This window comes from Kribbella deserti, assembly GCF_042434725.1.
In the GTDB taxonomy this organism is placed as follows: Bacteria; Actinomycetota; Actinomycetes; order Propionibacteriales; family Kribbellaceae; genus Kribbella; species Kribbella deserti.
In genome coordinates this window covers 1-56258 of record NZ_JBHLTC010000012.1, presented here as the reverse complement: position 1 = coordinate 56258, position 56258 = coordinate 1, and the positions used below count along the sequence as shown (strand labels likewise).

The 56258-nt window shown below is 67.4% G+C and carries 53 protein-coding genes (1 of these 53 running past the window's edge); 24 read left to right on the top strand and 29 right to left on the bottom strand.

From position 1 onward, the window contains the following. A protein-coding gene (locus tag ACFFGN_RS10715) for an ArsR/SmtB family transcription factor (RefSeq protein ID WP_380046012.1) crosses the window boundary here: on the top strand, window positions 1-508 show its 3' portion. It extends 500 nt beyond the left edge of the window; only the last 508 of its 1008 coding nucleotides appear in the window; its start codon lies off the left edge, out of view; the stop codon is at window positions 506-508. Here the strand turns inward: ACFFGN_RS10715 and ACFFGN_RS10710 are convergent. From ACFFGN_RS10710 to ACFFGN_RS10670, 9 genes are all read right to left on the bottom strand, one after another. After that, a complete protein-coding gene (locus ACFFGN_RS10710) occupies window positions 501-2240 on the bottom strand; it encodes a family 43 glycosylhydrolase (RefSeq protein ID WP_380046010.1) in 1740 nt (579 codons plus the stop codon). The genes ACFFGN_RS10715 and ACFFGN_RS10710 overlap by 8 nt on opposite strands. 135 nt (window positions 2241-2375) lie before the next feature. Continuing rightward, on the bottom strand, window positions 2376-3146 hold the full coding sequence (locus ACFFGN_RS10705) for a polysaccharide lyase family 7 protein (protein WP_380046008.1): 771 nt from the start codon (window positions 3144-3146) through the stop codon (window positions 2376-2378). 70 nt (window positions 3147-3216) lie between these two features. Next, a complete protein-coding gene (locus ACFFGN_RS10700) occupies window positions 3217-4170 on the bottom strand; it encodes a D-2-hydroxyacid dehydrogenase (RefSeq protein ID WP_380046006.1) in 954 nt (317 codons plus the stop codon). Beyond that, window positions 4167-5315, bottom strand: coding sequence for an alpha-amylase family protein (locus ACFFGN_RS10695; protein ID WP_380046004.1), 1149 nt, complete (start codon window positions 5313-5315; stop codon window positions 4167-4169). Before ACFFGN_RS10695 ends, ACFFGN_RS10700 begins: the two co-directional genes overlap by 4 nt. Next, window positions 5309-6574: a glucarate dehydratase family protein gene (locus ACFFGN_RS10690; RefSeq protein ID WP_380046002.1), complete on the bottom strand. Its 1266-nt coding sequence runs from the start codon at window positions 6572-6574 to the stop codon at window positions 5309-5311. The genes ACFFGN_RS10695 and ACFFGN_RS10690 overlap by 7 nt, the downstream gene beginning before the upstream one ends. After that, window positions 6571-7470: a 5-dehydro-4-deoxyglucarate dehydratase gene (locus ACFFGN_RS10685; protein WP_380046000.1), complete on the bottom strand. Its 900-nt coding sequence runs from the start codon at window positions 7468-7470 to the stop codon at window positions 6571-6573. Before ACFFGN_RS10685 ends, ACFFGN_RS10690 begins: the two co-directional genes overlap by 4 nt. A gap of 7 nt (window positions 7471-7477) precedes the next feature. Next, window positions 7478-8317, bottom strand: coding sequence for a carbohydrate ABC transporter permease (locus ACFFGN_RS10680; protein WP_380045998.1), 840 nt, complete (start codon window positions 8315-8317; stop codon window positions 7478-7480). Beyond that, window positions 8317-9252 carry a carbohydrate ABC transporter permease gene (locus tag ACFFGN_RS10675; protein WP_380045996.1) on the bottom strand — a complete coding sequence of 312 codons (936 nt, stop codon included), beginning with the start codon at window positions 9250-9252 and terminating at the stop codon, window positions 8317-8319. The genes ACFFGN_RS10680 and ACFFGN_RS10675 overlap by 1 nt, the downstream gene beginning before the upstream one ends. Then, window positions 9252-10724 carry an ABC transporter substrate-binding protein gene (locus ACFFGN_RS10670; RefSeq protein WP_380045994.1) on the bottom strand — a complete coding sequence of 491 codons (1473 nt, stop codon included), beginning with the start codon at window positions 10722-10724 and terminating at the stop codon, window positions 9252-9254. Before ACFFGN_RS10670 ends, ACFFGN_RS10675 begins: the two co-directional genes overlap by 1 nt. Window positions 10725-10908: 184 nt before the next feature. On the opposite strand from ACFFGN_RS10670, the gene ACFFGN_RS10665 reads away from it, so the two are divergent. From ACFFGN_RS10665 to ACFFGN_RS10655, 3 genes are all read left to right on the top strand, one after another. Then, window positions 10909-11952, top strand: coding sequence for a LacI family DNA-binding transcriptional regulator (locus ACFFGN_RS10665; RefSeq protein WP_380045992.1), 1044 nt, complete (start codon window positions 10909-10911; stop codon window positions 11950-11952). A 56-nt stretch (window positions 11953-12008) separates the two neighbouring features. Further along, complete coding sequence (locus ACFFGN_RS10660) at window positions 12009-13037, top strand: ABC transporter substrate-binding protein (protein WP_380045990.1); 1029 nt, start codon at window positions 12009-12011, stop codon at window positions 13035-13037. Between the two features lie 153 nt (window positions 13038-13190). Further along, window positions 13191-14051, top strand: coding sequence for an alpha/beta fold hydrolase (locus ACFFGN_RS10655; RefSeq protein ID WP_380045988.1), 861 nt, complete (start codon window positions 13191-13193; stop codon window positions 14049-14051). A 738-nt stretch (window positions 14052-14789) separates the two neighbouring features. Here the strand turns inward: ACFFGN_RS10655 and ACFFGN_RS10650 are convergent. Together ACFFGN_RS10650 and ACFFGN_RS10645 are read right to left on the bottom strand one after the other, a co-directional pair. Next, the gene (locus ACFFGN_RS10650; RefSeq protein ID WP_380045986.1) at window positions 14790-15914 is read right to left on the bottom strand and encodes an NAD(P)/FAD-dependent oxidoreductase; all 1125 of its coding nucleotides are present in this window, start codon (window positions 15912-15914) and stop codon (window positions 14790-14792) included. Window positions 15915-16048: 134 nt separating this feature from the next. Next, window positions 16049-17590 (bottom strand): aldehyde dehydrogenase family protein, encoded by a 1542-nt coding sequence (locus tag ACFFGN_RS10645; protein ID WP_380045984.1) that lies wholly within the window; start codon window positions 17588-17590, stop codon window positions 16049-16051. A gap of 139 nt (window positions 17591-17729) precedes the next feature. Here ACFFGN_RS10645 and ACFFGN_RS10640 point away from each other — a divergent pair, with 139 nt between their 5' ends. Further along, complete coding sequence (locus ACFFGN_RS10640) at window positions 17730-18227, top strand: DnaJ family domain-containing protein (RefSeq protein ID WP_380045982.1); 498 nt, start codon at window positions 17730-17732, stop codon at window positions 18225-18227. A gap of 18 nt (window positions 18228-18245) precedes the next feature. Here ACFFGN_RS10640 and ACFFGN_RS10635 read toward each other — a convergent pair whose 3' ends face one another. Both ACFFGN_RS10635 and ACFFGN_RS10630 read right to left on the bottom strand, forming a co-directional pair. After that, entirely contained in the window at window positions 18246-20378 is a 2133-nt protein-coding gene (locus tag ACFFGN_RS10635; protein ID WP_380045980.1) for a transketolase C-terminal domain-containing protein, read from the bottom strand. 37 nt (window positions 20379-20415) lie between these two features. Further along, window positions 20416-20889 (bottom strand): MarR family winged helix-turn-helix transcriptional regulator, encoded by a 474-nt coding sequence (locus ACFFGN_RS10630; RefSeq protein ID WP_380045978.1) that lies wholly within the window; start codon window positions 20887-20889, stop codon window positions 20416-20418. 97 nt (window positions 20890-20986) lie between these two features. On the opposite strand from ACFFGN_RS10630, the gene ACFFGN_RS10625 reads away from it, so the two are divergent. Further along, window positions 20987-22387, top strand: coding sequence for an MFS transporter (locus tag ACFFGN_RS10625; protein WP_380045976.1), 1401 nt, complete (start codon window positions 20987-20989; stop codon window positions 22385-22387). Here the strand turns inward: ACFFGN_RS10625 and ACFFGN_RS10620 are convergent. Further along, window positions 22371-22829, bottom strand: coding sequence for a GNAT family N-acetyltransferase (locus tag ACFFGN_RS10620; RefSeq protein WP_380045974.1), 459 nt, complete (start codon window positions 22827-22829; stop codon window positions 22371-22373). The two genes, ACFFGN_RS10625 and ACFFGN_RS10620, sit on opposite strands and share 17 nt — an antisense overlap. A 100-nt stretch (window positions 22830-22929) precedes the next feature. Between ACFFGN_RS10620 and ACFFGN_RS10615 the strand changes: the two genes are divergently transcribed. Both ACFFGN_RS10615 and ACFFGN_RS10610 read left to right on the top strand, forming a co-directional pair. Next, window positions 22930-23304: a VOC family protein gene (locus tag ACFFGN_RS10615; RefSeq protein ID WP_380045972.1), complete on the top strand. Its 375-nt coding sequence runs from the start codon at window positions 22930-22932 to the stop codon at window positions 23302-23304. A 110-nt stretch (window positions 23305-23414) separates the two neighbouring features. Further along, a complete protein-coding gene (locus ACFFGN_RS10610; protein ID WP_380045970.1) occupies window positions 23415-24095 on the top strand; it encodes a hypothetical protein in 681 nt (226 codons plus the stop codon). 32 nt (window positions 24096-24127) lie between these two features. Here the strand turns inward: ACFFGN_RS10610 and ku are convergent, their stop codons facing one another. The 4 genes from ku to ACFFGN_RS10590 form a co-directional block, all read right to left on the bottom strand. Then, window positions 24128-25132, bottom strand: coding sequence for a non-homologous end joining protein Ku (gene ku, locus ACFFGN_RS10605; RefSeq protein ID WP_380045968.1), 1005 nt, complete (start codon window positions 25130-25132; stop codon window positions 24128-24130). A gap of 49 nt (window positions 25133-25181) precedes the next feature. Beyond that, window positions 25182-26120: a hypothetical protein gene (locus ACFFGN_RS10600; RefSeq protein WP_380045966.1), complete on the bottom strand. Its 939-nt coding sequence runs from the start codon at window positions 26118-26120 to the stop codon at window positions 25182-25184. Between the two features lie 190 nt (window positions 26121-26310). Beyond that, entirely contained in the window at window positions 26311-26487 is a 177-nt protein-coding gene (locus tag ACFFGN_RS10595; protein ID WP_380045964.1) for a CsbD family protein, read from the bottom strand. A gap of 63 nt (window positions 26488-26550) precedes the next feature. Further along, window positions 26551-27171 (bottom strand): hypothetical protein, encoded by a 621-nt coding sequence (locus ACFFGN_RS10590; RefSeq protein ID WP_380045962.1) that lies wholly within the window; start codon window positions 27169-27171, stop codon window positions 26551-26553. An 82-nt stretch (window positions 27172-27253) separates the two neighbouring features. On the opposite strand from ACFFGN_RS10590, the gene ACFFGN_RS10585 reads away from it, so the two are divergent. The 3 genes from ACFFGN_RS10585 to ACFFGN_RS10575 are packed head-to-tail and all read left to right on the top strand — an operon-like array spanning window position 27254 to window position 29266. Continuing rightward, window positions 27254-28264, top strand: a complete 1011-nt coding sequence (locus tag ACFFGN_RS10585; RefSeq protein ID WP_380045960.1) for a DNA topoisomerase IB — start codon at window positions 27254-27256, stop codon at window positions 28262-28264. A gap of 54 nt (window positions 28265-28318) precedes the next feature. Then, the gene (locus tag ACFFGN_RS10580) at window positions 28319-28645 is read left to right on the top strand and encodes a plasmid stabilization protein (protein ID WP_380045958.1); all 327 of its coding nucleotides are present in this window, start codon (window positions 28319-28321) and stop codon (window positions 28643-28645) included. After that, the gene (locus ACFFGN_RS10575) at window positions 28646-29266 is read left to right on the top strand and encodes a UdgX family uracil-DNA binding protein (RefSeq protein WP_380045956.1); all 621 of its coding nucleotides are present in this window, start codon (window positions 28646-28648) and stop codon (window positions 29264-29266) included. A gap of 6 nt (window positions 29267-29272) precedes the next feature. On the opposite strand, the gene ACFFGN_RS10570 is transcribed toward ACFFGN_RS10575, so the two are convergent. Continuing rightward, entirely contained in the window at window positions 29273-30235 is a 963-nt protein-coding gene (locus ACFFGN_RS10570) for a TIGR03557 family F420-dependent LLM class oxidoreductase (RefSeq protein ID WP_380045954.1), read from the bottom strand. A gap of 192 nt (window positions 30236-30427) precedes the next feature. Between ACFFGN_RS10570 and ACFFGN_RS10565 the strand changes: the two genes are divergently transcribed. The 3 genes from ACFFGN_RS10565 (at window position 30428) to ACFFGN_RS10555 (ending at window position 32735) form a co-directional block, all read left to right on the top strand. Next, window positions 30428-30571 (top strand): GPGG-motif small membrane protein, encoded by a 144-nt coding sequence (locus ACFFGN_RS10565; protein WP_380045952.1) that lies wholly within the window; start codon window positions 30428-30430, stop codon window positions 30569-30571. A gap of 113 nt (window positions 30572-30684) precedes the next feature. Beyond that, the gene (locus ACFFGN_RS10560) at window positions 30685-31422 is read left to right on the top strand and encodes an NIPSNAP family protein (RefSeq protein WP_380045950.1); all 738 of its coding nucleotides are present in this window, start codon (window positions 30685-30687) and stop codon (window positions 31420-31422) included. A 365-nt stretch (window positions 31423-31787) separates the two neighbouring features. After that, window positions 31788-32735, top strand: coding sequence for a serine protein kinase RIO (locus tag ACFFGN_RS10555; protein WP_380045948.1), 948 nt, complete (start codon window positions 31788-31790; stop codon window positions 32733-32735). A gap of 30 nt (window positions 32736-32765) precedes the next feature. Here ACFFGN_RS10555 and ACFFGN_RS10550 read toward each other — a convergent pair whose 3' ends face one another. Then, a complete protein-coding gene (locus ACFFGN_RS10550) occupies window positions 32766-34418 on the bottom strand; it encodes an FAD-binding dehydrogenase (RefSeq protein WP_380045946.1) in 1653 nt (550 codons plus the stop codon). Window positions 34419-34517: 99 nt separating this feature from the next. Here ACFFGN_RS10550 and ACFFGN_RS10545 point away from each other — a divergent pair, with 99 nt between their 5' ends. Beyond that, window positions 34518-35123 carry a TetR/AcrR family transcriptional regulator gene (locus ACFFGN_RS10545; RefSeq protein WP_380045944.1) on the top strand — a complete coding sequence of 202 codons (606 nt, stop codon included), beginning with the start codon at window positions 34518-34520 and terminating at the stop codon, window positions 35121-35123. A 57-nt stretch (window positions 35124-35180) separates the two neighbouring features. On the opposite strand, the gene ACFFGN_RS10540 is transcribed toward ACFFGN_RS10545, so the two are convergent. Further along, the gene (locus ACFFGN_RS10540) at window positions 35181-35960 is read right to left on the bottom strand and encodes a hypothetical protein (protein WP_380045942.1); all 780 of its coding nucleotides are present in this window, start codon (window positions 35958-35960) and stop codon (window positions 35181-35183) included. Between the two features lie 359 nt (window positions 35961-36319). Between ACFFGN_RS10540 and ACFFGN_RS10535 the strand changes: the two genes are divergently transcribed. Next, on the top strand, window positions 36320-38245 hold the full coding sequence (locus ACFFGN_RS10535; RefSeq protein WP_380045940.1) for a DUF5107 domain-containing protein: 1926 nt from the start codon (window positions 36320-36322) through the stop codon (window positions 38243-38245). Between the two features lie 135 nt (window positions 38246-38380). Continuing rightward, window positions 38381-38740, top strand: coding sequence for a DUF3592 domain-containing protein (locus tag ACFFGN_RS10530; protein WP_380045938.1), 360 nt, complete (start codon window positions 38381-38383; stop codon window positions 38738-38740). An 85-nt stretch (window positions 38741-38825) separates the two neighbouring features. On the opposite strand, the gene ACFFGN_RS10525 is transcribed toward ACFFGN_RS10530, so the two are convergent. Continuing rightward, a complete protein-coding gene (locus ACFFGN_RS10525) occupies window positions 38826-39464 on the bottom strand; it encodes a TetR/AcrR family transcriptional regulator (RefSeq protein WP_380045936.1) in 639 nt (212 codons plus the stop codon). A gap of 275 nt (window positions 39465-39739) precedes the next feature. Here ACFFGN_RS10525 and ACFFGN_RS10520 point away from each other — a divergent pair, with 275 nt between their 5' ends. After that, window positions 39740-40879: a phosphatidylinositol-specific phospholipase C1-like protein gene (locus ACFFGN_RS10520; RefSeq protein ID WP_380045934.1), complete on the top strand. Its 1140-nt coding sequence runs from the start codon at window positions 39740-39742 to the stop codon at window positions 40877-40879. Between the two features lie 13 nt (window positions 40880-40892). After that, a complete protein-coding gene (locus tag ACFFGN_RS10515) occupies window positions 40893-41354 on the top strand; it encodes an OsmC family protein (protein ID WP_380045932.1) in 462 nt (153 codons plus the stop codon). A 191-nt stretch (window positions 41355-41545) separates the two neighbouring features. On the opposite strand, the gene ACFFGN_RS10510 is transcribed toward ACFFGN_RS10515, so the two are convergent. The 3 genes from ACFFGN_RS10510 to ACFFGN_RS10500 all read right to left on the bottom strand — a co-directional run bounded on the left by ACFFGN_RS10510 (window position 41546) and on the right by ACFFGN_RS10500 (window position 44292). Continuing rightward, window positions 41546-41698: a hypothetical protein gene (locus ACFFGN_RS10510; RefSeq protein ID WP_380045930.1), complete on the bottom strand. Its 153-nt coding sequence runs from the start codon at window positions 41696-41698 to the stop codon at window positions 41546-41548. Between the two features lie 57 nt (window positions 41699-41755). Next, a complete protein-coding gene (locus ACFFGN_RS10505) occupies window positions 41756-42910 on the bottom strand; it encodes an FUSC family protein (RefSeq protein WP_380045928.1) in 1155 nt (384 codons plus the stop codon). Between the two features lie 74 nt (window positions 42911-42984). Beyond that, window positions 42985-44292 carry a cytochrome P450 gene (locus tag ACFFGN_RS10500; RefSeq protein WP_380045926.1) on the bottom strand — a complete coding sequence of 436 codons (1308 nt, stop codon included), beginning with the start codon at window positions 44290-44292 and terminating at the stop codon, window positions 42985-42987. Window positions 44293-44361: 69 nt separating this feature from the next. Between ACFFGN_RS10500 and ACFFGN_RS10495 the strand changes: the two genes are divergently transcribed. Together ACFFGN_RS10495 and ACFFGN_RS10490 are read left to right on the top strand one after the other, a co-directional pair. Beyond that, a complete protein-coding gene (locus ACFFGN_RS10495; protein WP_380045924.1) occupies window positions 44362-44796 on the top strand; it encodes a DUF5709 domain-containing protein in 435 nt (144 codons plus the stop codon). Window positions 44797-44992: 196 nt separating this feature from the next. After that, entirely contained in the window at window positions 44993-45844 is an 852-nt protein-coding gene (locus ACFFGN_RS10490; protein WP_380045922.1) for an SGNH/GDSL hydrolase family protein, read from the top strand. A gap of 137 nt (window positions 45845-45981) precedes the next feature. On the opposite strand, the gene ACFFGN_RS10485 is transcribed toward ACFFGN_RS10490, so the two are convergent. Beyond that, entirely contained in the window at window positions 45982-49014 is a 3033-nt protein-coding gene (locus tag ACFFGN_RS10485; protein ID WP_380045920.1) for an alpha-mannosidase, read from the bottom strand. Window positions 49015-49190: 176 nt separating this feature from the next. Here ACFFGN_RS10485 and ACFFGN_RS10480 point away from each other — a divergent pair, with 176 nt between their 5' ends. Continuing rightward, window positions 49191-50153 carry a TAXI family TRAP transporter solute-binding subunit gene (locus ACFFGN_RS10480; RefSeq protein WP_380045918.1) on the top strand — a complete coding sequence of 321 codons (963 nt, stop codon included), beginning with the start codon at window positions 49191-49193 and terminating at the stop codon, window positions 50151-50153. Between the two features lie 52 nt (window positions 50154-50205). Here ACFFGN_RS10480 and ACFFGN_RS10475 read toward each other — a convergent pair whose 3' ends face one another. Next, window positions 50206-51603, bottom strand: coding sequence for a sensor histidine kinase (locus ACFFGN_RS10475; RefSeq protein ID WP_380045915.1), 1398 nt, complete (start codon window positions 51601-51603; stop codon window positions 50206-50208). 17 nt (window positions 51604-51620) lie between these two features. Continuing rightward, window positions 51621-52286 (bottom strand): response regulator transcription factor, encoded by a 666-nt coding sequence (locus tag ACFFGN_RS10470; protein ID WP_380045913.1) that lies wholly within the window; start codon window positions 52284-52286, stop codon window positions 51621-51623. A 123-nt stretch (window positions 52287-52409) separates the two neighbouring features. Here ACFFGN_RS10470 and ACFFGN_RS10465 point away from each other — a divergent pair, with 123 nt between their 5' ends. Both ACFFGN_RS10465 and ACFFGN_RS10460 read left to right on the top strand, forming a co-directional pair. Beyond that, a complete protein-coding gene (locus ACFFGN_RS10465; RefSeq protein WP_380045911.1) occupies window positions 52410-54437 on the top strand; it encodes a TRAP transporter permease in 2028 nt (675 codons plus the stop codon). Beyond that, window positions 54434-55411 carry a TAXI family TRAP transporter solute-binding subunit gene (locus ACFFGN_RS10460; RefSeq protein WP_380045909.1) on the top strand — a complete coding sequence of 326 codons (978 nt, stop codon included), beginning with the start codon at window positions 54434-54436 and terminating at the stop codon, window positions 55409-55411. The genes ACFFGN_RS10465 and ACFFGN_RS10460 overlap by 4 nt, the downstream gene beginning before the upstream one ends. A gap of 137 nt (window positions 55412-55548) precedes the next feature. Here the strand turns inward: ACFFGN_RS10460 and ACFFGN_RS10455 are convergent, their stop codons facing one another. Beyond that, window positions 55549-56163 carry a hypothetical protein gene (locus ACFFGN_RS10455; protein ID WP_380045907.1) on the bottom strand — a complete coding sequence of 205 codons (615 nt, stop codon included), beginning with the start codon at window positions 56161-56163 and terminating at the stop codon, window positions 55549-55551. Window positions 56164-56258: the final 95 nt, after the last annotated feature.

Here is a 56258-nt window from a genome sequence, read left to right as displayed (position 1 = left end):
CGCCTTACCCGGCGGCGTTCTGCCCCTGCTGCGTGAACTAGCCCCCGCGATCAGACTCGACGTACGGCGCCGCCTAGTGTTGCTCGATCGGCCGCACGACCACCGGGTCGAGGTGGCCGAGCGTGGGCCGTTGCGGCTGACCCCGAGCTACTACGCGTGGCCGCACGTGCGGGTGACTTGCGACGAGCCCTGGCCGTTGCGAATGACCTATCCGGTCGTGCCGCCGAATCCCCAGGTACGCGAATCCGTCGAGCTCTCTGCAGGCTTACGGGCGTTAGGCGGCCAGTCCCGTCTCGACATCATTCGCCTGCTAGCCGAAGAACCACGCAGTACGCAGGAGCTGTCTGGCCTACTGGGCCTATCCGGCGCGGCGGTCTCCCGGCACCTCAAGTTGCTACTGGACGCCGGAGTGGTTCAAACCCGCCGCGAGGGCTACTACGTGCTGTACGAAGTAGTAGGCCAGCGCCTGATCGACCTGGCCTACGAACTCCGCCTGTTAGCTAGATGAAGACCGCCCGCGAGGGATCGGTGAAGCCGGTACCAACGATCCGCGAAGCGCCATAGGGCATCGTCGCGAAACCCGCGTCGTTGTGCCACGCCCGCAATTCGCCGTTCGCCTGGATCGCGACGATCTCGTCCCGCCCGTCCTCATCGAAGTCGGCGAACCGAGTCCGCGCCGGATCGGTGAAGCCCTGCGCCACGATTCGCGAGTCGCCGTACGGCGTGGTGGCGAACCCGGCGTCGTTGTGCCACGCCCGGATCTGACCGTCGGCCTGCGTGCTGGCGATCTCGGCGCGGCCGTCGCCGTCCAGGTCCGGGAAGAACGTGCGATCCGCGGTGAACCCGTTCGCGATTACGCGGGAGTCGCCGTACGGCATCGAACTGAAGGCGCCGTCGTTGTGCCAGGCCCGAACCTGCCCGTCGGCCTGGATCAAGATCAGCTCCGCCCGGCCATCGTCGTCGAGATCCGCGAACTGGATCCCTCCCGGTTCGGTGAAGCCCGAGCCGATCACCACCGAGTCGCCGTACGGCATCTCGGCCATACCCGCGTCGTTGTGCCACGCCCGCAGTTCGCCGTTCGCCTGGATCGCGATGATCTCGGACTTGCCGTCATCATCCAGGTCAGCGAATCGCGTTCGGGTGGGATCGGTGAAGCCCTGCGCGATGACGGCCGAGGCGCCGTACGGCATGGTCTCGAAGCCCAGGTAGTTGTGCCAGGCCCGGATCACGCCGTCCGCACTGATCGAGGCCACCTCGGCGCGGCCGTTGCCGTCCATCGAGGCCATCCGGCTGCCACCGATCACCGGTACGCCGTTCACCCAGCTGAGGTCCACGGAGAACACGTGACGGGCCGAACCCGAGTACGCGTGCAGGACGAGCTTGTCGCCGCCGGTAAGGCCATCGGCCGCCGTGACGATGTCAGCACCACCCGGACCACAGACGCCCGAGTTGGCCGTCGTCATCAGTGCTTGCGGGGCTCGGGCCCACGGACCAGTCAACGACCAGGCGGTCGCGTACGACGTGTAGTAGCCGCAGCCGGAGTAGTCGCCACCTGAATAGAAGAGGTAGAACCGGCCATCCCGCTGGACCAGGTCGGGCGCCTCGATCACCTGTCCGGCCGGAGCGCTGATCATCGCGATCCGATCGCCGATCAGGCGCGCGCCGTTGTCGACGGCCTGGCGCACGTACAGCGTGGTCGGCACGTTGATCGCGTTGCCGTCGTTCTTCCAGGTCAAATAGCGAGTGCCGTCGGCGGCGAAGAAGGTGTTCGCGTCGATCGCGCCGCCGTCGGACAGCGGGCAGATGAACGGCCCACTGCCGTACGGAATGAACGGCCCGAGTGGCGAACGAGCGAAGGCCATCCCGATGCACTGCCGGCCGGACGACGCGTGCCAGGCGGTGTACGTGAGGGTGAACGAGCCGTCGGGATTGGCCGTCACGTCCGGTGCCCAGGTCCGCCCGGCCCGGGCCCAGTCCGCGGCGGGACCACCCGGCATCGCGTCACCACGGATCGACCACGGACCGTCGATCGTTGGCGCGCTGGCGACCGGGAGATGGCCGGAGTTGTTGGTGGCGTAGGCGTACCAGGTGCTGCCGACGCGCACGATGTCCGGATCGGGAAAGTCCTGCCCGATCAACGTCTTCGGTACTTCTGGCGCACCACCCGGCGCCGCAACAGCCGCAGTCGGAGTTGTCAGTAGAGCGAATAGGACAGCCAGCACCAGCCCGGCACGCTTCATCGCGTTCCCCTCATCGACGTGCCAGGACCGTAGAGCCGAAGCGCCGTCGCTGACAAGGAACCTTCGACGTCGGTCGAAAGTAGGTGGGATCACCGGCCTGAGCCCGGCGGACCGGAACCGGTGATCCCACCGGGCTCAGCTGTGCGTGACGCTCACGTCGTACACGATCACCTGGCCGAAGTTGCTGCTGTCACATGGCGAAGAGTTCACGCAGTTGGCCTGCGTGTACACCCCGGCCTTGAAGTAGCCAGTAGTGAACGAGACCGGGATAGTCGCCTGCAAGACGTTGTTGTAGTAGGCCTTGATCGAGCCATCGCTGACGACGAACTTGGCCTGGAAGCGGGTGCCGAGCTTGTAGTCGCTGGTCACCAGCTTGTAGTGGGTGTCGTTGTCCCGAGTGACATAGAGGTTCGATCCCTCCAGCCGGAACACCGAGCGGTCGTTGCCGTCGTGGATCTGTCCAGCCACTACATGCCGCTTGACCTCGGGCAAGTGCGTGATGGCCTGGTCGATCACCATTGTGTGCGTGCCGGAGTTCGAGGACCAGCGAGCCTCTTTGCCGGTGCTGTCCATCTCCCGCAACTCGGAGCGGGCGTACGTGGTGTTCGGGGTCTTGACGCCGTTGACTGGGTTGCGGAACTGCACGGCCTCGCAGCTCCTGGTCTTGAACCAGGGCGAGACCCGGTAGGTGTCCAGCTGCGGCTGGGTGATCTGCAGGATCTGGGTGCCCTCCTTGTTGGGATCGTCGAGCGGAAGCTGCAACTTCCAGTGGGACAAGTCGAGGACGTTGCCGGGATAGCTGCAACCGTCAGCAGGAGCGGCGGTGGAACTGCTCGACGTCTGGGCGACGAGGGTCGCGCTGGCGACCATGGACAGCAGGACGGCGAGGGGACGGTATCCACGCATCGTGCACTCTCCTTCGATCGGACCCGGCACGACGTCCGGGTCACAAGCGGAACGTTGCCTACAACTCCCTTCAGAACCAGGCGGCCTTGTCGACCAGGTTGACCAGGTCCAGGCCGCTCGCGAAGCGGCGCGCGTTGTCCCGCAGTACGGCGTACCGGCGTTCGTCGGCGTGCGGGCCGACCCCGGCGACGTGCGGGGTGATCAGAACATCCGGCCGCCGCCACAACGGATGGCCCGGCGGCAGCGGTTCCGTCTCGAAGACGTCGAGCGCGGCCCCGGCCAGGCGGTCCGCCTCAAGAGCATCCATCAGGGCGTCGAGTTGGACGGTCGGCCCCCGGCCCACGTTCACGAAGTACGCCGACGGGCGCAGCAGCGCGAACCGCTTTGCGTCGAAGAAGCCTTCGGTCGCAGGCGTATGCGGCACTGTCAGGATGACCAGATCCGCCGTGGGCAGCAACGCGTCGAGCGCCTCAGCCGGTTCGACCCGGGCGAACCCGGGCAACGGTCCTGCCGTGCGCGCGTCCACCCCGATCACCGTCGTACCGAACTCGGACAACAACCGGCCGACCTCGGCTCCGACGGCGCCGGCGCCGACGATCAAGGCCGTTGCCTCAGGCAAGGTCACCACCGAAGCCGGATCCCAGTCCGGCGCCCAGCATTCGTCCCGCTGATCCCGGAAGTACAGCGGCAGCCCACGGCACATCGCGAGAACCAACGCCAACGTGTGCGCCGCCACGTGATCGGTATAGGTGTCGCGCATATTCGTCACCACCACCGGGTGATCAACCAGCTCAGGGAAGAAGTACCCCGGCGGCGGAGCGGCCTGCGGCGCCTGCAACCACTTCAGGCTCTCGGTCAGCAGGTCGGGGGTGAGTACGCCGTACGCCGCGTCGGCCGTTTGGAGTTCGGCGCGCATGGCCTCGCACGGTGGGCGGACCACCTCCCAGCCGGGAACGTCCGCCATCAGCCGTTCCGGCCAGTCCCGGGTGGCGTCGACCTGAGGGGGAACCAGCACGAGCTTCACCCGCTTTCACCTCGGATCGCCGTACGGATGGCCTGCTGACGTGCCGGTGATGCCAGCCCTGCATGGTAGTACCGAACCTGGGAGGCGCCGGCCGCAACGAGTCGGGTGGTGAACGACGCGAGGTCCTCGGGCCGTTCGTCCAAGGCCGTCACGTTGGCCACCAGCGCTACGGCGGTCCGCGCGGCGGCCGCTTTGACCTGCGCCAGCGCCGCTTCCTCGTCGCGCCAGCACTTCAGCACGAAGGCGTCGGGTGATTCGGTGAAAGCCGTCAGATCCGTGCCGACGTCCGGCCCGGTCACCTGCGGGTCATCCGTTGCCATCAGCAACAGCTCAGGACCGGAGGCGACCGAACGGATATCCGCCACGAGATCCGCGATGACCTTCGCACGGTGCTGAAAGACGATCTCCGCGCGCGTCTTACCGATAGCGTCCGCGAGGTTGGCGCCGGCTGGAATGCCCTGCTGCAGTTCGCGATCCACCAACTGGCGGATGTCCCGCGCGAGTTGCACGGGATCAAGCTCAACAAGCTGTGCCGCGCACGCCGGGCAAAGGCACAACGACAGTAGATCCCGGGCACATGTCGACAAATCGGCACCGGCGGTCTTCTCATGGTGGCTGCCATGCTCGAAGCCGAGCCACCCGCAGGCCTCCAGCATCAGCTCGGCCACGTCGTACTGGGCGCACATTTCGCGAACCAAAGTCAGCACGTACGACCGGACTTCCGGTTGCGCCGGGCATAACGCGTACTGGAAGTTCTCCCCGAAGGCGTTCCGCACCGTGAGGTCCGGCGCGGACCGCCCGAGGATCGACGAATGCGTCAGCACCATCCACGCCTCGGTTCGTAACCCCGCGGCGGTCAATGCCTTCAGCGCCGTACCGAATCGGTCGTCATCGGGCACACCCCAGCCAGGTGCGACCGGCTGGAGCCGTTGCCCTCGCCAACGGTCCGGCCGGATCCGGAAGTACGCGGCCGCGTGGTCCGCATGCACCACCCGGTGTCGAGGATGCCAACCGGTCGTGGCCCGCACCGAGTGGTAGACCGCCTGCAGCGTGACGGTATCGGCGCCCAGGTCCGCGATCCGGCGAGCCGCGTCGGGATCGCCGACGAGATCCCAGGTGTACGCGAAGACCCCGTGCCTCACCATCGCGGGATCACCGGATCCCAGGCCGGATCGATCGCCAGCATCGGCGTGACGTCGTCCCGGGTATCGAACCCGGCGCCTTCGTACTGCTCGGCCAGCCGCGCCAGGGAATCGAGATCCAGCTCGACCCCCAGACCCGGGCCGGTCGGCACCGGGACCGAGCCGTCCACGAAACGCAAAGCGCCTGGCACAACGACATCCTCCACGAGATACGGGTAGTGGGTGTCGCAGGCGTAGGTCAGTTCGGGCGTGGCCGCGGCCAGCTGGGTCATCGCCGCGAGGCTGATCCCGAGATGCGAGTTCGAGTGCATGGACAACCCGAGACCGAACGTCCGGCAGACGGCCGCCAGTTCGCGGGAACGCCGCAATCCACCCCAGAAGTGGTGGTCGGACAATACGACCTGAACCGCATCCTGCCGTACGGCCGGCGCCAGGTGCTCGAACGCGGTCACGCACATGTTCGTTGCCAATGGCATCGATACCTCGCGGGCCACCGCGGCCATGCCCTCGATCCCGCCGGTCGGATCCTCCAGGTATTCCAGCACACCCTCGACCTTCCGGCTCACGGCAATACTCGTCTCCACCGTCCAGCCCGTGTTCGGATCGAGCCGCAGCGGGTGCTCCGGGAAGGCGTCACGCAGCGCGAGAATCACGTCCGCCTCGTCGAGCGCGGGCAGTACGCCGCCCTTCAGCTTGAGCGAGCGGAAGCCGTACTCGTCAACCATGCGACATGCTTGCTCGACGATGCCCTCCGCGGTCATCGCCTCACCCCAGGTGTCGTCCGGATAACCCGGCGACGGCACGTGTGCGGCGGCCTTGAAGAAGAGGTACCCGCTGTACGGAACGGCGTCCCGCACGCGCCCGCCGAGTAGATCCGCCACTGGCCGCCCGAGCGCATGACCCTGCAAATCCCAGCAGGCCACCTCGAACGCGGAGAACACCGTGGAAAGGGTCTTCGACGCGCTAGCGGCACCGATCAACCCGTGCGTCGCCTCGGCGGCTACCCCGCCAAGCGTCTCCCGCACAATCCGCTCCAACCAGTTGAGGTCGAACGGATCGAGCCCGGCCAGACGCGGAGCCACCAGGCGCAGGGCGTCAACGATGGCCCTATCGCCGTACGTCTCGCCGAGGCCTTCCAGCCCATCGTCGGTCCGGACCTGGAGGATCGACCTGAGCGCGTACGGCTGGTGCACGCCGTGGATATTGCGCAGGGGCGGGTCCTTCATCGCGATCGGCGTGATGACCACCTCGGTGATCCTCATGCGGCCTCCTTGCGAACCAGGGCCAGACCTCGATCGATGATCGACTCCAGTTCCTCCAGATGCGCAGGCGTGGGATCGGTCAAGGGTGAACGAACCGAGCCGACATCCGTCCAGCGCGAACGAACGGCGGCCTTCACCAGGGAAACGGCGTACCCCTGGCCTTTGTCGCGCAAGGTGACCAGAGGCAGGTAGAACTCGCTCAACAGGCGGTCGACCTGGGCGTTGTCACCGGCAACCAGCGCCGCCTCGAAGGCGTGCGCGATCTCCGGTGCGAAACAGTGCACCGCGGACGAGTACGCCCGGATACCGACCGCGCGGTACGAACGGGCCGTCACCTCCGCCGTCGGAAGACCGTTCAGGTACAGCAAGTCCGGCGCGGCGGCCATCACCCGTTGCATCAGGTCCAGGTCACCCACGCCGTCCTTGAATCCGATGACCCCCGGGATCGTCGCGAGGGCCGCCGCGCTCTCGGCCGTGAACACCGCGTTGTCCCGCTGGTACGCGATCAACGGCAGACCGGCAGAACGCGCCAGCGCCTGGTAGTGGTCGAGCAGCCCCTGCTGAGAGGCCTTCACCAGGTACGGCGGAAGGACCAGCAGGCCATCCGCACCAGCCTCGCGAGCGGCATCGGCGTACTGCTTGGCAGGGGCCGTTCCGTACCCCGTGCCCGCGAAGACCGGCAGCGCCCCGGCGGCCTCGGTCACCGCCGTACGGACGGCGGCGGCGTACTCGTCGAGGGTGAGCGAGAAGAACTCTCCAGTGCCACAACACGCGAAGATCGCGGCAGGTCCGGCGTCGAGCTGGACCCGCACGTGCTCGCGATAGCGGTCCAGGGCCAGGTCGCCGGACTTGTCGAAGGCCGTGACCGGGAAGGCGGATAGGCGGTCGAGAAACATAACGGGATCACCCCTTGGTGGCGCCGGCCAGGCCGCGCACGAAGTAGCTCTGGAACATCAGGAAGACGATCAGCATCGGAGCGAACGAAATGGTCATACCGGCGGCGAAACCGGTCCAGTCGACGGCGTGCTCGCCCTTGAACGAGAGCATGCCGACGGCAAGGTTCTGCAGTTCGGGCTGGCCGAGCGTGAAGACCAGCGGAATGTTGAACTCGTTCCAGTTGCTGACGAACTGGAAGATCACCACGACCGCGATGACCGGCTTGGCCAGCGGCAGAATCAGCCAGAACGTGCGCAGGAATCCGGCGCCGTCCAGCTTGGCCGCGTCGAACAGATCGCTCGGCACACTCGCGAAGAATCCCGTGAACATCAAGACGTACAGGGCTCCGGCCGATCCCGACATCGCCAGGATCACCCCGGCGCGGGTGTTCAGCAGGCCGAGCTGCTGCACCAGCACGAACTGCGGAATGATGATCGAGGCCACTGGAATGAACAACGTCGCGATGATCAGCCGATGCAGCAATACCCGGCCGGGGAAGTCGAACCGCGCCAGCACATAACCGCACAGGGCGGACTTCACCAGTTCGATGAAGGTGGAGACGGTCGAGTAGAGCACGGTGTTCGCGAAGTACTGCGAGAAGCCCGCGTTCACCCAGGCCCGGGCGAAGTTGTCGAAGTTGAGCTGGTCCGGGATCAGGCTCGCACCACCGGTGAACAGGCCGCCCTGGGTTTTGAAGGCGGCCGAAATCGTCCACAGGAACGGGTAGATCCAGATCAGGCTGATCACCAGCAGGATCGGAATCGCGACGGCGTTGTTGCGCAGGGCGCGACGACTCGAGGTGCGCATCAGACGCCGTACTCCTTTCGCAGTTTCTGGGCCCGGCGGACGAAGATGCCCTGGCTGGTGACCAGCACGAAGGCGATCACCGAGAACAGCAGCGCCGCGGCCGACGCGTAGCCGTAGGCGAACGGCACGCTGCCGAAGGCCTCTTGATAGATGAAGTAGGAAACGACGTACGTGCTGGTGCCCGGGCCGCCGCCGGTCAGCGTGACGACCAGGCCGAACACGTGCATCGCGTTGACCAGCGCCAGCAGCAGAATCACCACCGCTACGGGCTTGATCATCGGCAGCGTGATCTGAGTGGCCTTCTGCCATTCGGTGGCGCCGTCGATATCGGCGGCCTCGTAGAGCTCCTCGGGCACGTTCTGCAACGCGGCCATCCAATAGATCATGTACTGGCCGAAGATCTGCCAGATCGAGACCAGCACGATCACGGTCAGCGCGCTCCACCGGCCGGCGAACACGTCGACCGGTTTGTCGACGAGTCCGAGGTCCAGCAGCAACGCGTTCAGCGCGCCGTTCGACGGGTTCAGCAAATAGGTGAAGATCAAGCCGGCCATCGCGACCGGAATGATCAGCGGCGCGAAGAACACCGTGCGGAACAACTTGGTACCGCGCAACCACTTGCGGGTCAGGATGATTGCCATCAGCAAGGACAACGGGAGCTTGATCACGGTGTTCAGCACGGCAAAGATCAACGTGTTGACCACGGCCAGCCAGAACAGCTTGTCGTTCAGGATCGAGCCGTAGTTGCCGGTACCAACAAAGTTGTCGATCGGCCCGATTCCGGACCAGTCGAAGAACGAGTAGTAGACGGTGGCAACCAACGGCCACAGGGTGAATCCGAAGTACAGCAGCAGGAACGGGACCAGGAAAACGAAGATCCAGACTCGGTCGAAGCCCCGGACCCGTTCACGGCCGGTGTCGGTAGAAGTGGCCATCAGCGCTTGTACTTGTCCAGACCGTAGTCAGCGGTGTAGTCCCAGTCGGGGAAGGTGTAGCACTCCTTCGACACCTTCAGCCCGGCCGCCGCCTCCTCCTTGAGCTTGTTCTCGAACGTCGTCTGGCGCTCCCGCACCAGCGCACTCGCGAGCGGAGCCAGTGGCTTCTTGCCGACCAGGGCCTCGACCATCGCCTCGTACTCACCGGCGGGCCGCTTGCCGGTCGCCTCGAGATAGGCCTTCGACTTGGCGATGTCCGTGCACTTGAGTACCGGCACCGGCACGTTGACGCGGAAGCCCGGCGTCTCGGCGATCTTCATGATCTGCTGGATCGCCGGTTCGGTGACCATCTTCTTGTTGTCGGTGAACGCCAGTGTGCCGAAACCCTGCTGGTAGTACTCCTTGACGAAGAACCCGTCCGGATCGGTCATCCAGTTCAGGAACTCCCACGCCTGCTGGTGGTGCGGAGTCTGCGAGCTGATCCAGTACTTGTTGCCGTCGTGCTGCCGCGACAGCGCCCCGGTGGCACCCGTGTCCGGATTGGGATGCGGCGCGACGGCGTAGTTGTCGCTCGTGAAGCCCTGGCTCTTCCAAACGCTCGGCATCCAGGTGCCGTCGAAGTAGATGGCGGCCTGATTCGCGGCGAACTGCTGGCGCGAGAAGTTCTTGTCGTTCGTACCCGGCGCCAGGTAGCCGTTGCCGTTGAGTTCCTGGATGAACTCGAACGTCTTCAGCGCGGGCGGATCGTCGAGTGCGAACTTGCCGGTCTTCAGGTCGAAGAACAGATCGGTCCGTACGCCGGCCGCGAGGGCGAAGTAGATCCGCTGCAGCTCGCGGCCCTTGCTCGGCGCGGCGATGCACTCGGCCTTGGTGCTCGCCTTGACCTTCGCGCAAGCGGCTTTCAGCTCGGACCAGGTCTTCGGCGGATTGTTGAGGTCGAGCCCGGCGTCGGAGAAGACCTTCTTGTTCAGGTACATGTAGCCCGGTCCCCAGTAGAGGTTCTCCGAGAAGGGGAAGCCGTAGGTCTGGCCGCCCGACTGGTTGATGCCGTCGACAAACGATCCGGCCGGCCAGCGCTTGAGGAAGTCCTCCGGCGGCTTGCCACTGGGATGCAACGGCTTGATCCACTGCTGGGTGAGCAGTTGGCCCATGTTCATCGGGCCGCCGTCACTCCAGTAGAAGATGTCCGGCGCCTGCTTGCTCTGGAAGGCCAGCGGCAGGGTCTTCGCGTACTCGTCCTGGGTGATCGAGCGCCACTCGATCTTCACCTTCGGGTTCGACTTGTTGTACTCGGCCGCGATCGTCTTGTGGAAGTCGACCTGTTCGGCGGAGAAGTCCCAGATCTTCAGCGTGATCTGGCCGTCGGCCTGCTGAGCGTTCGGACCGCTCGGGTCCGTGCCGCAGGCCGCGATCAGCGCCGTTGTCAGCGTCAGTGTCGCGGCCGCGACCGCGGCACGGCGTAGTGCCTTCATGAGCCCTCCTCAGGGGCGGAGCGGTTGGCAGAGCGCTGTGGGTAAGCGCTTGCCCGCTGACCTTAGACCCGTCCGGGCCGAACGACAAGAGTTCGTCTGAAAGCGTTTTCAGAAATATCTGAGCGCTGATGGCAAGCGTTTTCTCACCTTAAGTTAGGCTGAGCGGGACCCCGGAGGAGGGCGAGTGCAGAACCGGCCGGCGCGGTCCGCCCGCGTCACCATCACCGATGTCGGCGCGGCCGCTGGGGTGTCCCCGGCGACCGTTTCGCGCGTCCTGAACGGCACCGCCCGGGTCGAGGAATCGCTCGCGCTTCGGGTCCAGCAGGCCGTCGCCGAACTCGGCTACCGCCCGAACGCCGCCGCGCAGGGGCTGGCTCGCGGGCAGTGGGAGACGATCGGCGTGCTGGTGCCCGATCTGGCGAACCCCTACTTTCCCGACGTACTGAAGGCCGTCTCGGCGGTGGCCCGATCGAACGGCCGGCGGATGCTGGTGATGGAGTCCGACGAGGACCCCACGGTCGAGCACGAACTCGTCGAGGACCTGATGCGCTGCTGCGACGGCGTACTGCTCTGCTCGCCGCGCATGCCCCGCGCGGAGCTGGCCGAACTGGCCGCGCGCGATCATCCGATGGTGCTGTTCAACCGGGTCGAGCCCGGGCTGTCGGTGCCGTCGATCTCGGTGGACTTCCACGGCGGCATGACCGCCATCTGCGGACACCTCGCGCAACTCGGCCACCGGCGCGCGATCTACCTGGCCGGGCCGGAAGCCTCGTGGGCCAATAGCGAACGCATCCGCGCCTTCTCCTCCGCCCGGGCCTTCGGGCTCGAGGTCACGGTGGTGCCGTGTGGTGCGACCAGCCAGGCCGGGTACGACGCGGTGGCTCTCGCCGAGGGTTCGCGCCTCGGCGATCGGGGAGCCGTTTTTGACGACGGGGTGACGGCGGTGATGACGTACAACGATCTGGTGGCGTTCGGCGCGCTGATGCGGCTACGCGAGCTGGGCGTTGACGTACCGGGGGAGATCTCGGTGACCGGGTTCGACGACATCTCCCTGGACCGGGTGGCCCATTCGAACCTCACCACCGTGTCCGTGCCACGGGACGAGCTTGGCCGGCAGGCGGGGGAGATGCTGGAACAACTGCTCACGAAGGGTTATGACGCCGAGCCGCGGTACCTGCCGATGGAGCTGCGTGTCCGCGATACGACCGGGCGCGGGCCGGTTCCTTAACCGGCTTCACTTAAGGTGAGGCTCGCCATACTTTGTCCTGAGTTGGGAGCGAGCTTGTGATCAGGTCCAATCGTGTCACCGGAACGGCCGGCCTGATCGCCGCGTTCGCGCTGGTCCTTGCCGGCTGCGGCAGCGCCGACAAGCAGCCCGACTCGGGCGTCGGTGACTCCGAGGTCGCGACCGGCGGGCGGCTGTTCGCGACCGCGGACCAGGAGACGGCCAAGCTCGGCTCGACTGCCGAGGCCGGCGTCTTCCCGCGTACGGTCAAGCACGCGCTGGGCGAGGCCCAACTTCCCAAGAAGCCCGAGCGAGTCGTCGTACTCGACAGTGGTGAGCTGGATGCCGTTCTCTCGCTGGGCATCACCCCGGTCGGCATGGGCGTCAACACCGGCCAGAACGGCGTACCGGGCTATCTGGCCGGCAAGGCCTCCGGAATTACCTCCGTCGGCACGGTCAGCGACCTCAACCTCGAAGCCATCGCGAAGCTTCAGCCCGACCTGATCCTCGGCAGCAAGCTGCGCGCCAACGACCTGTACGACGAGCTGTCCGCCATCGCGCCGACGGTCTTCAGCATCCGCCCGGGCTTCCCGTGGAAGGAGGACTTCCTGCTGGCCGCGGAGGCCCTCGGCGAGGAGACGAAGGCGGTCCAGGTGCTGAACGACTACCAGAAGCGCGCCAACGAGGTGAAGGCCAAGGTCACCGGTTCGCCGGAGATCTCGCTGGTTCGTTTCCGCCCTGGCGGCACGATCCGGCTCTACGGCAACAAGTCGTTCATCGGGGTGATCCTGAAGGACATCGGCCTGCCGCGCCCGAAGGTGCAGAACGTCGAGGACCTCGCGGTCGAGATCTCCGAGGAGAACATCACCCAGGCCGACGCCGACTACCTGTTCTGGTCCACCCAGTCCGGCGCGAAGGACTCGGCCGAGCAAAAGGTTGTCAACGGCAAGCTCTGGTCCGCCCTCGGCGCGGTCAAGGCCGGCAAGGCGATTCACGTCGACGACGAAGTCTGGTTCCTGGGCCTAGGCCCGCTCGGCGCCCAAGCCACCCTCACCGACCTGGAAAAACACCTCACCGCCACGCCGTAGCCCTCCCGTATCCCGCTCATCGGACCCTAGTGACACGGCGTGTCGCCCTTCATCGGACGCTTGTGACACGGCGTGTTGCGGCTCATCGGACCCTTTTGACCTTGGCGATCGCGTGATCAGACGTGACCTTGAGTGGACTGATTGGATGTGCCCATGGTGCGAAGTCGAGCGGTTGACGGATTCGAGCTGGCGTACGACCGAACCGGAATCGGCACCGGCCGTCCGGTGATCCTGTTGCACGGCTGGCCCGGTGACCGGACGGACTACCGCGCGCTGGTTCCGTTGCTGTCCGGGCGGGACGTGATCGTGCCCGACCTGCGCGGATTCGGCGAGTCGGACAAGCACGAAGCCGATCCAGCCGAGCAGTACAACGCGATCGCCCAGGCGCGGAGCATCATCGGCCTGATCGAGGAGCTCGAGCTGGAACGGCCCGTGCTCGTCGGGTACGACGTGGGCAGCCGCGTCGCCCAGGCCGTCGCGAAGGCCCGGCCGGAACTGGTCGAGGCCCTGGTGATCGCGCCACCCGTGCCGGGGGTCGGGAAGCGCGTGCTCGGGGTGGGACCGCAGCGGGAGTTCTGGTATCAGCCGTTCCACCGGTTGGAACTGGCCGAGCAGTTGATCGACGGCAAACCCGGCGCTGTACGGGCGTACTTGCGCCACTTCTGGCAACACTGGTCCGGGCCGGACTACGTACTGGACGAGGTGGATCTGGATCACTTGGTCGAGGTGTATGGCGTCCCGGGTGCGTTTGTTGCCTCGATCAACTGGTACCGCGCCGGGGCGGCGACCGTTGCTGTCGCGGCTGTCGAGCAGGCCCCGGCTCGGGAGGACCGCGTCGGCGTACCGGTGACGGTGCTTTGGCCCGAGTTCGACCCGTTGTTTCCGCGCGAGTGGTCGGATCGGTTGGAAGACTTCTTCGCCGACGCCCGTTTGGAACTTGTGGACGGGGTAGGCCACTTCGCGCCCGTGGAGTACCCGGAGCGTCTAGCCGCCGCAATCCTTGGCTATCCCTAGATTGCGAGGGATTCGGATCAGCGAAGCCGGTGGTCGCCCGTCCGCCTGAGGAGTCGCGAGTTGTCAGGCGGGATGGGTCCGTGTCAAGGGTTTGGGAATCGCCGGGCGACGCCGCTCCGCGCCCTTGGCTCGGGCCAACTTCGGCCAAGTGCGCGGGCTGTCAGGGGGACGTGAAAGGTATGGCCGGTTGCGCGAGTGATGCCGCGCTCCGCGTCAGGATTCGTACGACCGACCGGGCCGGGTTTCGCGGCTGCTGGCCGAGGCGGAAGCCGTGGAGATGGCGGTCATCCCGCTCTTGCTCGCGTGGCCCGAAGTCCGGTGCCGGGTTTTTGTGCGACTAGCTGGCTACTACCGGGTAGTCACACAAGAACCCGGTAGTGGGAACGCCAAGACCCGGTAGTGGCGCAACAACCCGGTACCGCTGCCAGAACCCGGTAGCGACGCCACCACCCGGTACCGCTGCCAGAATCCCGTGGCCGCGCGACAACCCGGTACTGTCGCCACAGTCTGGTAGCGGCCGCCAACCCGGCAACGCGCCTAGGTCGGCCACTGGAGACACGTTGTGGGGGCCGAGCAACCCCAACCGTGTCCTCGCAGGGGTAATAACGCCCTGCCAGGACACTATCTCCCCTGCCAGGACGCCGGTTCTCCCGCAGGGGTGGCGGTTGCCGCGGGGGTGGAACGGCTTGACGGCAGGGCCGGAGTGGCTGGGGGTGGCGCGGGGCTTGGGATTCGGCGTTAGACGATGTTTCGTTCGGGGTGAGAGGTGGTGGCGGTGTGGAAGCGGTGGGCATTGAGTGGGGTGATGTCGACGAAGGGCTTGCGGCCTAGGTAGAGGTCGCGGATTACTTCGCCGACGGCCGGGCCCTGGAGGAAGCCGTGGCCGGAGAAGCCGGTGGCGTAGAGGAAACGGTTGGTGGTGTCGGCTTCGCCGATGAGGGCGTTGTGGTCGGGCGTTACCTCGTACAGGCCGGCCCATCCGGAGGCTACGCCCGCGTCGAGGATCGTGGGGGCGCGTTGTTCCATCGTGGCGGTCAGACGTGGCAGCCAGGTGTCGGTGGGCGTGAGATCGAAGCCGGGTGGCTGGTCCGGATCGGACATGCCGAGCAGGAGGCCCTTTCCTTCACCGTGGAAGTAGAACGAGCTGCTGAAGTCGATCGTCATCGGCAGGTCCGGCGGCAAGCCAGTGATCGGTTCGGTGATGAGGACTTGCCGTTTCAGGGGCGTGACGGGCAGGTCCACGCCGGCCATCGCGGCCACTGCGGCGGACCAGGCGCCCGCTACGCAGATCACGGTGGAGGTTTCGATCCGGCCTTGGTCCGTTACCACCGTGTGAATGGTGTTGCCTCGGCCCTCGATATCGAGCACCTCGCAGCCGGTGCGCAGTACGGCGCCGAGGCGGCGTGCGGCGGCGGCGTACCCGAGGACGACCGATTCCGGTGTGCAGTGCCCGTCGGACGGGGAGAAGCAGGCGGCGAGCAGGCCTTCGGTCGAGATGAGCGGCGACAACCGGTGGGCTTCGGCCGGGCTGATCACTCGGGTTGGTAGACCGGCGTCGTTCTGCAGGGTGGTGCTTGCCTCGAACAGGGCGACGTCTTCCGGACGGGACAACAGGAAGAGGTATCCGGGCGTGCGCAGGTCGATCTCCTGCCCGGGCCGTTCGGCGAACTGGTGGAACAGTTCCAGACTGCGAGCGCCGAGGGCGATGTTGAGCCGGTCGGAGAAGTTCGCCCGTACACCGCCCGCTGCCTTGCAGGTGGAGCCCGAGCCGAGGCTGTCGCGTTCCACCAGGACGATGTCGCGGACGCCGGCCTCGGCGAGGTGGAACGCGATACTCGTGCCCATCACCCCGCCGCCGATCACCACCACCTCCGCCCGTCGCGGCAGTAGAGCTGACCTCGGCGATGGCGCCGGCGCGTGCTCTGGTGCGGCGCCCCGTCCTGGTGGCCGTGGCCAGGCGTCGCCCGGCGGGGAAGTGTCGGTTGGCGCGGGCATGGTCAGGGGAGACGGAAGGCTAGGTCGGCTTCTACTGTTTGAGTGTCCATTTGGGCTTTCTGCAGTTTGCCGGAGTAGTCCCAGTTCATGGACTGCCAGCGGGTGAACTGGTCCAGCACCCAGATGCCGCTCTGGCGGGAGCCGTTGCCGGATTTGCCGTTGCCGCCGAAGGGGAGGTGGGCCTCGGCGCCGGAGGTGGAGTTGTTCACGCTGACCATGCCGGCCGAGATGCCCTGGGCGAAGCGGAAGGCCTTGTTCGGGTCGGTGGTGTAGATCGAGCTGGACAACCCGTAGCCAGGTTCGTTGCCCAGGGCAATAGCCTCGGTCAGGGTTTGGTACGTGGTGATGCCGACGATCGGGCCGAAGGTTTCGCTCAGGAACAGCTCGTCGTCCGCGCGGACGCCGTCCACGATCACCGGGTGGTAGAACAGCCCGGCCTCGGGCGAACCGACGAACCCTGGGCGGGGGTTGTCCGCGCTGACCCGCCCGGTGGCACCGATGACCTGGTGGTGGGTGGCGATCCAGCCGAGCGACTTCTCGAATCCGGCGGCGAACTTCTCGTCCAGCAAAGGCCCGAACAGCACGTCCTGGGTTGGATCGCCCATGGCGGCCGAAGCCACCGCCGCGCTGAAGCGACGGACGAACTCGTCATGGACGGACTCGTGCACGATGATCGTGCCCAGCGACGTACAGCGTTGGCCGGCTGTGCCGAAACCGGAGAACAGGGCGCCTTCGACGGCCAGATCGAGATCGGCGTCCTCGGTGACGACCATCGGGTTCTTGCCGCCGAGCTCCAGGCACGGGGTTTGCAGATGGCGCCCGCAGAGCTCACCGATCTGGACGCCGACCTCGCTCGATCCGGTGAATCCGACCTTGTCGATCAGGCCCTCCGCCAGCGACTGCTCCAGCCCTGCGAATGTGTCAGGACCGTCGGCGTACACCACGTTGAGGACGCCGGCCGGTACTCCGGCGTGGGCGAAGATCTCGTAGAAGGCGTCGGAGCAGACCGCGGAGTACTCCGCTGGTTTCCAGACGACGGTGTTGCCGCAGAGCAGCGCCGGCACGATGTACCAAGACGGTACGGCGACGGGGAAGTTGCCCGCGGAGATCACCGCGACGGCGCCGACCGGCCGGCGGAAGGTGAACAGCTGCTTGTCGGGCATCTCCGACGGCACGGTCTGCCCGTACAGCCGACGGCCCTCGCCGATGAAGAAGTCGCAGGTGTCGATGATCTCCTGGACCTCACCGAGCGCCTCGGCCAGCGGTTTGCCGATCTCGCGGGTGACGAGGGCGGCCAGCCGGTCCTTGTTGGCGGTCATCAGCCGCCCAACGTTCGCAATCACCTGGCCGCGTTGGGGCGCGGGTAATGCCGCCCAATTCGCCTGCGCCGCCTTGGCCGCCCGGGCCGCACGGACGAAATCGTCCGGGCTCGCGAGGCCGATCGTGCCGAGCAGGTCGGCGGTGTTGGCGGGATTGCTCGACGGCACGGTGCGGGCGGGGTCGCCGATCCGCTGCCCGGCCACCACGGACAGGATGCTGGTCACAGCTGGGTCCTCTCGACGGTCTGAGTCCGCCCAGCCTCCGTCACCCGCCACCGGCTCGCAACCCCAGTCCGGCCCGCCTGTGGATAACGGTAAACTGGAAGCGTTCCAGAACCGTGTCGGATCGACAGGTGAGGTGCCGATGACCCAGCGCAAGCCGCCCGGGATGAGCTTCGAGACCTGGACCGAACAGCAGGTGCAGCACGCCGATCGCGCGGGCGCCTTCGACAATCTGGAAGGCGCGGGCAAGCCGATCCCCAGCCTCGGCGCGCCGCACGATCCGGACTGGTGGACCAAGAGCCTCATCAAGCGCGAGGGCATTCCGGCCGAGGAACTCCTGCCCGAACCGCTCAAACTGCGCCGCGAGATCGAGCACCTGCCCGAAACCGTCAAGGGCCTGTGGAAGGAACAGCAGGTCCGCGACCTGGTCGAGGGCATCAACAAGCGGGTGACCGAGTGGATCCGGTTCGGCACCGGGCCGTGGGTCGCGGTGACCCACGTCGACGTGGAGAAGGTTGTCGCCGACTGGCGTGAGTTCCGCGAAGCCCGCCGTCAGCACCAGGCGGCCGAGGCCACGGCGGCCGCCAAGCGCGAGGCCGAGCGCAAGCCCTGGTGGCGCCGCGCCCTCTTCGGCGAATAGGCCGCACCCAGCAAAAGGCTATTCGCACAACAGCCGGAGTGCGGCCGCCTCGATCGCCCGTTCCGACAGCAGTACGGAACTGGCTGCAGCGCCCAACGGTACGAACGAGTCCTCGCTCGTCACCCGAGCCATCCGCCCGGGATAACGCCGGTCCACCAGCGCGGCCAGAACGCCCTCGGACACCCCGCCCGAACGCCGCGTCTCATCCACCACCAACACCCGCCCAGTTGCCTTTGCCTCGCGCAACAAATCGTCCACCGGCAACGGCGCGAGCCAACGCAAGTCCAGCACCCGCACGCCAATCCGCTGTCTACGCAGGTCTTCGGCCACCCGCAAGCTCATCGCCACTGCGTTGCCGAAGGTGACCAACGTCAGGTCGAGCCCGTCGCCGTACACCCGTCCCTTGCCGAGGGCAACATGCTCAGCCGGGTACTCGGTCAGCCACTGCTCGTCGCCCTCGGCGTACAGGTCGCGCCGGTGGTAAAGCGCGATCGGCTCCAGGAACACACAAACCGTGCCCTCGGCCTTCGCCGCCGCCAGGCAGGTGGTCAGCATCGCCGCGGCGTCATCCGGCCGAGCCGGCGACGCGATCACCAGGCCCGGGACATCCCGCAGTACGCCGATAGCGTCGTCGTTGTGGAAGTGACCGCCGAATCCGCGCTGATAGCCATAACCCGGAATGCGGACCACCATCGGGTTGCGGTACTGGCCGTTGGAGAAGAACTTGAGCGTGGCCGCTTCACCCCGGAGCTGGTCCTCCGCGTTGTGCAGATAAGCCAGATACTGGATCTCCGGCACAGGCAGCAGACCGGAAACACCTGCGCCGAGCGCCAGCCCGAGGATCGACTGCTCGTCCAGCAACGTGTCGAAGACGCGGGCCGCTCCCGCCTTCTTCTGCAGGCCTCGCGTAACGCCGTACACGCCGCCTTTGCGGCCCACGTCCTCACCGAAAACCAGCATCTCCGGGTACGACGACAGGCCTTCCTCCAGCGCCCGGTTGATCGCCTGCGCGAGCGTCAATCGCGCTGAAGCCCTGACCGTCGGTCGCGTGGCCAGATCGGCGACCGCGGTGGCATCCGGATAGGCCAGGGGTGCCGCGATCGCCGCGGCCGAGTCGAGCTGCGGTGAGCCGAGAACCTCGGAGGCGATACGCATCACCTCGGTGCGTTTGGCCTCGTAGCGTTCGGCCACCTGATCCGCCGTACAGGCGCCGGATCCGATCAGCAGGCGCGCCGTACCGAGTAGGGGGTCGCGTGCCTCGTCGGCCTGGATCTCGGCCAGGCTGCGGTAGGCCGTCTCGACGTCCGACCCGGCATGACCGAGCAGCCGTATCGTCCGCAGGCGCAGAAACGCGGGCCGCCGGGTCTTCCGTACGGCGTCCGCCGCGGCCGAGGCCACCTGCAGCGCGTCGGCCAGGTCCGTCCCGTCGGCCTCGAAGTAGCGAAGGCCCGGGCGGTGGCCGTAGGTGTGCTCGATCCAGTCGGGCGGGGTCCGCACGCTGATGCCAAGGCCGTTGTCCTCGCAGACCAGGAGCAGGGGGATCGGCAGGCCTTGGTACGACGCGTGCAGGGCCGCGTTGATCGCGCCCGTGGCCGTCGAGTGGTTGGCCGAGGCATCACCGAAGCTGCACACCACCACCGCGTCGGACGGCCAGGCGCACGGTACGCCGAGTTTGGCCGCGCGGGCGATCGAGAACGCGACGCCGAGCGCTCGCGGCAGGTGCGACGCGATCGTGGAGGTCTGCGGAATCACCGCGAGATCGTGCCGGCCGAAGACCTTGTGACGGCCGCCCGCGATCGGTTCGGCTGTCGCGGCGGCCACCCCGAGCAGGATGTCCCGCACCGCGTCACCAGCGCCGCCAACGTTGGCCTGGGCTGCGCGAGCCAGGTAGAAGGCGCCGGAACGGTAATGCAGCAAGGCCGGATCGGTCGGGCGGAGCACCGCGGCGACGGCGGCATTGCCCTCATGACCGGACGAGCCGATCGTGTAGTACCCCTGGCCCTGCGACTGCAGCCAGCGCGCGGCCAGATCCGCGTGCCTACTGCCCACCTGGGCGTCGAAGAGCGCCAGCAATCGATCGGCCGGGAGATCGCACGCCTTCGGCTCCAGCGCCTGGACGTGCTGGGCGAAGAGGTCGTCGGCCGAAGGCACTAGTGCCCCCTGTCCGAGGAACTTCGAGTACGGGCCATCAGAAGTCGCAATCGACGATCGCGGTGCCCTCGTTGGCGTCGGCGAGGATGTTCAGCAACTTGGCCGATTTGCGCAGCTCTGCCGCGTCGAGGTGGTCCGCGAAGAACGCGGCGACCACTGCGTCCACGACCAGGGCCGCCTTGGCCAGTGCGTCCTTGCCGGCGGGAGTCAACTCGGCCCAGGTGGCCCGGCGGTCTTCGGGGGAGGCGGTTCGAACAACCCAGCCGTTCTTCTCCTCCAGCTTGCCGACCAACCGGGTGGCGCCGCTGCGGGAGATCATCAGCCGCTCGGCCAGCGGGGCCATCCGCAGCCGGCCACCGGCCTGATCGAGCTCAGACAGCACTTCCCGCTCGAAATAAGACATGTCGGTGTTGGCCCGTAGCGTGTTGTCGAGCTGGGCGAACAGCAACGTGTCAGCGCGGTACAACGCCCGCCAGGCGGTCAATTGGTCCCCGGACGACTTGGATGCCATGACGAAAAGTGTACATAAGAACAGTTGACGTGTGAATGGTTCACCGACTACGGTCTGGCGTAAATAGTTGCGACGTGAACTCTTGAGGTGTGCATAAATGGCGGAGTGGAGAGCGGTTCGGCCGCTGCGGCACCGGGACTACCGGCTGCTGTGGATCGGTCTCGCCGTCGCATTGATCGGTAGTGGACTGTGGCTGGTGGCGCTCGCGTGGCAGGTGATCGAGCTGGGCGGTGGACCGATCCAGCTCTCGATCGTCACCACGGCGTACAGCGTGGGCCTGGTCACCTGTGTGTTGTTCGGCGGCATCGCGGCGGACCGGCTGCCGCAGCGGACGGTGATCGTGGCCGCCGACGTGGTCCGCGGCGTCGTGCTGCTGGGCGTCGCCACGCTCGCTTTCCTGGATGTGCTGACCATCTGGCAGTTGGCCGCGGGCGCGCTCATCATCGGCGCCGGTGAGGCCTTCCTGATCCCTGCGTATACGGCACTGGTGCCACGGCTGTTGCCCGAGGACGAACTACTCGCGGCCAACGGTCTGGAAGGTACGTTGCGGCCGCTGGCGCAGCAGGCCACCGGCCCGGCCTTGGGTGGTATCGCCGTGGCGACGCTTTCGCCGGGTGTCGCGATTCTTGTCGCGGGTCTGACCTACCTTTTCTCGGCCGCCTGCGTTCTGGCCATGCAGGTCCGTCCGGCGCCCGCCGTGGCGCCTTCGGAGCACCAGCACAGCGGCGTCAAGGCCATCGTCGCGGACTTCCGCGAAGGCTGGACCTACGTGCGCAAGACCCGCTGGCTGTTGGCGTCGTTGCTGTTCGGCATGGTGTTCGTGTTGTTCATCCTCGGGCCGATCGAGGTGCTGCTGCCGTTCGCGATCCGGGATCAAACCGGTGGCGGCGCCGGGGCGTATGGTTTCGTGCTGGCCGTCTTTGGTATCAGCGGGGCCATCGGTGCGCTGCTGATCTCGTCCCGGCGGTTGCCACGGCGGTATCTGACGGTGATGACGTTGATGTGGGGTCTGGGCTCCGCGCCGTTCGTGCTGCTCGGCATCGCGGGCGAGGTCTGGCAGATGGCCCTCGGCGCCGCGATCGTCGGCGCGACCGGATCCGCGGGAATGGTCATCTGGGGCACCTTGCTGCAGCGCCGGGTACCGGATCACCTGCGTGGGCGGATCTCCAGCCTGGACTTCTTCGTCTCGCTGTTGCTGATGCCGGTCTCGATGGCGCTTGCCGGACCGGCGGCCAGCCTGTTCGGGGTGACGGCCGTCTTCATCGCCGCGGGCATCGGCCCGGTCATCGCCTGCCTGGTCGCGGTCTGGCTCGGCCGGATGCCCAGCGACGAACTCGCCAACCCGCTCGACACCGCTCCCGGCGACACCGCTCCCGGCGACGCCGCCACCGGCGACGCCGTCACAGACACCGTCGACGTCGCCGCCGGGGCCGAGGGGCAGGTTGGGATCGGTGCCGCTGGGCCTGAGGTTGAGGCCGCGGTCAGCGAGGTGCGCTGAAGTAGAGGACCTCGCGGACCTGGTCACCACCCCAGGTGGCCGGTCCGCGTCCGGTCTCGATCCAGCCGGCTCGCCGGTACAGCCCGATCGCGGCGTTGCCGTTGTCCGCGACCTCCAGCGTCAGTTCCCTGCCGAGGTCCCGCGCGGCCGTGACGCACTGCGCCAGGAGCATGCGGCCGATCCCCTGCCCGGTGGCCGCCGGGTCGACGTACAAGCGCTCGACCCGGGCTCCTTCGCCTTGCTCGGCGAGTACGACGTGACCCGCGAGCTGACCGTCGACCGTGGCCACCCAGGTACCAAGGGCCGTCTCCGGCGTGAGCCAGGCGGCGGGATCGGCCGGCCAGTGCAACGGGTACGCGACAGCCTCATGAACTTCGCGGAGGACCCGGACGCACGCGGGCAGATCGTTGCCGGTGCGCGAACGGATGTGCGGGCTGGGCATCGGGACAGAATGCCAGACCGGCGCATTCGGCCTGGCCCACTGGGTACCGGGTCTGTTCCCGAGCTGTACCGCGTTGTTCCCGAGCCGAGAGGACAAGACGATGAGTGACGTCGGTGATCTGCACCTCGCGACGGTTGTTGTGAACACCACCGATCTGGACCGCGCCACCGCCTTCTGGACGGCCGCGCTCGGTTACGAAGCGAAGGACACGTTCTTCGACGGACACTTCGCCCGGCTGGTGGACCCGGATGGCGCGAAGCCGGCCGTGTTGCTGCAACAGGCGAAGGAGATTCCGTCCGAACCCGCGCCGGTGCACATCGATCTGTACACCAGTGAACGCGATCGCCAGGTCGAGCGTCTGCTCGAACTCGGCGCCAGCAAGCCAGCCGACTGGCCGTATCCCGACAATCACGACTTCATCGTGTTGCTGGACCCGGACGGTAACGAGTTCTGCGTTATCCAGCACAACGCCTGAGCTGTTTGCGCCTCGCCCTGCGGGGGTACGGCTTCGAATGACCCGCCATCGTCTTTCCCGGATCAGAGGGTGCACCATGATCACCGCGTCGACCACCCGGCCCGGCTGAGATGCGGCCCGGCCCGGGAGTACGACGGACCGCCCTCGCCGCGGGGGTCGGTGTCGCTGTCGCGGGTGGTCTCGCCGGTGTGCTGGTGCTCGGGCCGTTCGGATCCCTGCTCCTACTGGCGATTGTGTTCGTTCTGGTCTGGCCGGCTGCGCTGGTAGTGCGTTCGGTCACCACCGAGACCGCGTACGGGCCGCCACTGCTGGTCGCCGCCATCGCCGCGGGTGGTGTGCTCGCGCTGCCGGGATTGATCCGCCTGCTGACCTGGGGTGCGCTCGGCTGGTTGTTCGCGATCTGCCTGGCCCTGTTCGCCATACTGCTCGATTGGGCGATCCGGCGGCGTGCGCGGCGACGGCCCGATTTGTATGCGACCCTGCCGTCGCGGCTGCGCCCGGGTGGTGACACCGCGCCTGCGGAGCAATCCAGTACGGCGGGTCCGGCCGGGGCGAAGGCGGTCGATGACGCCGAGCCGTCGATGTCGGTCGGGGAGTTGTGCCGAATCTGGCGTGAAAGCGGTCAGGCCTTGCGCCGCGCCCACGACGCACACGATCGCGAGACCATCGCGGAGGTGCGGCGGTTGTGCCTCAACGAACTCGAACGCCTCAATCCCGAAGGCTTCCGCCGCTGGCTCGACGCCGGCGCCCCCTCCGACCCCGGCACTTTCCTGCTCCGCAAATCCGACTAACCGGCCCCTCGCACCAACGCCACCGCGGGGCGCTATGCGGCCTTCTTACGAGTGGTTGTCTTCTTGGCAGCCGCGGACTTCTTCGCGGCGTTGGACGACTTCTTCGCGGCGGAAGAGGACTTCTTCGCCGTAGTGGTCGTCTTCCCAGCCGCCTTCTTCGTGGTCGTCTTTTTGGCGGCGGGTTTCTTCTTGGCGGGGGACTTCGCGGCGGCGGCCTTCTTGGTGCCAGCCGTCTTCTTGGCGGGGGACTTGCCGTTGCGGCGGGCGCGGGCGGCTTCGACGCTGGCACGCAGGGCGGCGACCAGGTCGTCGGACTTGGTCGGCTCGGGCGCATCCTCGGAGATGACCACCTCCTTGCCCTTGCGCTTGGTCTCCACCAGCTTCTTCACCCGCTCGGTGTAGCTGTCGTGATAGTCCTGCGGCCGCCAGGTGCCGCTCATCGCCTCGATCAGATCCGTCGCCATCGCCAACTGCTTGCCACCACTGGACTTCGCCGGCAGCTTCCCGGTCTCGGTGGGATCGCGGATCTCGTCCGCGAAGAACATCGTCTCCAGCACGAGCACCTTGCCGTCGGCGCGAATCGCCGCGAGGTACTCCTTGCCCCGCATGACAAAACTGGCGATACCGGTGCGATTGGTCTTGGCCAGCGCATCCCGCAGCAGCGCGTACGACGAGGTGTTGTCCTCTTCGGACGGCGCCAGGTAGTAGCTTTTCTGGAAGTGGATCGGGTCGATCTCGTCCAGGTCGACAAACCGGGAGATTTCCAGCGACCGGGACCGGCCGGGCGCGATGTCCTCGAGTTCTTCCGGCTCGACGATGACGTACTCGCCACCGCCTACCTCGTGGCCCTTCACGATCTTGTCGTAGTCCACCTCGCGACCGGTGCGTTCGTTCACCCGCTTGTAGCGGATCCGGTCCGACGTACCGCGCTGGAACTGGTGGAAGTCCACCTCATGTTCCGAGGTCGCGCTGAACAGCCCGACTGGTACCGAGACCAGCCCGAACGTGATGTAACCCGTCCAGATCGCACGCGCCATTTCGGCACCACCTTTCGTCTGAACCGGCCGGTACCCGTTCGGCCGTCGTTCAAGACTCGGAGCGCGTGGCCCGTCCCAGCCGGTTGAGCCGCTTCCTGGCGTCCCGACTCGTCTGCTGGGCGGCCCGGGCTTCCTTGCGGGCCTCGTCCAGGGCGTCGCCGAGGCGCCGGACCTCCTCTTGCGCCGCCTCCAACCGCTCGCGGGCTTCGGCCAGGTCGGTGGTGAGGTCCTCGACCGTCGATTCAGCGGCTTCCGCGGCGGCGACGGCCTCGTCCGCTTCGCGTTGCGCCTCGAGCCGCTCGGCCTCGCGTTGTTCGGCCTCCAGGCGTTCGGCTTCCTCCCGCTCGGCCCGCTTCCGCGCCTCGGCCGCGGTCTCCGAGGATCCTGAAGACTCCGACTCAGGCGCTTCTTCCGCAGCGCGCCCAGCTTGGGAGCGCTTCTTGCGCCGTTCGTCCGCCCGGCGCCGCCGGTCGTCGGTCAGTGGCATGACGTTGGAAGGCTCGCCGCTCTCGTCGACAACACCGAAACCGACATGCCGCAGAGCGCTACTCAGGCGTGCGTCCCGCAGGGCTTCACCGGCCGCGGGGTCGATCAGCGCCGCGTCCAGCGTTTCGCGCAGCTTCTGCCCGACATCAGCACTGATTTTGATCCCGGCATCCGCAGCCAGCTTCTGCGCCGCCTTCGCCAGTACGTCGATCTGCTGGTGGCGGCGTGGAGTCAGTTCGCGGAGGCGTTCGCCATCGAGATCAGCCGTGGCCTCGCGCAGTTCGTCACCGAGGGCCAGCAGGTCGTCGAGTTCGTCGGGCTTCTCCCGGGCGACCAGGTTCGCCACCCAGGCCGCGACGGTGGGTTTGCGCAGCGCCTTCAGGCGGGCGGATCCGGCCGCGTCGCCGTCGGCCTTCAGTTGCTTGGCGAGTTCGTTGCGTTTGCTGATGAAATCCGCCGCGGGCACGCCGTACAGCTCGGTGGCCGCCTCGTCGAAGTCCATGCCCCGACCCTAGCGGCCGATCGGCCAACTCGGCCGCCTCCACCAGCGCGCGAGGCGTAACGCGGCTCGACCGCACCGGGTGCCGGTGCGGTCGAGCGAGTGCCTTCGAAGCCGCGGCCAGCTCTGCCCACCGGCCCAACGGGCCGTCGGCAAACTCGTCGCGAGCTACGTCAGCAAAGGCGCTAGACGATCAGCGCTTGTCGAAGGCGTCCTTGGCCTTCTCGCCGGCCTGCTTCAGATCGGCCTTGGTCTGATCCATCTCGCCTTCGGCCTGCAGGTCCTGGTTGTCGGTCGCGTCGCCGGTAGCCTCCTTGACCTTGCCCTTGGCTCCTTCAGCGGCGTTCTTCAACTTGTCCCCGATACCCATCGGTTCCTCCTCTGTGGATCGGCGGATCGGTCCTTGCCCTCGCTGTGCCCAGATCCTGGCGAACTATGCGTCCCGCAGCGCATCGCGATATTGCCGCCGCTCGAACCAGAAGAAAACGGTCAGCAGCGCCACGAGCGCGGCGCCCCCCGTGCAGTAGGCGAGCAGCAGGGCATCGGTACCGGCCACCCGGATGACCACCAGCGCGGTGCCGATCGCGCCGATACCGGCTGTGATCAGCCCTGTTGTGGTGGCGATGCTGAACAATTCCGGCTTCCTGCGCACCGCCAGCATGGCCAGCGCCTCCGTTGCGTCCGCCGGGTCCGGATGGCGGCTGTACTGGCCGAAGTACTCGGCGTTCTCCTGGTCGAGTTGGCGGTAGAACCGGCGGATCCGCACGATCGCCCGCTGGTACATCAGCGACTGCGCGCCCGTTTCGACCAGCCGGACGGTGGTGATCAGGCCGAGACCGAACAGCAACGGCAATACCGCCGAGACGAACGGCCAGAACACCCAGCTGTTGCCGACGGTGAAACCGATCGCCACCATCGAGCTCGACACGGTCAGGATGAAGGCCGTAGCGCGGGCGCCACCCTCGGTGATCGCCGTACCGGCGGCTGACTGGAGAACGTAGTGTTCGGTCGTCAAAGCGCCGACAAAGGCTGAACGACGTTCGGTATCTTCCATCCCCTCTACGTACCCGCGACCACCCGGCGAATGCATACTCGCTGCCCGGATACGGACCGTGTGCAAGGGGTACCGGGCGGGCATGCGGTTGCGACGAAGCAAGCTGGACGGACCGGGCCTTACCCGTAAGGGCAGGGGCCGCGGGTTCTGCTATCTAGATGCCGACGGCAACCCCGTCACCGACCCGGAGACGCTCGAGCGACTCAAGGCACTCGCCGTACCTCCGGCCTGGCGGGACGTGTGGTTGTGCCCTTTCCCCAATGGACACATCCAGGCAGTTGGTACCGATGAGGCCGGCCGCCGCCAGTACCTGTACCACGAGGCGTGGCGAACGAGTCGCGACGCGGAAAAACACGAGCGGGTACGACGCCTGGTCCGCCGCCTCCCGGACTTCCGCCAGACGGTCGAGGCGGATCTCGTCCGGCCGGGGGTAAGCCGTGAACGGGTCCTGGCCGTCGCGCTGCGCATGCTCGACCACGGGGTGTTCCGGACCGGTGGAGCGCAGTACGCCGACGAGTACGGCAGTCGCGGCGCCGCGACTCTACTCCGCACGGACGTCTGTATCCGGCGCGGCAAGCTCCTCTTCGACTTCACCGCCAAGGGTGGTCAGCGCCGCTCACTCGAACTGGCAGACCCCGAACTATCCAAGGCTGTCGCGACGCTTAAGCGCAGCCGGCACGACAATCCCCTGCTGCTGGTCTGCAAGGAAGGCGAAGGCTGTCGCCCGATCCTCGCGGAGGACGTGAACGAACGGTTCAAGGAGCTGGTCGGCGACGGTCATACGGTGAAGGACCTGCGTACCTGGCACGCGACGGTCTACGCGGCCGTCGTACTCGCCAAGGCCGAACCACCGCGCAGCAAACGGGCCACTCAGAGCGCCATTCGCCAGATGCTGACCGAGGTCTCCGAGGAACTTGGCAACACCCCTGCCGTTGCCCGCCGGTCGTACGTCGATCCGCGGGTGGTCACCCAGTTCGAGCGCGGCCGCACCATCGCGCCGGCCATTCGCCGGGTGGGCTCGAACGATCTGACCCGGCCGATGGTCCGCGCCGCGCTGGAGCGTTCGGTGGTCCGGCTGCTGAGCTTGGATTGAGGCCGGTTCAGCCGGGTACCGGGTGGGTCTCAGTAGTCGAGAGGAGTGGAAGTCATGCCGCAGGACGCCTGGAACAACAAGCGTGAGCGTCAGTACGACCACATCAAGGCTGGCCTGAAGAAGCGTGGCCGGAGCGAGGACACCGCTGAGGAGATCGCGGCCCGCACGGTCAACAAGGAGCGCGCCCGGTCGGGTGAGGCCAAGCAGAAGAGCCGTACCTCGACCGACGACATCTCGTCGGGCCGGCGCGGTGGATTGCGCTCGCACAAGGGATCCGGCGGGCGGACCAAGGAACAGCTCTACGCCGACGCCAAGCGCAAGGGCATCAAGGGCCGGTCGAAGATGAACAAGGCCGAACTCGCCAAAGCCGTCGGGCGCTGAGTGACCCGGTTTCCCGGCGCTGAGCCGTGGGTGCCGGCCAAGGGCGGTCTGAGCGCCCTTGCCGGCGCCGCCCAGGAGTGCCGCGGGTGCGACCTATGGGAGGGCGCCACCCAGGCGGTGGTCGGCGAAGGCCCTCGCACCGCGCGGATGATGCTGGTCGGTGAGCAGCCCGGTGACGTCGAGGACGAAGAAGGCCAGCCCTTTGTCGGACCCGCCGGCCGGCTTCTGGACCGCGCGCTGAATGAGGCCGGAGTCGACCGCGACGAGGTGTTCGTCACGAACGCGGTCAAGCACTTCCGCTTTACCCGCCAGGGCAAACGGCGCATCCACAAGACCCCGGCCGTCGGGCATATCGTTGCCTGCGGCCCCTGGCTGGCGCGCGAGCGAGAACTGGTCGAACCCGAGCTGGTGGTGATCCTGGGCGCCATCGCGGCCCGGGCGCTGGTCGGCCCTGGTTTCAAGGTGACCGAAAACCGCGGCCGGCCGATCGAACTATCCGACGGCGTCGCGGCGATCGCCACCGTACACCCGTCGTCCGTGCTGCGTTCCGAGGAACGGGCCAAGGACTTCGGGTTACTGGTGGACGACCTCCGCGCCGCCGTACGCCTGCTGTCGGCGTGACACTGCTCAGACGCGGGTCCGCCTGAGCTCGGGAAGTACCTCGCTGCCGTACAGCTTCATCATGTCGACCGAGTGCGGCCCCATGTTGGCCACGTAGATCTCGTCGAACCCGGCCTCGACGTACGGCTTGAACGCCTCGATGTGGTCCTCCGCCTTCGGGCCACAGGTGACCGACTTGCCCGTCTGTTCGGGCGTGACCAGCTGCGAGGCCTGCTCGAAGTGCCTGGGGGAGGGCAGGACCTGGGCGAGTTCGCCGGGCAGGCCGGAGTTGGCCCAGATGCGATGCGCCTGTTCCACGCCCTCTTCGACCGTTGGCGCGTAGCTGACCTTGAACCCGACTTGAGCCGTCTTGTCACCGCCACCGTTGTCCCGGAATCGCTGCAGTAGTTCGCGATCCGGTGAGGTGGTGATGTAGCCGTCGGCGATGCGCGCGGCCACATCCGTTGCCTGTGGCCCGAATCCCGACATGTAGATCGGCAACGGCGCGTCCGGGCGGGTGTAAATCCGCGCGGTGTCGACCGTGTAGTGCTTGCCGCGATGCGACACGAACTCCTCGGTCCAAAGCCGGCGCATGATCTCGACGGCCTCTTCGAGCATCTCCAGCCGGACGTCGACCGTCGGCCAGACCGTACCGAGGATGTGCTCGTTCAGCGCCTCACCCGAGCCGATGCCGAGACGGAACCGCCCGTTCAGCAGTACGGCGCTGGTCGCGGCGGCCTGCGCGATGACGGCCGGGTGGATCCGCACGGTCGGGCAGGTGACCGCCGTCGTCACCGGGAGTTCGCACACCTGGGAGATCGCGCCGATGGCCGACCAGACGAACGCGCTCTGGCCCTGCTCGTCGTTCCAGGGGTGGAAGTGGTCGCTGATCCACAGTCCGTCGAACCCGGCCTCTTCCGCCAGCTTGGCCTGTTCGATCAACTGAGCGGGCGTGTACTCCTCGCTGGACAGGAAGTATCCGATCTTCACCGTGCCTCCTCATGAGTCTTCGCGTCTACTTCCGGTTCCCCTGGCGTGGCCGGGCATGCACGCTGCGTACGTCGTGTTGCCCGGCCGTTTGCCATTTCGCGGCGCGGGCACCGGAGAAGAAGCACGGGGCAATCAAAGACTCGGGGACCACTGCTGCCTCTACCGAGGTGGCCGGATCGAAGGAGAAAGACCATGGCCTTTGTGCTCTGGATCATTGCGGCGATCCTGGTGATCGCGGGAATCGTGTCGCTTGTCCGGGGACAGGTGCTGGCAGGTGCGCTGCTGATCATCGTTGGTCTGCTGGTCGGACCTGGTGGCGTCAGCATCTTCACCTGATCGAGGCAAACGTGCGCCTGCTGTCAGCGGTTGGTAAACGCTGACAGCAGGTGGCAGCGTTTCGCGCTTGACTGCTCCTCGTCCGCATTCGGCGATCTCGGGAGCATCCGCGCATGCTGGTTGACCTTCGGCAGTACACGCTTCACCCTGGCCGCAGGGACGAGTTGATCGATCTCTTCGACCGGTACTTCGTCGAGGGCCAGGAAGCGACCGGCATGCAACTCGTCGGGCAGTTCCGCGACTTGGACGATCCTGATCGGTTCGTCTGGCTGCGCGGTTTTCCCGACTACGAGTCCCGGGGGAAAGCGCTCAGCGACTTCTACGGCGGGCCGGTCTGGAAGGCCCATCGCGAAGCCGCCAACGCGACCATGCTCGACTCCGATAACGCCTTGTTACTCAAGCCTTTGCTGGTCCGGGAGGGGTATCCTGAGCCAGGTTCCATCCGGCCGCCAATCGGCGCGGCCGACGTGCCGCCGTCGTTCGGCGCGGCTGACGTCCCGCCGTCGATCGTGGCCGGCGCGGTGTATCACCGGTCGAGCCTCTCCGACGGCTTCACCGACTTCTTCCGGAACGACATTGAACCCGCGCTCTCCGAGGCGGGCGCCCGTCCGGTGGCGGTGTTCGAGACGTATCCGGCGGAGAACAACTTCCCGGCCCTCCCGCTACGCGACGACCCGGTCCTCGTCTGGCTGACCACCTTCGCCGGCCCCGCGTCGTACGACGCCTATCGCGACCGCCTCGCCACCTCCCCGAAGTGGCGCGACCATCTCGAGCCGGAACTGACCCGCCTCTCGGCCACCCCACCCCAACACCTCCGCTTAACCCCGACCACCCGCTCGGCCCTGCGCTAACCACCAGAGGCTAGTGTCCTGAGTCGGAGGTTCGTGCACAGCTCCGGTGTCCAGGCACGCACCTCGCGGCGTTGGAGAAACGGCCACGATGCTAGAGCATCGCGACCGCTTCTCCGCCTTGCGATGCACGCACCTGGACACCGGAGCTGAAGCACGAACTTCCGACTCAGGGCACTAGGTGGTTCGTTCAGACCGGGTGGTTCCGGTGTTGGATAAATGGGTTGCGGGGTGGGGGGTGGTGCGGGAACCTTGCGGGGAGTGCGGCTGAGCGTGAGCTGCTTGAGTTGAGGAGGTGTGACGGATGGCCATCAGTGTGCTGCGGCATGCCCGCGCCCGTTTCGCTTCTCAGCACAGGAGTTCACCTGATGTCTTCGGACGTTTTCAGCACCAATCCGCAGTCCCCTGATTCCGCTTTCGGCTTCGACGATCCCACCGTCACTCCTGACCTAGGCCAGGACGAGTACCAGGAGCATTTCCCGGACGAGTCCGGCTTTGCCTTCGAGTTCCAGCAGGTCGATGAGGAACTCGCGGTGGGACAACGGTGGTCCACCTGGCTGGATGTCGAGCGCGGTTCTCGCGGCCCGGAGCCCCGGCCCGACTGGGTTGTGACGGCACAGGCCGCGATCGACACCGAGCTCGGCATCCTCAAAACCGGCAAGGAAGCGGACGTCTTCCTGGTCGAACGCGCCGTCGAGGCGATCGGTACCGACCCCGCGAAGAGTTCGCTGCTCGCGGCCAAGCGGTACCGGACCGAGGAGCATCGGTCGTTCCACCGCAGCAGCTCGTACGTCGAGGGGCGGCGGACCCGGAACAGCCGGGACAGCCGCGCCATGGCCAAGAAGACCCAGCACGGGCGGAGTGTCGCCTCCGGCCAATGGGCCTACGCGGAATGGGACGCGTTGTGCCGGCTCTGGACCGCCGGTGTGCCGGTTCCGTATCCCGTGCAGATCGATGGCACCGAGTTGTTGATGGAATTCATCGACGACGGTCAAGGTGGTGCCGCGCCACGGCTCGCGCAGACCCGGCCGAAGGGGGATCTGCTCGCGTCGTACTTCGAGCAGGTTCGCCACGGTATGCGCGAGCTCGCCCGGGCAGGCCTCGCGCACGGAGACCTGTCGCCGTACAACGTGCTGGCCCAGGGTGATCGCATCGTGATGATCGATCTGCCTCAGGTCGTGGACGTAGTCGGCAACCCGCAGGGCATGGAATTCCTGCTGCGGGACTGCCGCAACATGGCCGCGTGGTTCAGCTCGCGCGGCCTGGAGATCGACGACCAGGAGCTGTTCGCCGACCTCATGGTCCAGGTGTTCTGACCGTTGGTGGCAGCGCCAAAGCACCAGCCGCTAGAGGGCTTTGGCGGCGGCGCGGCCCGCGGTTCGTCCGGTGAACAGACAGCCACCGACGAACGTTCCCTCCAGAGAGCGATAGCCGTGGACGCCGCCGCCGCCGAAGCCCGCCACCTCACCGGCGGCGTACACCCCGGGCAGGGGCGAGCCATCGGAGCGCAGGACCCGTGAGTCCAGGTCGGTCTGCAGGCCGCCGAGGGACTTGCGGGTGAGGATGTTCAGCTTCACCGCGATCAGCGGCCCGGCCTTCGGGTCAAGGATCTTATGCGGGCTGGCCACCCGGATCAGCTTGTCGCCGATGAAGTTCCGGGCGCCGCGCAGAGCGGTGATCTGGGCGTCCTTGGTGAAGGTGTTGTCGATCTCCCGGTCGCGCGCGACGATCTGGCGTTCGAGATCGGCCAGGTCGATCAGCGGCGTCTCGGTCAGCTCGTTCATGCCGCGGACCAGGTCGGCCAGGTTGTCCCGGATGACGAAGTCGCTGCCCTTGTCCATGAACGCCTGCACGGGTGCGGACGCGCCACCGCGGGCCCGGCCGAGCACACCACGAATGTCCTTGCCGGTGAGATCCGGGTTCTGCTCCTGGCCCGAGAGCGTGAACTCCTTCTCGATGATCTTCTGCGTCAGCACGAACCAGCTGTAGTCGTAGCCGGTCTTCATGATGTGCGACAGCGTGCCGAGGGTGTCGAAACCGGGGAACAACGGCACCGGCAGACGCTTGCCCAGGGCATCGAACCACAGCGATGACGGCCCGGGCAGGATGCGGATACCGTGCATCGGCCAGATCGGGTCCCAGTTGTGAATGCCCTCGACGTAGTGCCACATCCGGTCCTCGTTCACCACCCGGCCGCCCGCGGTCTGGGTGATGCCGAGCATGCGGCCGTCCACATGCGCCGGTACGCCGGAGATCATGTGCGCGGGCGCCTTGCCGAGTCGCGCGGGCCAGTTCGCCCGGACCAGGTCGTGATTGCCGCCGATACCGCCCGAGGTGACGATGACGGCCTGCGCCTTGAGCTCGAAGTCCGCCACCTCGACACGCGAACTCGCCTCGCCGCGGGCCACCGAGCTGGGTTCGAGGATCTTGCCGCGAGCGCCGTCGACGACCCCGCCCGTGACCGTGAGCTCGTCGACCCGATGGCGGAATCCGAACCGCACCAGGCCCTTCTCGACGGCTTCGCGCACGCGTCGCTCGAACGGCGCCACCAGGCCCGGACCGGTACCCCAGGTGACGTGGAACCGCGGCACGGAGTTGCCGTGCCCGGCGGCGTCGTACCCGCCGCGCTCGGCCCAGCCGACGATCGGGAAGAACCGAACGCCCTGCGCGTGCAGCCACGGGCGCTTTTCCCCGGCCGCGAAGTCGACGTACGCCTCGGCCCACTGCCGGGCCCACTTGTCCTGGTCGTCGAGCCGATCGAACCCGGCCGAGCCCAGCCAGTCCTGCATGGCCAGGTCGCGCGAGTCCTTGATACCCAGCCGGCGTTGTTCCGGGGAGTTGACGAACATCAGGCCGCCGAAGGACCAGAAGGCCTGACCGCCCAGCGACGCTTCGGGTTCCTGGTCGAGCAGCAGCACCTTTTTGCCCGCGTCGGCCAGTTCGGCCGTGGCAGCCAGTCCGGCCAGTCCCGCGCCGACAACGATCACATCCGCGTCCATCTCACACCCCTGTCAAGCGCCGCAATCGGATACATCGACGTATCCGATTCGTCCCTGTATTCTTTGCGCGTCAGCCGTGCCTGTCAACGGGGAGCCGGAATGCCGAAGGGGCCGACCAAGCGCCGTCCGCAGACCCATGCACGGCTCCTCGACGCAGCTTTGCAGATGTTCGCGGCCAAGGGCTTCCACGCCGCGACGATCGAGGACATCTGTGAGCAGGCGGGATTCACCCGCGGCGCCTTCTACTCGAACTTCGCCACCAAGGACGAGTTGTTCTTCGCGCTGTTCGACCTGCGCACGGGGCACATCCTCGAACGGGTCGCGGCCGTGGTGGACGAGCTGGCGGACGTGGCCGATCCGTTGGAGGCGCTGGTCGAGCGGCTCGTGCTGGAGGAGCAGGACGAACGCTGGCACCTGGTGTCCGCCGAATTCACCCTGCACGCCGCGCGCAATGCGAAGGCGGCCGAGATCCTGACCGCCCATGACGAGCGATTGCGCGGCGAACTGGCCGAGTTGCTGCGGCGGCTGTTCGCCAGTGCCGGCCGGACTCCGACGGTGGACGTGGATCTGCTCGCGCGTCTGTTGGTCGCCATCCGCGAAGGCGGGATGGCCCAATCTCTGGTCGAGCCCGATCGCCTTCCGGCCGGCCGACTCGAACAGGCCTTCCTGCCCACGATTCTGCGCGCGGTGTCTCGCGCGACCTGAGGCCCGCCTCCGGTTGACGGAAACGGGCCTCAGGCAACTAAACGGCCAGCTGGCAGGTCAGGCGATCCGGCCCAGGTAGGTGTAGTCGGACGCGATCGTCTGGAACGGCGAGATGAACACCAGTCGCAGATCGTGCTTCGGGTAGTTCCCGACCGGCACGCTGATGCCCATGTAACCGCTGTCGCCGGTCCTGCGCTGGGCGATCGTGACGTACGTCGACGAGCCCGGCGCCCTGACCTGAACGAGCACGTTCTGACCGACCAGGTGGGCCATCGTGCCGACGGAACTCCACGCCGTGAGGCGAGCCGTCACGTACGGGTGGGTGATGGCCGAACCGGTCGGCTTTCCGGTCAGGAACGACTCGCGCTTGATCGTCACCTTGGTCGGGGAATCCGTTGCGGTGAAGGTCTTAACCGCCGTGCGGCCCGCGAGGTCCTTGACCGCGATCTGGCGGGTCATCCAGGTTCCGGGCTGGTTCGGCGGCAGCACGAACTGGGCGGAGAACCGCTGCTTGCCCGGCGTGATCCAGCGCGAGTCGCCGGCGTTCGCCGCCTTGAATCCAGTCAGGTCGGTGCGGCTGATGCCGATCGAAACGGACAGGCCCTTGCAGAGGTCTCCCGCGTACTGCGAGGTGGACAACGTCACCTGCGCGGGTTGTGCCGGGTAGACGATCGACGCGGGCGTCGCCGTTCCACGGCCTGTGAGTGAGTTGAGGCAGCTCTGGGCGTCGCCCGCGGTCGAGCCGGCCGAAGCGCCCGCGGCGCCGGCCAGGGCAACGGTGGTGGCAACCGCGGTCGCGGCAAGTGAAACCGCTACGCGGCGAAGCATGGTGTTCATATCGGGTCCTCCCCCTGAGGCCAGGCCGACTGCCGACCTGTAGTGCTGTGGAGACGCCTCACCCCGGTAATAGGTTGCTCGGCCTGATCTCGAACCCATAACGGCTTCCGCGGCCCGCGCCAGCACCGGATCCCCCGAAACGACCGCGTGCCCTCAGCCGCTGCGTCGATTCGTCCCAATTTGCCCGCATGCACCGTTGCGGACAACTGACTCGCTCCTCCAGCGGGGCAAATCCAGACCAATCGACGCAGCGGCTTGAGAGGTTCAGTGCGGTGACGGAGTGATCGATGGTGCTCGAAAGGGGGAGTTGTGGGCAGTTATGGCGAGACTTTTGGGTGGGTTGGCGGCAGACTGGGCGGGTGACGACGAGACTCTTTCCTGATGACCTGGTTCTGCCCGTAGCCGCTCTCGGCCCGGAGAACCCGCTGCCGCCGCTGCGGAACCCGCAGGAACTCCACGATGTCGAGAACCTCGATGAGCTTCCCGCCGAGCTGCGGGAGAACATGCAGTACGGGCGACTCCACAGCGTGCTGCCCTGCCTGGACCAGGACGGCTACGGCCGGAACCGGGTTGAAGAGTCTCTACCCGCGCTAGTCCTCGAGAACGACTACCTGCGGGCGACGATCCTCCCGGGACTCGGTGGCCGCTTGTACTCGCTGGTGGACAAGACGTTCGACCAGGAGCTCCTGTACCGGAATCCCGTCCTGCAGCCGGCCAACCTGGCTCTGCGCAACGCCTGGTTCGCAGGAGGCGTCGAGTGGAACCTAGGTAGTACCGGCCACTGGACCGGTACCTGCAGCCCGATGCACGCAGCGCAGGTTGAAGGTCCTGACGGCACTCCGATGCTTCGCCTGTGGGAGTGGGAACGTAGCCGCGGTCTAGTCGTCCAGATCGACTTCTGGCTACCGCGCGAGTCGGACCTCCTCTACGTCGGCGTACGTGTCCAGAACCCGTCCGACCTGGCTGTACCGATCTATTGGTGGTCGAACATCGCAGTGGAGCAAGCGCCCGGTACGAGAGTCCTCGCGCCGGCCAACCAGGCCTGGCGGTTCGGGTATGGGAGCCGCCTCGACCTGGTCGACGTACCTGAGTACCTGGGCGTTGACCTTTCGTACCCCATGAACCATCAGCAGGCCGTCGACTTCTTCTTCGAGGTACCGCCGGAGCAGCGGCCGTGGATCGCCTCGCTCGACGCCGCCGGTACGGGACTCGTGCAGGTCTCCACGGAACGCCTTCGCGGCCGGAAGCTCTTCGTCTGGGGCGAAGGCCAGGGCGGTCACCGCTGGCAGGAGTGGCTCGCGCCGGGCAAGGGCGGTCATGGCTACGCGGAGATCCAGGCGGGGCTTGCGCGTACTCAGATGGAACACCTCCCGCTACCGGCTCGAACCAGTTGGTCTTGGCTTGAGGCGTACGGCCGGTTGGAGGCGGATCCGACCGTCGTACACGGTGAAGACTGGTCAGCCGCAACGGCTGGGGTGGACGCGGTATGCGAGCTGCGGCTGTCTGCGACGGATCTGGCCGAGCGGTACGACCGTTGGCTCGCGACGGCTGATACCTCGCCCAAAGAGGCTCTAGCGGTTGGTTCGGGTTGGGGCGCTCTGGAGATAGCTCGTACCGGTTGGGAGGTCTCACCCGGTACGCCGTTTGCAGAGGACTCGCAGACCGAAAGGGAGCGCGCGTGGCTCCCGCTCTTGCAGGGACAGCTTCCGGCCACGGATCCGCTGGAACCACCTGACGGGACCCTGGTGGCGTGGGCCTCTCAACTCGAGCAAGCCGCCGACAACTGGCTCGTCTGGTACCACCGGGGTGTAGCCCGCTGGTATGCCGGCAGCCAGGCCGAGGCGGTCGACGCCTGGCAGAAGTCCCTGGAGCTTGCCGAATCGCCATGGGCCTTGAGGAACTTGGCCGTCGCGTACTTGAGCGAAGGACGTACGGACGACGCGATCACTGCTTACCTGCGTGCGGCGGAACTCGCGCCGGAGAACCGCCCGCTGGCGATCGAGATCCTCGACGTACTTGGGACGACTGAACAGGCCTCGGCCTTTCTCAATGCCCTTTCGGGTGAAATTCGGCAGGACCCGCGTGTGCGGTTGGCCGAGGCTAGATTGCGTCTCGCTCGTGGAGACGCGCAGGGCGCGGAAAGCCTGCTGGCAGAGGGAATCGAGCTACCCGGACTTCGGGAAGGCGCGAACCAGTTGGCCGAACTGTGGCAGGCCGTTCAGAAGGCCCTGGGGACGGAAAAGCCGGTGCCGGCGGCGTACGACTTCGGCATGTTCGGAACCTGACGGCGAATTTGTCATTACCTGTGGGAACCGACTGGCCGAACCTGGCGTCAAACCGGTTGTGCGGGACCTCCCGCATGAGTAAGCCTTGATACGACGATAACGCCGCAAACCGGCGGTGTGTCGGGGGTGAGTGCCATGTGGATCGCAGTAATCGTCGGGTTCGGCTTGGTGCTGCTAGTCACGACATGCATCATTGCCGACGTGGTCGCGGGCCGGCCGAGGCGTAAGGCCGGCTCCGAGCTGACAGTTGGTGAGGTAACCCGGGTGCGGGGACCGCTCCGGGGGCAGGTGGACGGCGACGCCCCGTCCGAATACATCGAGGTCACGGCGCAGTACTACACCCGGGGCAGTGACGGGCCGTTCGAGGCCGTCCGCCGGCTCCCGGTCAGCGCCGCGAAGATGTACGCCAAAGGTGAACGTGTGGTCGTCAGCTACGACTGCCGGCATCCGCGCCGGGGTCAGCTGACCGGCCGGCTTCCTTCCGCGGCACAGTAACGGGCCCGCTCCGACGACCTGGGAGAGGCCAGATCTCCCGTCCCACTCGGGGACGGGAGATCCGCTCGGCGCAGCGACGCACCTCCTACGGCAGGTGCGGTTCGAGCAGTTGATGCAATGCGGCCCGGCCGGTCACCAGTACGTGGGTGGCGTCGGCCTCGGGCAGACGATCCGCCAGGTGTGCCACGGCTTCGCCCATGGTGATCGACATCGTCACCGCCAGCCGGAACTCGCGACTCTCCCGCGCGCCGAACCGGCTGACCAGCAGATCGCCGAACTCCGCCGCGTGATCGTCGTCGAACTCACCCGGCGTGGTCTCCAGGTCCGGATCGCCGAGACCACTGAGCGCCACCGCGCGAAAGCCCGGATCGGCGCCGTGCATCTCGCGGAAGGTGTCGAGCGTGACGTCGACCGCCTCGCGCCAGCCGGTGACCGTGGCCATGCGTTCGCGAACGGCCTCGGCGTACCGGCGCTGGTTGCGTCGTTCGACCGCCTGCATCAGCGCCCGCTTGTCCGGGAAATACCGGTAGACCGATCCCACCGCGATACCGGCCCGCTTCGCGATGCTGCTGGTGGAGGCGGTGTCGTAACCGCGTTCGGTCACCTCGACACAGGCCGCGTCGAGAATGCGCTCGACCTGCGCGCTGGCCCGGTCCTGGGTCGGGACCCGGCGCAGCGAGTACCCCAGAGGCTCGGGCTGATCGCCCGGCGAGATGGTCGCCATAGCGCCATTGTGCCCGCGAGCGGTGGACAACGCTGTCACCGCGGCGACGGCTCGCGCCCAGCCGCAAGGATTCCGCGCCGAACGGTCGTTGCGCGCCGCTTGCCTGCTGCCCATCCGCCGTTCATCAGGCCGCGATCTGCTGACGTGCGCCCTTGCGAGCCGGGCGGCCCCGGCATAAGGTCCCGGCCCGCGTCCTGTTCAGCCCGCCGCTGCCGTACGGCCCTGAACGACGGGGCGCGGCACGTTTCCCCCTGTGGTTTTCGATAGGAGCCGAAATGCTGTCTCGTCGTTCGCTGGTCGCCGGCGCGGTCTCGATGGCCGTGGCGCTGACCGGTGTCGCCTGGCCCACGCTGGATCGTGCGTCGGGTGGCGTGCGCCTGAACCAGACCCAGTTCATCGGCGCGCACAACGCCTACCACCGTGAGCTGTCCGATACCGAGAAGAAGCTCCAGCTCAGCCAGGACCCGAATGCCGGCAATCTGTGGTACTCGCACGCGTCGCTGCCGGATCAGCTCGGCGCCCAGAACATCCGCGCGCTGGAGCTCGACCTCTTCCCGGACCCGGCCGGCGGCCTCTACGCCAACCCGCTGCTGCGCCGCCTCGCCGGATTGCCGCCGCTGAATGATCCGGAGCTGGCCAAGCCCGGTATCAAGGTCATGCACATCGCGGACTTCGACTACAACACCACCTGCCGGTCCTTCGTCAGTTGCCTTCGGCAAGTGAAGACCTGGTCGGACGCGAATCCCCGGCACACGCCGATCGTGATCCAGCTCGAGCTGAAGCAGTCCGACCCGCGCATCGTCGCGGCCGGTGGCGCCCAGAGCCCGCCGTGGGACGCGAACCAGCTCAACGGCATCGACACCGAGATCCGCTCGGTCTTCGGCCCCGACGACCTGCTCACGCCGGACGACGTACGGCGTCCTGGGCTGACGCTGGAGCAGTCGGTACTGACCAAGGGCTGGCCGAAGGTCAACGACGTTCGCGGCAAGGTGATGTTCTTCTTCGACAACGGCGGGCCCGGCGCGATCCGGGACGCCTACCGGGCCGACCGGCCGAACCTGGAAGGCCGGGCGGCCTTCACCCGCGGACCCGAGGGCGAGCCGGACGCGGCGGTCACGATGGTGAACGATCCGCGTGGCGCGAACACGGCCGAGATCCAGCGGCTGGTTCGTAAGGGCTACCTGGTCCGGACCCGGTCGGACGAGCCGATGAGCACGATCCTCACGCGCGACTTCAGCCGCGTCGGCATCGCGCTGGGCAGCGGCGCGCAGGTGATCACCACGGACTTCCCGGTCGTCGGCATGGCCGCTCGCTACGACAGCGACTTCGTGGCGCACCTGCCCGGCGGTGTCGCCGTACGATGCAATCCTGTCGCGGTTGCGGACCGCTGCCGGGATACCGCCCTGCAACGCTGATTCTGGAGGCCTCGTGTCGGAGCATGTGGTGGACGTGGTGTGGGCCCGTGGTGAGCACGAGTTCACTTATCAGACCTACAGCCGGGACCACGAGTGGCGTTTCGACGGCGGTGTCACCGTCGCCGGATCGGCCAATCCGGCGTACCTCGGTAGCGAGGGCCCGGTCGATCCCGAAGAGGCGTTCGTGGCGGCGTTGTCGTCCTGCCACATGCTGACGTTCCTGGCGATCGCGGCGAAGAAGCGGCTGGTGGTCGACTCGTACACCGATCACGCCGTCGGCCTGATGGAGAAGAACGCCAACGGCAAGATCGCGATCACCAAGGTGGTGCTCAATCCGCAGATCGTCTTCGCGGGGGAAACCCCGGCCGCGGAGGCCCTCGGGCGGATGCACCACCGGGCGCACGCGGAGTGCTTCATCGCGAACTCGGTATTGACCGAGGTGACGGTCGCGGGTTTCGAGGACTTCCAGGGCTGAACGTATAAGAACCCGCTGGTCCAGCCTGAGCCTCGCGCATTCGGCGTCAGGTTGGACCAGCGGGTCCTAGTGCGGTGAACAGACGGCGCGCGCAAACTGGGCGCCTCTAGCGTCGTGCGACTTCCGTACGGTCTGACTCGGTGGGAAAGACCGGCCGGTGCGCCGCCTGTTCGCCGGGACCGGTTATCGCGTCATTCGGCGGCGACGGTGGGCCGGTCGTCTGGGGGGCTACCGGCCGCGTGGGCCGGGGTGGGGTGCGATGCGTTGCTGGGGGCGTCGGCGTCCGTCCGGCGCAGGTGCACCGGTTCGGTCGCGAAGGCCGCCATCAGTCGGTGGATCGTCATGCCCAAGAGACGTACGGGCCCCGGGTTCTATGACGCGGGTTTTGACTGTGACCTAGGTCACTTCTCGTCGAGGCCGTCCGGACGCAGCGGAACCAGCGCCCGGGCCTCGTCGTACGAGGCGCCGGTCAGTTCGAGCAGGTCGACGATGGTGGAGCGGATCTGGCCCAGCGCCACCACGGCAGACAGCGAGCCCGGAATGGGCATCTCCGCGGTACGGCGGCCGAGTTCGCCGAGAACGCGATGGGCCGCCACCCGGGCATTCGGCTCGAACAGCGATTCCGCGATCAGCCGGGTGCCGTCGGCGAGGCGTTCGAGCAGGGCCGGGTACTCCGCCGGCATCCGCTCGTCCCGCCAGATCGACACGGCCACCCGGCGGACCAGCACCCGCACGTTGCGGATCGCCCGGTCGAGCGGTACGACGAGATCGGCGATCTGCTGGACCCGGCCCTTGTGGCGTCGGCGGAACGGCGACATCCGGACCACGGCGACACCTTCCGCGGCGGCGCTGCGCAGGTCGTCCAGCAACGACTCGCTGGCGCGGGCCCGGCGAAGGGCGTCCGTCGCGGCGGCATCGTCGTGCGCGGTCAAACTGTCGGCGGTCTCCAGCAGGATGGACGCGAGTTCGTTGAGGACCTCGGCGGCCTGCTGCCTCGGGCGGCGAATAGCGGCCGCCGGGGCGATGGTCGCTGCCGCGAGCGCGACGGCTCCGCCCAAGGCCGCGTCGAGCCAGCGGCTGACCCCGGCACTGGGATCGGGTAGGAGGGTGGTGACCATCGCGGCCTGGATACCCGCTTGGGTGACCATCAGACCGCCCGCGCCGAGCAGTACGGCGACGCTCATCGCCAGGCCGACAACGAAGACGATCTGCCAGACGCCGGTGCCGAACAGGTGCACGAACAGATCGCCGATTCCTACGCCAACGGCCACACCGACCATGACCTCGGCGACCCGGCGGAGGCGCTGGCCGAAGCTGAACCCGAGGCACACCATGGCGGCGACGGGGGCGAAGAACGGCATGTCATGGCCGAGGACGTAGCGGGCGAGCCACCAGGCCACTCCGGCGGCAAGGGCGCATTGGGCGACGAAGAACGCCCGATCCTTCAACCGCGTGACGCGCCGCCGAATCGAAGCCCGGGACCGCCGCGCCGCCTGAGGCGCCACATCATCCCGAAGCTCCCGCAACTGCTCAAGCGTCAACCGAACCGGATCCACACCCCCATCATCAGCCACCCCCACCGAACCACGCGCCACACGGCGAGAAGTCACACGTGGCGGGTCATCCGGAGTCAGCGGGGGAATGGGATGAGGGTGGTGGCGTTGGAGGGGGTGAGGGTTACGTTGCGGGCGTGGGGGGTTTCGGGGGTGGGGTCGGGGGCGTGGAGGGTGTAGCGGGCGAGGGTGGCTCGGAGGATCTCCGTGGACTCGAGCATGGAGAAACCCGCGCCGAGGCAGCGTCGTACTCCGCCGCCGAAGGGGATCCACGGCGCCGGCTGGCCCTCGATGAACCGCTCCGGGCGGAACACCTCCGGCTCCGGATAATGCGCCGGATCCGCATGGACCAGCCCGATCGCGGCCATCACCGTCGTACCTCTCGGCAGGTGATATCCCGCCAGCTCGACCGTTTCCGTCAGCCGCCGGCCCACCTGGTAGATCACCGGATGCCGCCGCAGGGACTCCTTCGTCACCGCTTCCAGGTATTCGTCACCGCCCGTCTGCGCTTTGCGTAGTACCTCCGGCAGCCGGGCCAGGTCGTGCAACGTCCACGCCAGCGAGGTGGCCGTCGTCTCGTGTCCGGCGAGCAGCAACGTGACCAGCTGATCGCGCAGTTCGAGGTCGGACCACTCGCCGTTCTGCAAAAGCCGGGACAGTACGTCGGTGCGCCCGGCCAGATCCGGACTTGCCCGCCTGGCCGCGATTTCGTCGTACAGGAGCTTGTCGGCCTCACGTTGCGCGTCGACGTACCAGCGCCACGGCGGGTACCGCAGCAGGCGGGGATAGAACCCGCCCAGCATGATCACCGGATTGACCGAGACGACGCGATCGAGCAACGGCCGGAGCCGGTCGAGGCGTTCGCCGTCGGTCATACCGAAAACCACCTGCAGGATGATCTCCAGCGTCAACGCGCGCATCCGGTCGGCCAGTCGCAACGGCTGACCGGGCGTCCAGCTCGCCACCTCGGCCTCGGCCAGATCGGCGATCAGGTCGCGATACCCGCGCAGGGCGTGACCGTGGAACGCGGGCATGAGCTGTTTCCGGATTCGCAGGTGCTCGTCCTCGTCCAGGATCAGCAGCGAGTGGTCGCCCATGATCGGCTGCAGTACGGCGTTGCCCTCGCCGCTATGCGAGGCGGTGATCGGCAGCGAGAAGAGCGTGCGGATATCGGCCGGATCGCTGAGGACGACGACCACCCGGCCGCGCGGCACGATCCGGATGGTCGCCACATCGCCGTACCGTCGTCGCAGCCAGGGGAAGAACCGCGACCGGTGACTGGCGAACAGGATCGTCTGCAGCAGCATCGGCAGGCGCGGCCCCGGCGGCAGCGTGCGGGCCGTCCGCCGATCGAGGGTCCGTGTGTCGAGCAGTGGCGTCGTCACCCCTCCACGGTAGGCCGACAGGCGGGCAGCGTCCTTGCGTCCGGCGTTCCGGGTGGACAAGGTGGAGGCATGACCGAGAACAACAGCGAGGACTACGGAAGCTACAGCGTCGACGACGAGGACCAGCTGCAGCCGGGGGACAGCCTGGACGACCGGGGCGTGGACGATGTGCTCGACGAGGGCTATTCGCCGCCCGAGAAGTGGTCTCCGGCTGAAGGCTTCGGCAACACCGCCGAGGAGGCACTTGCCGGCGAGACGCTGGACCAGCGGATCGCCCAGGAAGAGCCGGATATCGACCCGTACGCCGAGGAGACCGAGAACGTCGGTGGCCCCGAGGTCGGTGGCGCCCGCTCGGGCCGGCTGGTTGCGCCGGACGAGGGCGCGCACACGGACGAGGACAAGGACCTGATCGCGGAGGACATCGGTATCGACGGCGCGGGCGCCAGCGCGGAAGAGGCCGCGGTGCACGTGGTCGAGGACGATGACGAGCTCTACGAGGACTGACCTGCCCTAGCGGCGAACAGTCGAGCCGGCTGATCGGGCTGAGCCGGATCCAGCCCGCTCAGCCGGGCAGGGTTGTGGCACGTCACAAAGAACACCTCCAGAAGTCTGGGTAGCCACCCAGCGACCGGCGGGCCGTTGGTGGTCGATCATGTCTGCAGATGCTTCCCATCGGTAACTTCGCCACCACGGAGGGTTCATGAGACGACGTGCGCTAACCGGCCTCGCAGCGGCGGCCGCGCTGCTCGGCCTGCTTGCCCCGACCACCCCTGCCGCAGCCGAGGCCGAGCCCTACGAATACGTCGCGTTGGGCGATTCAGCGGCGGCCGGGCCGCTGATCCCGCTGCAGATCTCGGTGGCCTGCCTGCGGTCCAGCCTGAACTACCCGCACGTGGCCGCGAAAGCGCTCGGCGCGCAGCTGACCGACGTCTCCTGCTCCGGCGCGGTGGTACCCGACTTCACCAGTAAGCAGTTCGGGTTCGTCCCACCGCAGTTCAACGCGCTGAAGGACTCCACCGACCTGGTGACGGTGGCGATCGGCGGCAACGACACCGGCCTGGTCCCCGCCGCTCTGAGCTGCATCAACCTGTTGCCGCCGCCGGCCGGTACGTCGTGCAAGGCGCGCTACACCGCCGGCGGCAAGGACCAACTAGCCGCACGAATCGCCGCGGCGGCGCCCTCGGTGGGCCAGGCCTTCGCCCGGATTCGCGAGCTCGCCCCGAACGCGAAGGTCCTCGTCACCGGATACGGCACGTACGTCCGCCCGGGCGGATGCTTCCCGGCCGTGCCGGTCTGGTCCGTCGACGCCGACTATCTGCAGGCCACGGTGGATCGCCTGAACACGATGCTGGCGCAACAGGCCGCGGCGCACGGAGCGACGTACGTCGACCTGCGTACGCCGAGCATCGGGCACGATGCCTGCGCGCCGATCACCAGTCGCTGGCTCGAAGGGCTGGTACCGACCTCGGCCGCCGCGCCGTTGCACCCGAGCTGGCGGGGAATGGCCGCCTTCGGCGAAATCGTCGCCCAAACCGCAAGCGAGGTGCGATAAGGCGGAATCCGCCCTCTTCTGTGCGCGGGCCTGCAGAGGACGGCCGTGCTGAGAGGGCGGGTTCCGGCGCATGAACGCCTAGCAGAAGCGGGCGAGGGCCCCCGCCAGGTTGGCAGGGGCCCTCGGTTGCGTAGGGGCTAGGCGCGCTTGAGGCGGAGGGTGAGGATCTGGAAGGGGCGGAGCTCGAAGGAGACGCCGCCGTCGACCAGGTCGCGATCGGCCAGCTGGCGTTCCAGCAGGTCGACCTCGGTCACCGCGGCCACCTCGAACCCGGCGGTCAGTGTCGCCCGGGAGCGACCACCGCTGGACTCGTACAACCGGACGATGACGTCACCGGACTTGTCGTCGGCCAGCTTGACCGCTTCGACGATGACGTTGCCGTTGTCCACGGCAACGATCGGCGAAGGTGCCGCCGCGCCGCTGACAACGCGCTCGGGCAGGTTGATCCGGTAGCCCTCTTCGACGGCCTCCGGAATACCCGCGCCGACCACCAGCGCGTAGTTGATGACGTGCACGCCCTGGTCGGTCTGCGGGTCGGGGAACCGCGGCGCGCGAATGACCGACAGCCGGATGTTGGTCGTCGTACCACCGTCCTCGCGGGCCGTGCGGGTGATGTCGTGCCCGTAGGTGGAGTCGTTCACCACGGCCACGCCGTACCCGGGCTCGCCCACGTGTACCCAGCGATGCGCGGCGATCTCGAACTTGGCCGCATCCCACGAGGTGTTCTGGTGGGTCGGGCGGAAGATGTGCCCGAACTGGGTTTCCGAGGCCGAGCGATCCGCGTGAATGTCGACTCCGAAAGCCGCCTTGAGGAACTTCTCCGACTCGTGCCAGTCGACTTCAGTCTCGATGTCGACCCGCTTGGTGCCCGGGCGCAACCGCAGTGTCTGGGTGATGCTGGACCGGCCGAACGAGCGCTTCACCACGACCGTGCCCGCGCCGTCACCGTCTTCGGACGGCGCGCTGAACTCGACCGAATCCACCTCGGTGATGTCGCGGACGTTGTTCTGGTAGAACGAGTCGACGTCCCAGGCATCCCACTGGTTCGGGGTGTCCACGTGGATCTGCAGCAGGTTCGCCACGTTGCCCGGGGCAATGACCTCGCGCTCGGCGGCAACGTCGTACACCGAGGTGATCAGCCCGCGCTCGTCGACCGCGACCCGGATCAGGCCGTTGTCGAGTACGCCCTGGTCGACCGTGACCGGCGCGTCCTCGGTGGTGCGGTGACCCGCACCGAGTGCGGCGACACCACCACGGCTGTGCGGTGCCGCGTTGAACGTCACCGGCTCGAACCCTTCACCCGCCAGTGCCGAAAGCGACCGGCCGATGATCGACTCGAGCTCCTCGGCCACCTTCGCGTACGTCGCCTCGGCCTCGCGGTGCACCCAGGAGATCGAACTACCCGGCAGGATGTCGTGGAATTGGTTGAGCAGTACGACCTTCCAGAGCCGGTCGAACTCCTCGTACGGGTAACTGTCGAGCTTGCCGGCGACAACGGCGCTTGCCGCCCACAGCTCGGCCTCGCGCAGCAGGTGCTCGCTACGCCGGTTGCCCTGCTTGGTCTTGGCCTGTGAGGTGTACGTCGCGCGGTGGATCTCCAGGTAGAGCTCACCCGACCACACCGGCGCATTCGGGTACTCGGCCTCTGCCGCGCTGAAGAACTCCGTCGGCGACTCGATCGTCACCTTCGGGCTGGACTCCAGGTTGGCCACCCGACGGGCCGTCGCGATGAACTCCCGGGTGGGACCGCCACCGCCGTCGCCGTACCCGAAGGGCACCAGGGAACGCGTGGCCGCGCCGTTCTCGGCGAAGTTCCGCTGAGCGTGTGCGAGCTCCCGGCCGGATAGGTCGGAGTTGTACGTGTCGATCGGCGGGAAGTGCGTGAACACCCTCGTACCGTCGAGGCCCTCCCACCAGAAGGTGTGGTGGGGGAAGCGGTTCTCCTTGTTCCAGGAGATCTTCTGGGTCAGGAACCACTTGGAGCCGGACAGCTTCACCAGCTGCGGTAGGGCCGCCGTGTAGCCGAAGGAGTCCGGCAGCCAGACCTCCTGGGTGTCGATGCCGTACTCGTCGAGGAAGAACCGCTTGCCGTGGATGAACTGCCGGGCCAGCGCCTCACCACCGGGCAGGTTGGTGTCGGACTCGACCCACATCCCGCCGACCGGAACGATCGTGCCGTCGGCGACAGCCTTCTTCAGGCGCTCCCAGACCTCGGGGTAGTTCTCCTTGACCCAGGCGTGCTGCTGGGCCTGGGAGAACGCGAAGACCAGCTCCGGGTACTCCTGCGCCAGGTTGGCCACGTTAGACACCGTGCGGGCCACCTTGCGCTTGGTCTCCCGAAGCGGCCAGAGCCACGCGGAGTCGATGTGCGCGTGTCCGACGGCCGAGAGCTGGTGAGCGCTCGCATGGGCCGGACGGCTCAGTACGTCGGTCAGTTCGGCTCGGGCGTCCGCGGCGGTTCCTGGCACGTTCTCGTAGTCCAGGACGTCCAGCGCGCGGCTGATCGCGCGGAGGATCTCCCGGCGCCGCGGCTCGCTCTCGGCCAATTCCTTCTGCAGGCCGTCCAGCGCCTCCAGGTCCAGGATCAGGTCCCAGACCTCCGGGTGGAAGACGGCCAGGTCAGCCCGGCGCAGCTCGTAGATGGGCTTACCGCCCGGCTTCGGCTTGCTGCCCAGGTCGTCGATCGGCGCGAACGCGTTCCAGCCGAGCACCTCGGGGTTCGCGGCGGCCTCGACGTAGAACTCGATCTGGTCGCCCGGCGCGGCCGGACCACCGTCGGGCCCGAAGATCGAGAGCGGGGCGTAGGTCTGGCGCGGGTGCAGGCCCTTCAGCGGAACGCCGCTGCTGGTGTGCACCAGGCCCTCCGCGGAAAAGCCCGGGCCACCGCTGAAGCCGAGGTCGATGACCGCCTCGATCTCCTGGCCCGACCAGTCGGCCGGGACCTGCCCGCTGAAGTGGAACCACGCGGTACCCCAAGCCGGGCCCCACGGCGTACCGACGCCGGCCGGCTCGTACGGCGCCGCGAGGGCTTCGGCGGGTGACACCGGCTCACCCGGCGCGTGCCAGACCTTTATGTCGAGCGGTACGGCGGCGCCGTAGATCGCGGGGCGGATGCGTTCCCTCAGGGCGCGCTTGAGCCGCTCCTCGATGAGTGATCGGTCGTCGTGCACGAAGTCCTCCGTGAAATGGTTCTGACCTGGTTCGTCATGACAACGCTGTCACACCGAGGTGGCGCCCGTCTAGACGGCATCGCCTCCGGGTTGCTCGTGGGAGCGTTGCCGGGCCGGCTTGGCCACGACTTGAGCGAGGGGAGGCGGCCAGGCCGAATGCCGACTACCTTTGGCCCATGGATCGCCGATCGTTCCTCGGTGCCGCCGTCGCCGGCGCCGCGGCCGTCGTGACGCCCGGGTGCTCCCGGGGCCGCTCCGACGAACCAGCTCCCTCGTTTCCAGCCAAGCTCGCGACCGGTAATGCCGGTGGCGTCTACGACAAGTACGGGGAGGGCCTGGCCAAGCTCGTCTCCGAGGTGACCGGTAAAGAGCTGCAGACCAAGCGCACGGACGGCTCGGTCGAGAACCTCAGGATGCTCGCGCAGAACGATGGTGCCGACCTCGCGTTCAGCCTGGCCGACTCCGCGGCCGACGCCCACGAGGGCAGGCACGTCTTCTCCCGCAGCGGCGCGATTCCGATGTGGGCGCTGGCGCGAACGCACGACAACTATGTGCACGTGGTGGTGCCGTTGAGCTCGAAGATCGAGAACCTCGGCGACCTCAGGAACAAGGTCGTCAACGTCGGCGCGGAGAACTCCGGCACGCTGGTGACCGCGACGCGGCTGCTGCACGTGTCGGGCATTCGCAACTTCAAGCCGCGTAATCTCGAACTGGGCCCGGCCGCGATCGCGCTGGAGCAGGGCAAGATCGACGCGCTGATCTGGAGTGGTGGTCTGCCCACCGAGCCCTTGGTCAAGCTGCAGAGCCGGATCGGCTTCCGGCTGATCGACATCGGCCCCCAGGCCGCGAAACTGGCCAACAAACGCCTCGGCAGTTACGTCCTGACGTCGGTACCGCCGTCGGTGTACGGGCTGTCCAACTCGGTCAACACGCTGTCGGTCCCGAACTTCCTGCTGGCCAAGTTCACCCTGTCCGACTCGTGGGCCTGGTGGACCGTCAACACCCTGTTCCGCCGTCAGCCCGAGCTGATGAAGTACCACGCCGAAGCCGGCTCGCTGGACCAGCGCTCCGCCATCGCCACCATGCCCGTCCCCCTCCACCCCGCCGCCGAACGCTGGTACCGCGCCAACCACACCTGAGCCCGGGCCCGAGTGACGCCCGGCCGCCCCCGCAGGGCGCAAGTGGATCGGGTCAGCGGCGGTGCTGGGCTTCGGCGGGCATGGGGAGCGGTGCCGGGTCCAGGGCAGGCAAGCGGATCTCGATGACGAGGCCGCCGCCGGCGCCAGGGGTGGCCACGACACGGCCGCCGACGCGGGTGGCTTCGGCCCGGACGATGGCCAGCCCCAGACCGGTACCAGGCATCTCCCGGTGATGGGTGCTGCGCCAGAAGCGCTCGCCGATCTTCTTCAGGTCGTTCGAACTGAGCCCGAGGCCGTGGTCGCGAACCTGCAGCACAACCTCGTCCTGATCTCGCAGTACGGACACCTCGACCGGCGGCTGGCCGTACTTGGCCGCGTTGTCGAGCAGCACGTCGAGAATGTCGTCGATCTCCAGCTCGGAGGCCACCCGGCCCGGCTGCATCTTGCCGACGATCAATTCCAGATCGTCCGCCGCGTACACCGCGGACCACCCGATCAGGCGTTCGCTGACGGCCTCGGCCAGGTCCATGCCCTCGGCGTCGCCGCCTTCGACCGGGCGGTCGGAACCGGCCAGCCGCGACAGCCGTTGCACGATCCGCCCGAGCCGGTCGATATCGGCCAGCGCGAACCGCGCGGTCGGGGAGAGCCGGGACAGGCCCTCGATGTGGATCCGCGCCGAGGTGAGCGGCGTACGAAGCTGGTGGGACGCGTCGGCCACGAACTCGCGTTCGCGCTGGCGGGACTGGTTCAGGCTCAGCGCCATCGAGTTGAAGCTGTCGCCGAGCCGGCGGAGTTCCGGCGCGCGGCCGTCCGTACGCACCCGGATGTCGAGGGCGCCACGGGCCACCTGGTGGGTCGCGTTGTCCAGGTCCTGCAGGGGCTTCAGCACCCAGCGGCTGACCGGCTGTACGACGCCGAGTACGACGAGCCCGAGGCTGAGCAGCAGGCCGCCGAGCACCACCAGCAGCCAGCGTTGTACGTCGGCCCGGGTGTCGTCGGTCGGGACCATCAAAACGGCGGCGCCGAGCACGCGCCCGTTGTTCACCACCGGGCGCGAGACGATCATGTCGGCGGTGCGCCACGGCCAGAGCGCAGGTGGTTCGTCGTTGAGCCGGCCGGCCAACGTACGGTCGAGTTCGGCCCTGAGCTTGGGCTCGTTCACGTTCACGCCGGATCGCGACGTGGCGATCACGCGGTTGTCGACGTCGACGATGAACACCGGGGTGTTGTAGAGCTTGTGGTAGCGGACCGCGAGCTGGCGCAGGGTGGCGATATCACCTGACTGCAAAGGCGATTCGGCCACGTCGGCGAACCAGTCGGCGTCGTTGCTGCGGGAGACGAAGAGCGTGCGAGACGCGCCCGAGGCCACGTAGTTGGCCAGGGGCAGCGCGGCGGCGATGGCCAGCAGAATGACCAGCGGGACCAGAGACTGCAGCAGGCGGCGTCGCACGAATCAGTCCCCGGTTCTCAATCCGCCCCGAGGCGGTAGCCGACACCCCGGATGGTCTGGACGAGTTCGGGCCGGCCCAACTTCGCCCGCAGGCTGGCCACGTGCACGTCCATCGTTCGCGACGAGGCCTCGAAAACCGACTGCCAGGCGTACAGCGCGACCTGTTCGCGCGGCACCACCCGGCCGTGGTGGGAGGCGAGCACCGCGAGTACGTCGAACTCCTTGCGGGTCAGCGTGATCTGCTTGTCCGCCACCTCGACCGTACGGGCCTCGATGTCCACGGTCAGGTCGCCGACCTTCACCCGCGGACGTGGTTGCAGTAGCCCGGTCCGGCGTAGCACCGCGTCGATCCGGGCCAGCAGTTCGGAGATCGCGAAGGGCTTCACGACGTAGTCGTCGGCACCACTGCGCAATCCCCGCACCCGGTCAGCTGCCTCACCCCTGGCCGTGACGGCGATGACCGGAACGTCGGAGACGGTCCGGATCTGGCGGCACACGTTGATGCCGTCTCCGTCGGGCAGGCCGAGATCGAGTAGCACCAGGTCGCCGGGATCGGCTGCCAGTGCCTCGGCGGCGGTCCGCACATGTGTGACCACCAACCCATATCGTCTCAATGCCGGGATGAGCGCATTCGCGATGTCGAGATCGTCCTCGACCAGCAAGATCCTCACGGCGCCGCTCATGGGGGTGATCGTAGGGCACCGCCGGTTAGACGTGTGTGTCAGATCTTGGTTAAGAGCCGATCTGTAATCTCCATGCCCTGAGTCGGGCACACCTAGCCTTCGGGCACAGGAGGGAGCGGAGCGATGACTGTCGGTATCGGCGGTGACAGCGGTAGAACGCTGTCCGAGGCCGAGATCGCCGGGTTCGAACAGGAGCGTCCGGCGCGAAGTCTGCACCGGTCCCTGGACCTGGCGGTGTCTGTCTGGTGTGCCGTCGTAAGTGTGGGCGTGCTGCTTCAGGTGTTCTTTCCGATACCTACCGGCACGCAGTATTACCTTGTCCTCTTCCTCGCCGCCATCCTGCCGATCACCCTGCTGTGCTACCGCGGCTGGAAGGTCCCCGCGGTGATGAACCCGTTCCGGAACCGCCGCCGCCCTGGCGACAATCCAGGCGTGTTCGACTGGCTACTAGCCGTTTTGGCGTTCGTCGTTGCCCTCTACCCGGTCCTGGACTTCGACGCCTTCCTGGAGCGCCGGCAGATCCCGGAGACCCTCGACGTTCTAGCCGGCACACTGTTGCTGCTGCTGAGCCTGGAGGCCTGCCGCCGTACGACGGGCTGGGTGCTTCCGGCCGTCAGCCTGGTCTTCATCGCCTACTCCTACTACGGCAGCTACGTGCCGACCACGTGGTCGTTGGCCCACGAGGGAGTGGACTTCCCGGCCATCATCGCGCAGCTCTTCATAGGCACGTCCGGCTTCTACGGAACGCCCCTGGCGGTTGCAGCGAGTTACATCGTGTTGTTCACGATCTACGGCGCGGTACTCGAGGCGTCGGGCGCCGGGAAATTTTTCATCGATCTTTCGTTCGCCGCCTTCAAACGCAGTCGCACGGCTCCCGGGCGTACCGTCACGCTGGCCGGCTTCCTGCTCGGCACGGTGTCCGGATCGGGTACGGCGACCGCGGTATCGCTGGGCACGGTCTCGTGGCCGATCCTGCGGCGCGCGGGTTATCCGGCGGAACCAGCGGGCGGCATGCTCGCGGCGGCCGGTATCGGCGCGATCCTGTCGCCGCCGACGCTGGGTGCGGCCGCCTTCATCATCGCGGAGTTCCTGGAGACGAGTTATCTGGCCGTACTCGGCTTCGCGGTCATCCCGACGATCCTGTACTACCTCGGCATCCTGTTCGCGATCGAGATGGACGCGCGCCGGCACGGTACCGACGCGGTCGAGCCGTCGGGCAAGTCGGCCCGCAAGCTGCTACTTCGGTTCAGCTACCACTTCATCTCGCTGTTCGTGATCATCGGCTTCATGGCGATGGACGTGCCGCCGTTCCGGGCAGTGGTCTACGCGACCCTGCTCCAGATCGGGCTGTCGTTCCTGGACAAGGAGCACCGGCTGACGCCCGGGCGGCTGTTCGTGGCGCTGGCGCAGGGCACTCGCTCGGTGCTGCCGGTGGTCGCCACCTGTGCGGTGGCCGGCATCATCGTCGCGGTCACCACCCAGACCGGTCTGGGTCTGAACCTGGCCGAGATCATCGTGTCCGGCGCGGCGGCCGTGTCGCAGAACGCGACCGTGGTGCTGATCCTGACGGTGGTGCTGTCGGCCTTCGCGGTGCTGCTGCTCGGTCTCGCCGTGCCGGTGACCGCCTCGTTCATCATCGCCGCGGTGATCATCGCGCCGGCGCTGGTGCAGCTCGACGTCACCAAGCCCGAGGCGTACATGTTCATCTTCTACTACGCGGTGCTCTCGGAGGTGTCGCCGCCGACCGCACTGGCCGCCGTGGCGACGGCCGCGATCACCGGCGGGCGGGCGATGGCCACCATGTGGCAGGCGTGGAAGTACACGCTGCCCGCCTTTCTGGTGCCGTTCGCCTTCGTTCTCACCGACAACGGTTCGAACCTGCTCGGGCAGGGCAGTCTGCTCGGCATGGTGTGGACCCTGCTGGTTTCGGCGCTCGCGGTCGGCGCGCTCGCGATCGTCACCGGCGGCTGGATCGTGGTCCGGACCGGCCGGCTGGAGCGCGTGGTGTGCGTGCCCGCGGCCCTGTTACTGCTGTACCTTGCGCCCACCACGATCGGTATCGGGCTGGGCCTGTTACTGCTCGCGGTGGTCATCAACCTCGGCCGGCGACAGCGCCTGCGGAGTTCAACGGAAGGATCTGTGCCGACATGAGAATCCGTCGCCTCTCCACCACGGTGGTCGCGATCGCCACGGCCATCACCCTGGCCGCCTGTGGCGGTCAACGCGAGGCGAACACCGGCGATGACACCAACGGTGGCCGTCTGACCATCGCGACCGGTAACACCACTGGCGTCTACTACCAGCTGGGCGGTTCGCTCGCCTCGCTGATCTCGTCCAAGATCGAGGGCTACCGCGCCACGGCCAGCGAGACCGGGGCGTCGGTGCAGAACATCCAGGGCCTGGTCGCGGGCAACTACGACATCGCGTTCTCGCTCGGTGACACCGCGGCCGACGCGGTCGACGGCAAGGGCAAGTTCCCGGTCAAGCAGGAGGTCGTCGCGCTGACCCGCCTGTACCCGAACTACACCCAGGTTGCGGTGCGGACCTCGTCCGGTATCAATACCGTGGCCGACCTCAAGGGCAAGAAGGTCTCGACCGGCTCGCCCGACTCCGGTACCGAGGTGATCGCCCGGCGCCTGATCGAGGCCGCCGGTCTCGACCCCGCCCGCGACATCACCGCCCAGCGGCTCGGCCTGCCCGAGTCCGTCGACGCGATGAAGAGCGGCTCGATCGACGCGCTGGTGTGGTCCGGCGGCCTGCCGACCAGCGGTATCACCGACCTCACCACCAGCCTCGGCAAGGACGTCAAGCTGATCTCGCTGGCCGACGTACTGCCCGCCATGCAGAAGACCTACCCGGACGCGTACGCCGCCGGCGACATTCCCGCCGCGACGTACAAGCAGCCGGCCGACGTGTCTACGATCGTGGTACCGAACGTCCTGCTGGTCCGCAAGGACATGGCGCCGGAGCTCGCGGAGAAGATCACCAAGCTGATCTACGAGAACAAGGACGCGCTGATCCAGGTCAACGCCGCGGCCAAGGGCATCAAGCTCGAGGACGCGACCAAGGTGGCCCCGGTCCAGATGCACCCGGGCGCCCAGAAGGCGATCGACGAACTCGGCTAACAGCCCCCAAGCCACCCTCCCCCGCAAACCAGGCGCAGCGGGGGAGGGTGTTCGTTTTCCCGCCGGGTCTGTGCGGCCGGCCTAGCTCGGTGCAGGTGCGGGCGGGACCGTGCATATGAAAGGTGCGGCTGGTCGGCCTAGCCCGGCGGAGGTGGCGGTGGGATCGGCATCATTCCGCCGCGCAGATAAAGGGAGAGCGCGGAGTCGCGTTTCGGGTGGCGGTGGTAGTGCGTCGGTACTACCCGGCCCTCGGCGTTGTCCCAAGTGGTATCGGCCAGGCGCCACATCCGATGGGCCATCCGGCCGGCGAAACCGGTGTGCGGTGAGACCGGATGCGCCCGGGTCGGCGCGTGTTCCTCGGCGCTGAGCAGCCGTTCGGTCAAGGAGCTGATGTCGCCGCTGCCGAGTTCCTCCGCCAGCATGGCGCCATACTCCGTCTCGAGCCGTTCGTGCTCGGCGAGTAGTTCATCGATGCGCCGCCACAGGTCGGACTGGCGTAGGTGCTGGGCCCGGCCGTCGCCGTAGATGCGGGCCTTCAGCAGGCGCAGGTTCTTCTCCAGCCGCCGCGCGTTGTCGACGTACGCCGCCACCTTGGCCTTACCGTCGTCGAGCCGACGGACCCGGGGGAGCAGAACGTCCTCGGCGGCGGCGAGGTGCTGCGCGGTGATCGCGTAGAACCAGTCGGTCTCGTGCCGTCGATCCGGTGCGCCGGCGTCCGGCTGGTGGGCGGGCCGGGCCAGCTCGCGAATCATCAGGTGTTCGTAGCCAAGAGCCTTTTCAAGCGTGGCCCTCTTCGCCAGGCTGGTTGTGAGTCAGTTGGCGATTGGGTGAGGAGCAGGGTGTGACG

Coding starts and splice junctions, on each gene's coding strand:
- ACFFGN_RS10550 (WP_380045946.1), bottom strand. CDS start 34,418: ATGGACGCGGATGTGATCGTTGTCGGCGCGGGACTGGCCGGACTGGCT.
- ACFFGN_RS10480 (WP_380045918.1), top strand. CDS start 49,191: ATGGATCGCCGATCGTTCCTCGGTGCCGCCGTCGCCGGCGCCGCGGCC.
- ACFFGN_RS10460 (WP_380045909.1), top strand. CDS start 54,434: ATGAGAATCCGTCGCCTCTCCACCACGGTGGTCGCGATCGCCACGGCC.
- ACFFGN_RS10625 (WP_380045976.1), top strand. CDS start 20,987: ATGGCGGAGTGGAGAGCGGTTCGGCCGCTGCGGCACCGGGACTACCGG.
- ACFFGN_RS10525 (WP_380045936.1), bottom strand. CDS start 39,464: ATGGCGACCATCTCGCCGGGCGATCAGCCCGAGCCTCTGGGGTACTCG.
- ACFFGN_RS10540 (WP_380045942.1), bottom strand. CDS start 35,960: ATGAACACCATGCTTCGCCGCGTAGCGGTTTCACTTGCCGCGACCGCG.
- ACFFGN_RS10675 (WP_380045996.1), bottom strand. CDS start 9,252: ATGGCCACTTCTACCGACACCGGCCGTGAACGGGTCCGGGGCTTCGAC.
- ACFFGN_RS10545 (WP_380045944.1), top strand. CDS start 34,518: ATGCCGAAGGGGCCGACCAAGCGCCGTCCGCAGACCCATGCACGGCTC.
- ACFFGN_RS10585 (WP_380045960.1), top strand. CDS start 27,254: ATGCGGTTGCGACGAAGCAAGCTGGACGGACCGGGCCTTACCCGTAAG.
- ACFFGN_RS10495 (WP_380045924.1), top strand. CDS start 44,362: ATGACCGAGAACAACAGCGAGGACTACGGAAGCTACAGCGTCGACGAC.
- ACFFGN_RS10620 (WP_380045974.1), bottom strand. CDS start 22,829: ATGCCCAGCCCGCACATCCGTTCGCGCACCGGCAACGATCTGCCCGCG.
- ACFFGN_RS10590 (WP_380045962.1), bottom strand. CDS start 27,171: ATGGAAGATACCGAACGTCGTTCAGCCTTTGTCGGCGCTTTGACGACC.
- ACFFGN_RS10685 (WP_380046000.1), bottom strand. CDS start 7,470: ATGTTTCTCGACCGCCTATCCGCCTTCCCGGTCACGGCCTTCGACAAG.
- ACFFGN_RS10710 (WP_380046010.1), bottom strand. CDS start 2,240: ATGAAGCGTGCCGGGCTGGTGCTGGCTGTCCTATTCGCTCTACTGACA.
- ACFFGN_RS10695 (WP_380046004.1), bottom strand. CDS start 5,315: ATGGTGAGGCACGGGGTCTTCGCGTACACCTGGGATCTCGTCGGCGAT.
- ACFFGN_RS10680 (WP_380045998.1), bottom strand. CDS start 8,317: ATGCGCACCTCGAGTCGTCGCGCCCTGCGCAACAACGCCGTCGCGATT.
- ACFFGN_RS10455 (WP_380045907.1), bottom strand. CDS start 56,163: ATGATTCGCGAGCTGGCCCGGCCCGCCCACCAGCCGGACGCCGGCGCA.
- ACFFGN_RS10595 (WP_380045964.1), bottom strand. CDS start 26,487: ATGGGTATCGGGGACAAGTTGAAGAACGCCGCTGAAGGAGCCAAGGGC.
- ACFFGN_RS10490 (WP_380045922.1), top strand. CDS start 44,993: ATGAGACGACGTGCGCTAACCGGCCTCGCAGCGGCGGCCGCGCTGCTC.
- ACFFGN_RS10520 (WP_380045934.1), top strand. CDS start 39,740: ATGCTGTCTCGTCGTTCGCTGGTCGCCGGCGCGGTCTCGATGGCCGTG.
- ACFFGN_RS10470 (WP_380045913.1), bottom strand. CDS start 52,286: ATGAGCGGCGCCGTGAGGATCTTGCTGGTCGAGGACGATCTCGACATC.
- ACFFGN_RS10565 (WP_380045952.1), top strand. CDS start 30,428: ATGGCCTTTGTGCTCTGGATCATTGCGGCGATCCTGGTGATCGCGGGA.
- ACFFGN_RS10555 (WP_380045948.1), top strand. CDS start 31,788: ATGTCTTCGGACGTTTTCAGCACCAATCCGCAGTCCCCTGATTCCGCT.
- ACFFGN_RS10560 (WP_380045950.1), top strand. CDS start 30,685: ATGCTGGTTGACCTTCGGCAGTACACGCTTCACCCTGGCCGCAGGGAC.
- ACFFGN_RS10615 (WP_380045972.1), top strand. CDS start 22,930: ATGAGTGACGTCGGTGATCTGCACCTCGCGACGGTTGTTGTGAACACC.
- ACFFGN_RS10610 (WP_380045970.1), top strand. CDS start 23,415: ATGCGGCCCGGCCCGGGAGTACGACGGACCGCCCTCGCCGCGGGGGTC.
- ACFFGN_RS10640 (WP_380045982.1), top strand. CDS start 17,730: ATGACCCAGCGCAAGCCGCCCGGGATGAGCTTCGAGACCTGGACCGAA.
- ACFFGN_RS10510 (WP_380045930.1), bottom strand. CDS start 41,698: ATGACGATCCACCGACTGATGGCGGCCTTCGCGACCGAACCGGTGCAC.
- ACFFGN_RS10630 (WP_380045978.1), bottom strand. CDS start 20,889: ATGGCATCCAAGTCGTCCGGGGACCAATTGACCGCCTGGCGGGCGTTG.
- ACFFGN_RS10670 (WP_380045994.1), bottom strand. CDS start 10,724: ATGAAGGCACTACGCCGTGCCGCGGTCGCGGCCGCGACACTGACGCTG.
- ACFFGN_RS10580 (WP_380045958.1), top strand. CDS start 28,319: ATGCCGCAGGACGCCTGGAACAACAAGCGTGAGCGTCAGTACGACCAC.
- ACFFGN_RS10530 (WP_380045938.1), top strand. CDS start 38,381: ATGTGGATCGCAGTAATCGTCGGGTTCGGCTTGGTGCTGCTAGTCACG.
- ACFFGN_RS10705 (WP_380046008.1), bottom strand. CDS start 3,146: ATGCGTGGATACCGTCCCCTCGCCGTCCTGCTGTCCATGGTCGCCAGC.
- ACFFGN_RS10655 (WP_380045988.1), top strand. CDS start 13,191: ATGGTGCGAAGTCGAGCGGTTGACGGATTCGAGCTGGCGTACGACCGA.
- ACFFGN_RS10465 (WP_380045911.1), top strand. CDS start 52,410: ATGACTGTCGGTATCGGCGGTGACAGCGGTAGAACGCTGTCCGAGGCC.
- ku (WP_380045968.1), bottom strand. CDS start 25,132: ATGGCGCGTGCGATCTGGACGGGTTACATCACGTTCGGGCTGGTCTCG.
- ACFFGN_RS10690 (WP_380046002.1), bottom strand. CDS start 6,574: ATGAGGATCACCGAGGTGGTCATCACGCCGATCGCGATGAAGGACCCG.
- ACFFGN_RS10600 (WP_380045966.1), bottom strand. CDS start 26,120: ATGGACTTCGACGAGGCGGCCACCGAGCTGTACGGCGTGCCCGCGGCG.